Here is a 54,561-nt window from a genome sequence, read left to right as displayed (position 1 = left end):
GACTTCGCCTCGGACCTGCGCAACCCCCGCAAGGGGGGTGTGGAGGGCTCCGTGCTGGGCGACCCCGCGGTGCGCCGCCGGGTGCTGGCGTGGTCGGTGCTGCTGCCCGTGCCGTTCGTGGCCGTGCTCGCGGGCTGGTCCGCCGTGCGGGGCGAGTGGGCCGCCGTGCTGGTGCTCGCGGTGAGCCTGTTCGCGGTGGTGGCGTACTCCTGGGCGGGGCTGCGGTTCAAGGAGCGGCCCTTCCTGGACGCCGCCACCTCCGCCACGCACTTCGTCTCCCCCGCGGTCTACGGCCTCGCGCTGGCCGGGGCGACCCCCACGCCCGCCCTGGCGGCGCTGCTGGGGGCGTTCTTCCTGTGGGGCATGGCCTCGCAGATGTTCGGGGCGGTGCAGGACGTGGTGCCGGACCGGGAGGGGGGCCTGGCCTCGGTGGCCACCGTGCTGGGCGCTCGGCGCACCGTCCTGCTCGCCGCTGGCCTGTACGCGGCGGCGGGCCTGCTGCTGCTGGCCACCGACCCGCCGGGCCCGCTCGCGGCGCTGCTGGCCGTGCCCTACGTGGTGAACACCCTGCGCTTCCGCCGCATCACGGACGCCACCTCGGGCGCGGCCCACCGCGGCTGGCAGCTGTTCCTTCCGCTGAACTACGTGACCGGCTTCCTCGTGACCCTGCTGCTGATCGGGTGGGCGCTGACCCGGGGGGCGGCGGCATGATCTACCTGCTGGCCCTGCTGGGTGTCATCGGCTGCATGCTGCTGGTGGACCGGCGCTTCGAGCTGTTCCTGTGGCATCGCCCGCTCCCGGCGCTGCTGGTGCTGGCCGCCGGGGTGGCCTACTTCTTCGCCTGGGACCTGTGGGGGATCGCCGAAGGCGTGTTCCTGCACCGGCAGTCGCCCTACATGACCGGGGTGATGCTCGCCCCCCAGCTGCCCCTGGAGGAGGGGTTCTTCCTGCTCTTCCTCAGCCAGATCACGATGGTGCTGTTCACCGGGGCGCTGCGCCTGCTGCGCGGCCGGGGACGCGACGCCCGTGCCGCGACGCCGGCCGATCCGACCGACGGGGGGAGCCGGTGACCTTCCTCGACCTCGTCCTCGTCTTCGTGGGCTTCGCCCTGGCCGTGCTCGTGGGCGCCGCCCTCGTCGGCCGCGTGCGGGGCGAGCACCTGCGGGCCGTGACGGCCACCCTGGTGGCCCTGTGGGCCCTCACGGCGGTCTTCGACAACGTGATGATCGCCGCGGGGCTCTTCGACTACGGCCATGAGCTGCTGGTGGGTGCCTACGTGGGCCAGGCGCCCGTGGAGGACTTCGCCTACCCGCTCGGCTCCGCCCTGCTGCTGCCGGCGCTCTGGCTGCTGCTGACGAGCCGTGGTCGTGCCGGTCGGCGCGGCCCTCGGCCGGGACGCCGTCCCCACCCGGACGATCGCTGACATGCTGCCGCTGATCCCCGCAGACCTGTTGCGCGCGCTCGGCCTGATCCTCGTCCCGGTCGCGGCGGTGCACGCCGGATGGCCGTCCGCGGCGGCGATGCTGCTCGTGTTCGGCTCCCAGTGGCTCACCCGCTGGCTCGCCCCGGGCGGCGCCCTGGACTGGGCCGCGCAGGCGGTCCTGCTGCTGGCCGGGTGGCTGAGCGTCATCGGCCTCTACCCACGGGTGCCGTGGCTGGACCTGCTCGTGCACGCCGCCGCCTCCGCCGTGGTCGCCTGTCTGACGGCACTGGTGGTGGGGGCATGGCTCCGGCGTCGGGGGACCGAGGCCGGGCAGGCCGTGGCGCTGCTCGGCCCGGGCCTGGCCGGGCTGGGGATCGCGGCCGCCGCCGTGGCCCTGGGCGTGGTGTGGGAGCTGGCCGAATGGTGGGGGCACACGGCGGTGACCCCCGAGATCGGTGTGGGCTACACGGACACCATCGGCGACCTCGCCGCCGATCTCGTCGGCGCCGGGATCGGCGCCGCCCTCGCCGTGCGCCGGGAGCGCACCCGGTGACCCCGGCCCGCCCCACGGTCTCCGTGGTCGTCCCGGTGCTCGACGACGCCGAGCACCTGCGCGTGTGCCTCGCCCTGCTGGCCGCCCAGAGCCGGCCGGCGCTGGAGATGGTGGTGGTGGACAACGGCTGCGTGGACGACTCGGCGGTGCTCGCCCGCGCCGCCGGCGCGCGGGTGGTGCACGAGCCGCGCCGCGGGGTCCCGGCCGCGGCGGCCGCCGGCCTGGACGCCGCGGTCGGGGAGCTGCTGGTGCGCTGCGACGCCGACACGCGGATGCCCGCGGACTGGCTCGAACGGATCGTGGCCCGGTTCGACGCCGACTCCGGGCTCGACGCCCTCACCGGGCCGGGGACCTTCCACGACCAGCCCGGCCTCCGGGGGCGGGTGCGGGCGGCGCTCTACACCGGCGCGTACCGCTGGGGGGCGGGCGCCGCGGTGGCGGCCACCCCCGTCTGGGGCTCCAACTGCGCCCTGCGCGCCGAGGCGTGGCAGGCTGTACGGACCCGCGTCCACCGCGAGCGCGGGGACGTGCACGATGACCTGGACCTGTCCTTCCAGCTGGCCTTGGCCGGCCGCCGGATCCGGTTCGATCCGGACCTGCGGGTGGAGGTCGCCGGGCGCATCTTCCACTCCCTGCGCCAGCGGGTGCGGCAGGGCCGGATGGCGGTCACCACCCTGCAGGTCAACTGGGCCCGGCTGTCCCCCGGGCGGCGGTGGCTGCGCCGGGCGGCCCGGTCACGCCCCCGGCCCCACTGGGGGCGTGGCCCCGACGGTCAGTCCCGCGACTGAGCGCCGCCGGCGCCGCGGGCTCGCCTGTCCAACGGGTTGCGACGCAGGGGCAGCCGGTCCACCAGCGGCCGCAGCAGGCCGCGGGTGCGGGGACGCTCGCCGCCGTCGTGCCGGCGCCTGGCCTCGGCCAGGATGTTCGCGGCCATCTCCGGGAACACCACGGCGTGGAAGGGCAGGATGGCGGTCCAGTAGGCGCGTCCGAGCAGGCCGTCCGGCATGAAGACCGCCCGCTGGCGGTAGACGGAGCCGCCGCCCTCCCGCGGCTCGGTGCTCAGCTGCAGCCAGGCCCGCCCGCCGGCCTTCATCTCCGCCCGCAGCGTCAGCCGCCGCCCCGGCTCCACGTCCTCCACCCGCCACCAGTCCACGGCGTCGCCGCGTCGCAGGTGGTCCGGGTCCCGCCGGCCGCGGGTCAGGCCGGGCCCGCCGACCAGCTTGTCCATCAGCCCGCGGATCTTCCACAGCAGCGGGGTGGAATACCAACCGTTGGCGCCGCCCACCGACTCGATCACCGGCCACACCTCCTGCGCGGGCAGGTCGGACTCGCGCTCGCGCTCGTCCGTGTAGACCGTGGTGCCGGCCCACTCGGGATCCGAGGGCAGGGGGGCGGCCGGGTCCGCGGAGCTCTGGAGGTCCGCGTCGAAGGTGACGTCCAGGGGGCCCTCCTTCTCCCGCTTCAGCGCCAGCCGCACGGCGTCCATGTAGGAGGTCAGCCCGCCCGGCGGGTCCGGGATGAGGTCGCGGACCGAGCGGTCCTCCACGACCGCCTCCTCGGCGAGGGATGCGGCCAGGGGCAGGGCCACCGCGACCGGGATGGGTGTCACCATGCCGATCCAGAAGCCCGCCAGGGTCTTCAAGGGCAACGGGGTGGGGACCACGATGCGCCGGGACAGGCCGGCGGCCTTGGCGTAGTCCACCAGCACGCTCGCGAACGACTGGGGGTGCCCGTTGCCGATCTGGGCCCGCAGCTGCACGGGCTCCGGGAGGGCGCAGGCCTGCAGGAGGTAGTACAGGACGTCGCGGATGGCCAGCGGCTCCACCCGGTTCCTCAGCCAGGACGGGCCGGGCATCACGGGCAGCCGCTCGGCGAGGTGGCGGATCATCTCGAACGAGGTGGAGCCCGAGCCGATGATCACCCCGGCCTCGAACGTCAGTGCCGGGGTCGCCGCCCGCTCGAGACGCTCGGCCACGAGGGCGCGGGAGCGCATGTGGTCGGACAGCTCCGCGACGGGGACCGTGTCCGGGTGCAGGCCGGAGAGATAGACGAGCTGGGCCACGCCGGCCGTGTCCGCGGCGGTGCCCACGATGTCCGCGATCCGCTGCTCCTGGGCCACGAAGTCGCCGCCCCCGCCCATGGAGTGCACGAGGTAGAGCACGGTGTGCACCTCCTGCATGGCGGCTTCCACGAGGTCCACCTCGGTGAGGTCGAGCTCCACCGCCTCGATGCTGTCCGACCACGGTCGGTCCGCGAGGTCGGAGGGGTTCCGGGCGCCGGCCCGGACGTCGAAGCCGGCGGCGAGCAGCTCGGGGATGAGGCGCCCGCCCACGTACCCGGTGGCACCGGTGACGAGGACGCGACGGCCCCGACCGTCCGGCAGGGACAGGCCGAGGGGGGAGGTGTGGGGCGCCGGCGTGGCACCGGCGGGGACGGGGGAGGGCTGTGTGGACGCCATGGGCGCACTCTAGGGTCCGGGGCGGGTCGGGCTGAAGGTCTCAGGTGTGCGGACCCGGGGCCCGTGAGTGGGCACGCCGCCGGACCTGCGTCGGTCGGAGCGGGCCCGGCACGGTCCGTGAAAGACTGCTCGCTATGGCCACTGCAGATTCCGGAGACGTCCTGCCGCACCTGCGCACCGAGGCCATCCGCGCCGTCGTCGGGCCCACCAGTGCGGACCGCGGCTTCGCCGTGGCCGCGTCGGGTGCCGTGGGGCGCCTGCGCTATGACGCCGCCACCGGCCGTCTGAGCGCCTCCGTCCAGGGCACCGCGCCCAGCCCCTACCGGGTGCAGGTGCAGCTGCAGGAGGCCTACGACGACGCCGCCGCAGCCGGCGCCGGTGCCCTCATGGAGCCGGTGGGCGGGCGCTGCACGTGCCCGGTCGGGACGGACTGCAAGCACGTGGCCGCCGCGCTCTACCAGGTGGTCCGCCTCGACGCCGACCAGGCCCTCGACGACGCCCGCCGCAAGCTCGCCGAGATGGTCACCACGGCGGACGCGCTGCCCGCGCCCGCCGGCCGGGGCCACGACGGCGGCGGCCCGGCCGGCCTCGACGCCCCGGCCGCGGACGGGGCGGCACCCCCACCCCCTGCCGGCCTGGACTGGCGACGGGTCATGGAGCCGCTGGCCGGACTCCACGGCCCGCGCCGGGTGGGCACGCCGCCCGCGCTGGCGATCGGCGTGGAGCTCGTGGCCGAGTCCTCCCGCAACGCGTTCCAGCAGTGGGGCCCGGCGACCGCCGGGGAGGAGCAGGTGCGCGAGGGCCGCCCGCTGTACGTGACCGTGCGCCCGCTCAAGCGCGGGGCCAAGGGGACGTGGATCAAGGGCGGGCTGACGTGGAAGGCGTTCCAGTTCCCGCGCGCCGAGTTCGCCCCCGCCCAGGAGCGGGCGATGCGCCTGATCTGGCGTCAGGTCCAGGCCGAGGACTCCTACCCGGGCGACGCCTGGTTCGGTCTGCACGTCTTCGACTCCCCGCGGATCTGGCAGCTGCTCGCGGAGGCCCGCGAGGTCGGGGTGGAGCTCGTGCCGCTGGGGCTGCTGACGGACGTGGTGCTGGAGGCGCCCGTCGCCGTCGGGCTGGACGTCACCGGCGCCCCCGACGGCGGTCTGGACGTGGCCCCGTCCCTGGACCCGGCCCCGCCCGGCCCCGGGCTGTGCGGTGTGCACGCCGTGGGAGGCATCGGCTTCTACCGCGTGGAGCTCACGGACGAGGAGGCCGTGCTCCACCTGATCCCCGCCGCACGCCCCGTCCCCGAGGCCGTGCAGCAGCTCGTGCTCGCCGGCGGGCCCGTGCGCGTGCCCGCCGCGGACCGCGAGGAGTTCCTCGGCCGGATCTACCCGCGGCTGCGTGGCGCCCTGCCCGTGACCAGCGGCGACGCCTCCGTGGAGCTGCCCGAGTTCGAGCCGCCCGTGCTGCGGCTGCGCGCCGACTTCCGACCCGGCCACGAGCTCGTGCTCCGCTGGTCCTGGCTCTACTTCGACCCGCCCCGCGAACTCGGCCTCGACGCCGGCGGCGACCCCCTGCGGGACACCCGGCACGAGGACGCGGTGCTGCGCGCCGTGGCCGAGCTCTGGCCGCGCGCCGGCCGTGCGGAGGAGCAGGTCCTCGAGGGCGTGGGCGCCGCCCGGTTCTCCGAGCAGGTGCTGCCGCTGCTGCAGCGCGCGGACCACGTGCGCGTGGACGTCACCGGTGACCGCCCCGACTACCGCGAGCTGAAGGCCGCCCCGCGCATCGAGGTCGGCACGAAGGCCACGCAGAACGACTGGTTCGACCTCGGCGTGCAGGTCTCCGTGGACGGGCACGTGCTGCCGTTCGTGGAGCTGTTCACCGCGCTCGTGCAGGGCAGGACCACGCTGATCCTCGCGGACGGCTCCTACCTGGGCCTCGACCACCCCGCCTTCGACCGGTTGCGCGCCCTGCTCTCCGAGGCCGCCACCCTGCAGGAGTGGACCCCGGAGCACACCCCCGTCTCACGGCACCAGGTCGGCTTCTGGGAGGACCTCAAGGAGCTCGCGGACGAGGTGGACGAGGACCCGGAGTGGACCGCCGCCGTCGGGCGTCTGGCCGCCGTCGAGCGCCTCCCCGAGGCCCCGCGCCCCGCCGGCCTGAAGGCCGACCTGCGCCCCTACCAGGAGGAGGGCCTGCGCTGGCTCGCGTTCCTGTGGGAGCAGGACCTCGGCGGGATCCTGGCCGACGACATGGGCCTGGGCAAGACCGTCCAGACCCTCGCGCTCTTCGCCCACGCGCGCCAGGCCCGGCCCGAGCGGCCGCCGTTCCTCGTGGTCGCGCCGAGCTCCGTGGTGTCCGTGTGGGCGGCCGAGGCCGAGAAGTTCACCCCGGACCTCGACGTGCGCGTCCTGGACACCACCACCCGCAAGCGCGGCACCGCCGTGGCGGACGAGGTGGCGGGGGCGGACGTGGTGGTCACCAGCTACACGCTCCTGAGGATCGACGCCGGCCAGTACGGCGGACTCGACTGGGGCGGGGTGGTCTTCGACGAGGCACAGTTCCTGAAGAACCGCGCCGCGAAGGTGCACACGGTGGCCCGCGACCTGCGCGCCCCCTTCCGGCTGGCCATCACCGGCACGCCGATGGAGAACTCCCTCAGCGACCTGTGGGCGCTGCTGGGCGTCGTCGTGCCGGGCCTGTTCCCGAGCCACCGCCGGTTCCGCGAGACCTACGTGACCCCCATCGAGACCGGGGGGGACCCCGAGCGGATGGCGGCCCTGCGCCGCCGCGTGCGCCCGTTCATGCTGCGCCGCTCCAAGGAGCTCGTGGCGAAGGACCTGCCGTCCAAGCAGGAGCAGATCCTCCAGGTGGAGCTCGAGCCGGCCCACCGCAAGCTCTACGACCGCGTGCTCCAGCGCGAGCGCCGCAAGGTGTTGGGCCTGCTCGGGGACATGGACGGCAACCGGTTCACCATCTTCACGTCGCTCACGCTGCTGCGGATGCTCGCGCTGGCGCCGCAGATCGTCGACGACCAGTACGCCTCCGTGCCCAGCTCGAAGCTCGAGCGGTTCCTCGACGACCTCACCGAGGTGATCGGCGAGGGGCACCGCGTGATCGTGTTCAGCCAGTTCACGAGCTTCCTGCGGGTGATCGCCGAGGAGCTGGACCACCTGGAGATCGAGCACGCGTACCTCGACGGCTCCACGCGCGGGCGCGCCGACGTGATCCGCGGCTTCCGCGAGGGCGAGGCGCCGGTGTTCCTGATCTCCCTGAAGGCGGGCGGCTTCGGCCTGACCCTGACCGAGGCGGACTACGTGTTCCTCATGGATCCGTGGTGGAACCCCGCTGCGGAGGCGCAGGCCGTGGACCGGGCGCACCGGATCGGGCAGGAGCGGACCGTGATGGTCTACCGGCTCGTGTCCGAGGGGACGATCGAGGAGAAGGTGCTCGAGCTGCAGCGGCGCAAGGCCGAGCTGTTCGGCGCGCTCATGGACGAGTCCGACGACTCCGGAGCCGGCGCCTTCACCGACTCCCTCACCGCCGAGGACATCCGGGAGATGCTCGGCGCCGAGGAGTGAGGGCCGCGCGAGGCGGGCCGGACGTTTTCGTTCACGAAACGGCGGCGTGTCGCGACGTTTTCGTTGATGAAACGGCGTCCCGCCCGCCCGTTTCGTCAACGAAAGTCGTCCCCGGGGCGCCGTTTCCCGAACGAAAGCGGGGGGTAGCCTCGGGCCATGCGTCGCCCGTCCCGTTCCAGCACCACCACCCCCACCTTCGTGCCGTCCGCCCGGTCGCAGGTGCCGCCGTTCACGGTGATGAGCATCCTTGGCCGGGTCGCCGCACTGCGCGCCGCCGGCCACGACGTCGTCAGCCTGTGCGCGGGGGAGCCGGGCGGGGGCGCCCCGCCCGCCGTCGACGCCGCGGCCGCCGCCGTCCACGCCTCCGGCCGTGCCCTCACCTACACCCCGGCGCTGGGCCTGCCGGAGCTGCGGGCCGCCGTCGCCGGCCACTACCGCCGCTGGTACGGGCTCGACGTGCGCCCCGAGCAGGTCGCGATCACCACGGGCTCCTCGGGGGCGTTCATGCTCGGCTTCCTCGCGGCGTTCCCCCCGGGGGACCGCGTGCTCCTGCCGCGCCCCGGCTATCCGGCGTACCGCAACATCCTCACGGCGCTCGGGGTGGAGGTGGTGGACGTGGACGTCGACGCCGGCACCCGCTACCAGCCCACGGTCGCCCACCTGGAGGCGGCGCTCGCGGAGGGCCCGGTCGCGGGGCTCGTGCTCGCCTCCCCGGCCAATCCCACGGGCACGATGGTCAGCGCCGCCGAGCTCGCCGAACTCGCCCGCTGGTGCGAGGAACGCGGTGTGCGGCTCGTCTCGGACGAGATCTACCACGGCATCGTGCACACGGACGGGGAGGGGCTCGGCGCCTGCGCATGGCGCACCTCCCGCACCGCGCTCGTGGTCAGCTCGTTCTCCAAGTACTGGGGCATGCCCGGCTGGCGGCTGGGCTGGATGCTCATGCCGGACGACCTCGCCGCCGCGGTCGACGGCCTCGCCGGCTCGGTCGCCCTCTGCCCGCCCGCCGCGGCCCAGGAGGCGGCCGTCCACGCGTTCAGCGAGGAGTCCTACGCGTTCTGTGCCGAGCAGGCCGGCGGCTTCACGGCGACGCGCGGCGTAGTGCTGGCCGCCCTGCCCCGGCTCGGCTGGGCCGACGCCGCCCCCGCCGACGGCGCCTTCTACCTCTGGGCCCGTCTCGCCCCGGGCATGCTGGCGGAGTTCGGCAGCGCCGTCGGCTACTGCGCCGCCCTGCTGGAGGAGGCCGGCGTCGCGCTGACCCCCGGCGACGACTTCGACGCCGTCCACGGGCCCGAGTCCGTCCGGCTCTCCTTCGCCGCCGGCCCGGACGCCGTCCACGAGGCGCTCGAGCGGATCGCCGCCTGGCATGCGGCGCGCGGCCTGGCCTGACGGGCTCCGCCGCGCGCCGCACCGCCCGACGCCTCAGCCGCCCGACCGGCGTGTCCGTGACGGCCCGGTCGCCGAGCAGTCGGGCGCGGTAGATCAGCGGGTTGTGGCTGACCAGCACCCGCGCATTGCGCCCATGCCGGTCCAGCCCGCGTGTGCGCAGGGTCGCGGAGGCCCCGCCCACCTCGAACAGGCGGGTCGCCGCGCGCTCGAGGGCGTCACGTGCCGGTTCTCGCGACGGGGGCGCGCCGTCGGCGCCGCCGGGATGACGGGGTGAGGTCCACCGCAGTATTGCGAATCATCCGCAACAGTCTTTATTGTGAATCAGTCGCATCTTCTCGCTCTCGTGAAAGGCTCCCCGTGTCCCACTTCGCCCCGCAGCGCCGTTCCACGCGCACCGCCACCTTCTCCGCCACCCTCGCCGCCGCGGCCATCGCCCTGACGGCGTGCGGCGCGGACGCCGACCCGTCCGGCCCGACGTCGGCACCCGCCTCCGCCGCGGGCGGCTCCGAGTCGCCGGCGGGTGAGGCGACGGCGGCCTCCTCCGTCTCCGCGGAGGACCGCGTCGACCCGACCCAGACCACCGAGGTCTCCGCGGTGACGCCGCGCATCCTGCTCTCGCACGAGGACGGGCTCACGCTGCTCGACGCCGAGTCCGGTGAGGTGGTGAAGGAGCAGGACATCACGGGCTTCAAGCGGCTGAGCAACGCCGGCAACGGCAAGGACGTCCTGGTGACCACCGGGAAGGGCTGGGAGGTGTTCTCCACCGGCATCCAGGCCAAGGCCCACGGCGATCACTTCCACCACTACGAGTCCGCGCCCGGCATGACCGGCGTGACGTTCCCGGGTGAGCATCCCGGCCACGTCGTCACCCACAACGGCAAGACCACCCTCTTCGCGGACGGCACGGGCGCGATCCGCACCTTCGACTCGACCCACCTGGACAAGGCGACCCCGGACCTCATGCCCGTCATGACGGAGGCCGAGACCGAGGACCCGCACCACGGCGTGGCGCTCGAGCTCTCCGACGGCACCCTCTTCACCACGCAGGGCACCGAGGACTCCCGGAACACGCTCCAGGTGATCGACCCGAAGACCGGCGAGGTCACGGCCGAGACCGACGACTGCCCCGGCAGTCACGGCGAGGCCGCGGCCCAGCCGACGGAGGCGGGCGACGTCGTCGTGATGGGCTGCGAGAACGGGCCCGTCGTGTACCGGGACGGCGAGTTCCACAAGGTGGAGGTCGAGACCGAGTACCAGCGCTCCGGGAACCTGTTCGGGTTGCATGACTCACCCATCGTCCTGGGTGATCACAAGGTCGAGGAGGAGCCGAAGGAAGCCGTCGAGCGGCCCACGGGGATCGCCCTCATCGACACCCGCACCGATGAGCTCACCACCGTGGACCTCGGCTCGTCCTACTGGTTCCGCTCGCTCGGCCGCGCTGAGGACGGCTCCGCGGTCGTGCTGACCTACGACGGCGAGGTCACCGTGATCGACGAGGAGACCGGTGAGGTCACCGCCGAGTACCCGGTGATCGAGCCGTGGAAGGAGAAGGACGAGTGGCAGGAGCCCGGTCCGATCCTGAAGGTCGCCGGGAACACCGCCTACGTGACGGACGCGGAGAACCGGAGGCTCGTGGCCGTGGACCTGGAGACCGGTGAGACCGTCCTGGAGAAGGACCTGGAGTTCGCCCCGGTCGAGATGGCCGTGGTCACCGGCCAGCCGGAGTCCGTGAAGCCCGAGGAGGGCGCGCACGGTGACGAGGACCACGACGACCACGACCACTGATCGGGCCGGACATGGCGGCGGGGGTCAGCGCCGCGCGGCCGTGGCCCCCGCCGGAACCGGGTCCGACGCATCGGCGGGGTGTCCGAGGCGCGGGGCGGACGGCTGGAGCGCGAACACGAGCAGCGTGAGCGGGCCGACGAACGGTACCAGCCCGAGGAACAGCCACGCGCGGCTGAAGCCCGCATCGTGGAGGCGCCGGGCGAGCAGGGCGAGCGAGGGGAGCGCGTGCGTGATCCCCACCAGGAGGACGGCCGCGTCGCGGAGGGACAGGTCCGGCGAGCCGAGGACGAACACGTCCAGGGCGGTGGACACGAAGTGAACGACGGCCTGCAGGAGCCATAGGTAGAGCGCCGCGAGCCAGAAGTCGGCGCGGGAGGCGCGCCCGCTGAACTGCACGTAGCCGGCGTAGTAGCGGCGGATGGCCTGGAGCATGTTCATGGTCCGGCCCTCAGTCCTGCCGCGGGGACGCCAGCAGCCCCTGTGCCGCGACGATCACGAGCATCGCAGCCCCCGCTGCGGTCGCCCCCGCGGGCCCGGCCACGGGATCGCCGAGAGCCGCGAGTACGGCACCGGCGAGCCCCAGCACGGCCATCGCCCCGCCGATCCACCAGAACACCGGGGCCTGGAATGCCCGAGCGAACGGGAGGAAGTGGCCACCCACCACGGCGGCCACCAGGGCGATCTGGGCCGTCGGTGCGTCGAGTCCGAAAGCCACCAGGCGGGTCACGGGGAGGAGCGCCAGCATTGTGACGACGGCGATCCCGTAGACGCGCCGCGGGCGGGCGTCGGCACGGTGGGCAGCATCCGCCGGCGCAGCAGCACCACCACCAGGGTGAAGCTGATGAGCGAGACCGCGACGCCCCGCAGCGTGCCCTGGTGCTCTGGCGGCAGCCCCGCGATCCCGCCGAACAGGAAGGCGCCGCCGCCGACCACCCCGATCAGCCCGCCCGACACCACCGGGTGCCGGAGGTGGCCGATCCCGCGGACGGGCGGGTCGTCGTCGAAGTGGGCCGGCCGCATGGGGCGGGCCGTGGTCGTGTCCGTCATGGTTCCCCCTCGCATCACGTGTGACATGCGTCATCCTGCCATGACGGGTGGACGGGTCAGGCCCCCTGTGGACAGGCCTCGATGATCATCAACGGGTGCTCCGCCGCGTCGAATGGGCGGCCGTGCCAGTCGCTCCAGACGCGGTCCACGCCCTCGTCCGAGTACTCGGTGCGCCATCGGTGCACGACGACGCCGTCCGCGTCCGGCGTGCTCGTGGCCTCGGACTCGAGTAGGGCGACCGGCCGCCGTCGTCCGTTCCGTGGGCTCCTGCTGCCAGTCCTGGTCGATCAGGTGCATCGCCACGTTCCCGCTCATGATCACCAGGTCCGCCGACGCCGGCTCGATCAGCTCCGCGGTGCCCCGCCGCCACTCGACGCGGTCCCCGCCGGCGCGCGCCCGGGCGACGCGCAGCATGGCCTCGGCCGGGTCCGGATGCATGGACGGCACCGTATCGTGCAGATGACCGCAGCCCCCACCACGAAGACGCAGAAGCGCCTGGCCGGCTGGGTCCAGGGCGTGTCTTCTCACTGGGCACGCACCCATGGCGGCAGTTCAGTGCGTCATGCCTCGTGGCCGTGGCTGCTGTAGACCACGATCGGCGCCCCACTGGGATCACGCGTGCTCTTCCACACGGTCATGCCGATTCGTTCGGCCACGCGACGGGAAGCCGTGTTGTCGGGGTTGATGATCGCGGTGACCAGCGTTGCGTCCAGGGTCTCGAACCCGTATCGCAGGCAGGCAGAGGCCCCCTCGGTTGCCAGTCCCTGTCCCTGGTGTTCGGGCAGGACGTGGTAGCCGACCTCGAGGACCTCTTGGCCGTCGACGTTCTGCCAGGTCAGGCCGCAGTCACCGATGAAGTCGCCGGTGGTCCAGTGTTCGATGACCCACAGGCCGAACCCATGCGTGGCGTAGTTGTCCTTCGACCAGTTGATCCACCGCCGCACCTCATTGCGCGACTTGGCTCGCGGGTAGTAGCGCATGACCTCCGCGTCTCCGAGGAGCCTGAACATGTCGTCGAGGTCAGCGTCGGTCATGCACCGGAACGTGAGTCGATCGGTGGGTTGCGGGATCACCCGACGACCTTACCGACGGCACTGAACCGGCTTCTTGTCTTCGACATGTGCGTGAAACCGCCCCGCGGTCTGCCGCGCTCACCCCACGAAGACGCAGAAGGGGTGGCCGGCCGGGTCCGCGAACACGTACAGGGGCTCGTCCTCGTCGTCGGAGCGGTCCAGGATGAGGCGTCCGCCCAGGTGCAGCGCGTGGTCGTGGGCCGCGTCGAGGGACTCGCGGTCCGGCACGGTGAAATCCAGGTGCAGCTGCATCGGCACCTCGGGTGACGGCCACGTGCTGGGCTTCAGTTCGTCGGTGCGCTGGAATGTCAGGACGCGGCGGCCGTCGTCGTCCAGCAGCACGAGCCAGTCCGCGCTGTCCGGCTCGCGGCCGTCCGCGAGCTCGTCGCCCGCGCGGTAGTGGAGGCCGAGGAGCTCGCGGTAGAACTCCGCGACGGAACGGATGTCGACGGCGTCGATCACCGGCTGCTGGAGCGCAGGATGGGTGACCATGGCCACACATTAAGCAACCTCGGTGTCCGCGTCAGCGTCTCGGCCTCAGTCGACGTCGTCGCGCCCCGCATCCACCCACCGCGCGGCCGGCACGACGGCGGCCAGCGAGACCACCGCCAGGACCTGCCACCCCGCGAGCGCCCAGCCGACCCCGAGCGTCGCCCCGAGCGCACCTCCCGCGAGGGTCGCCAGCGGCACGGAGCCCCGGGTGAGGGTGCGCCGCATCGCGGTGACCCGCCCGAGCGTGCCCTCGGGGCAGGCGCGGGCGGTCACGGCGGCCTGGGTGATGTTCCCGAGCAGGACCATGAACCCCCAGAGGGCGGCGCCGGCCAGCAGCCACGGCCCGGCATGAGCACGGTCGGCGTAGGCCAGCAGGTGCAGCCCCACGGCCACGGCGCAGCCGACCGAGCCGAGGAGGATGCACCGGCGCTCGCCCAGGCGGTCGATGGCCCGGCCCGCCAGGGACGAGGCCGCCAGTGCCCCGACCGCGCCCGCGGTGATCTGGATGCCCAGGAACTCCGGCCCGAGCCGCAGGTCGGTCAGGATCCAGACCGCCTCGACCGGGGCGAAGAGGGCCATGCCCACGTTGGCGGCCACCGACCCCATCGTCAGCAGCCACAGGACCGGGGTGCGCCGCAGGACCGTCCACCCCTCCGCGGCGTCCTTCCCGAACCGGGCCCAGCGGGACAGGACGTCCGCGACGCCGGGGTCCCCGTCGTCGTCCGGGACGTCCGCCGCGGCGGAGGGCCGCAACCGCACCCGGAGCGCGACGATCGCCGCCGCGAAGAGGAACGCCGTCGCGATGCCGAGCACGGGCCCTGCGCCCAGCGACCCGACGAGGACGCCCGCCGCGGCGGGCACGATCAACACGAGGGCGGCGTCGGCGGACTCGAGCCGCGCCGTCAGGCGGGCGACGGCGGTGGCCGGCACGACGCGCGGCACGAGCGCGGTCTGGGTGGTCTCGGCCAGCACCGTGAGCACGCCCAGCAGGGCCATGACGGCGGCGAGGTGACCGAACGTGAGCGCGTCGAGCGCCCACGCCACGACGAGCGAGCCGAGCACCGCCGCCTTGGCGAGGCCGGTGGCCGCGAGCAGCCGCGGGCTGAGGTGTCGGTCCACCACGATGCCGATGGGCACGCCGAGCAGGAGGAATCCCAACCCGGAGAGCGTCATCAGCACGCCCATGCCGTCGGCGCCCACGCCGAGCAGGAGCACCGCCAGGACATCCAAGGCGACGTCCGTGGCGGACCGGCCACCCGCGTCGAGGGCGTTGGAGGCGACCAGCCACCGCGCCCGTCCTTCCGGCGGCGGGGGCGTCCCAGTGTCAGGGCCGCGGGGGGTAGGCGTCTGGCGACGCGGGTCCATGCTCACCGCCACACGTGGAGCAGGTAGCCGTAGCTCAGCGACGTCGTTGCGGGGTGCTCGGCGAGCCACGCGTCGGCGACCCCTCGCTCGAACTCCAGCCGCAGGACGGCCTCGAGGTCGGCGCGGGAGTCGAAGGTCCACGAGCTCATGACCTCACGGGTCTCGGCCCCGATGCCGGCCCACCACTCGCGCGCGTACGTGTCCTGGCCCTGCGCCGCCGCGTTCGTGCTCGCCCGCAGCAGCTCGGCGAACTGGCCGCGCTCGGTGTCGTTGTCGATCACCACGAGCGCGCCGCCGGGCCGCAGCACCCGGGTGACCTCGTCCAGGCCGGGTCGGACGTCCCAGCGCGGGTGCGGGAAGAAGTACGCGAACCGGGCATGCACGACGTCGACGCTCGCCTCCGGCAGCGGGATCTGCTCGGCCGAGCCGTACAGCACGCGCGCCCCGCCGGGGCGGGCGCGGGCGGCCCCCAGCAGGCGCACGTCCGGCTCGACGGCGATCGTCTCGGCCGCGTCGGCGTAGCGGGGCAGCCAGAAGCCGGTGCCCGCACCGAGGTCGAGCAGCGTCCGCCCGGCCCAAGGCGCCGCCTCCTGCAGCGCCGCCCAGAGGGCGCCCTCACGGTCCATGGCCGCGTTCTCTATCTCGTACAGCGCCGGGTCCACGCCCTGGTTGCCCGAGGGACGGAAGTCGGGCAGGCCCGTGGCCGGTCCGCCCGGTGTGCTCTGCGTCATGCCCGGGAGTCTGACACACCCCCCCCTCCACGCCGGTCCGTCACACGGGTCTGCCACGGCCCGCCGCGCCCCGGAGAGGCTCCGGCCGGTCCTGGATGGCGCGGTGGCGGCTCATGTGACGCGCGAGCCGGCCGCCCGCTGGACTCGCGGCGGCCCACCGCGTGGGATGGGCTCACCACCCATCCAGAGCGGCCGAGAGATCTGGCTCGACGACGCCGCAGCAACCCGCCCGCCGGACCCGGACCCCCGGGAACGGCAGGCCCGGTGCTACCGCCAGGACCGATGGAGGAGAGCAGATGCCCCGTCACGCCACACAGCAAGTCCACGCCGGCTACGAGCCCGCCGCACCCCACCGGCCGGTCGTCCCGCCCATCCACCAGACCACGGCGTTCCGTTTCCCGGACCACGCCACGGCGGCATCGATGTTCCGGCTCGAGACCCCCGGCTTCACCTACAGCCGCACGGGCAACCCGACCGTCGCGGTGTTCGAGAACCGCCTCGCCGCACTGGAGGGCGGCATCGGCGCGATCGCCACGGCCACCGGCCAGGCCGCCGTCGCGCTGTCCCTGCTGGCGCTGCTGCAGGGCGACAAGCACCTGGTCGCCTCCAGCCAGCTCTACGGGGGCACCGTCGACCTGCTGACGGACACGTTCGCGGACTTCGGCATCGAGGTCACCTTCGCGGACCCGGCGGACCCGCCCGCGTGGGCCGCCGCGGTCCGGCCCGACACGCGCGCGTTCTTCCTCGAGGCCATCACCAACCCGCTCGCCACCCTCCCGGACCTGCCCGCGCTCGCGGACCTCGCCCACGCGGCCGGTGTGCCGGTGGTGGTGGACAGCACCCTCGCGACGCCGGCCCTCTACCGGCCGCTGGAGCACGGCGCCGACGTCGTCGTGCACTCGGCCACCAAGTTCCTCGGCGGACACGGCGCGGTGCTCGGCGGCGCGATCGTGGACGGCGGCACGTTCGACTACGGCGCGGCGCCGGACCGGTGGCCGCAGCTGGCCCGGCCCAAGGCCCGCTACGGCGGGCAGACGCTGGTCGAGCGGCACGGCCGTGGCGCCTACCTGACGCTGGCCCGCAGCAAGTTCCTGCACGACCTCGGCCCCACCCTCGCCCCCGCGAGCGCGGCGCAGTTCATCCAGGGGCTCGAGACGCTCGACCTGCGCGTGGCCCGCCACACCGCCACCGCGCTGGCCGTGGCCCAACACCTGGCCGGGCACCCCGCGGTCGCGCGGGTGCACCACCCCGGTGTGGCCGGGCATCCCAGCGCGGCGCTGGCCGCCCGCGACTTCCCGGACGGCGTCGGCTCGGTGTTCTCCTTCGACCTGGCCTGCGGCCCCGAGGCCGTGGCCCCGTTCCTCGACGCGCTCGAGCTGTTCCAGCTGGTGGTCAACGTCGGTGACGCCCGGTCCCTCGTCTCCCACCCGGCGACCATGACGCACTGCCGCCTGACGCGGCAGCAGCGCGAGGCCGCCGGGATCGCCGAGACCACCGTCCGGCTCTCCATCGGGCTGGAGTGTCCCGACGACCTGATCGCGGACCTGGACCGTGCCCTGGCCGCGGTGTCCGCCGCCGGGCCGGCCGTCCCCGCCGCCACGCCCGCCGTCCCCGAGACCGCCGCCGTCACCCAGGAGGTGCGCTGAGATGACCGCCGTCCACCACACCACCCGCTCCGTGTCCCGCCCCGCCGTCCGCGGCTTCACCACCACCGCCGTGCACGCCGGCCAGGAGCCCGACCCGCTGACCGGCGCCGTGGTGCCGCCGATCTACCAGACCAGCACCTTCGTGCAGGACGGCATCAACGTGCTGCGCGCCGGGCATGAGTACAGCCGGGGCTCCAACCCGACCCGGAACGGCTTCGAGACCCAGCTCGCCGCCCTCGAGCACGGCGACCGGGCGTTCGCGTTCGCCTCCGGGCTCGCCGCCGAGGACGCCCTCCTGCGGGCCGTGCTGCGCCCCGGCGACCACATCGTGCTGGGCGGCGACGGCTACGGCGGCACCCACCGCCTCATCACCACCGTCCTCGAGCCGTGGGGCGTGTCCAACACCCCCGTGGACATCACCGACCCGACGGCGGTCGCCGCGGCCGTCCGTCCCGGCCGCACCGCGCTGCTGTGGGTGGAGACGCCGTCCAACCCGCTGCTCGGCATCGCGGACCTGGCCGCCTGGGCGCAGATCGCCCACGACGCCGGCGCGCTGCTGGTCGTGGACAACACGTTCGCCTCGCCCTACCTCCAGCGGCCCCTCGACCTCGGCGCGGACGTCGTGGTGCACTCCACCACCAAGTACATCGGCGGGCACTCGGACGTGCTCGGCGGCGCCGTGGTGGTGGCCGACCGCGAGTTCCGCGGCCGGGCGCTGGCCGAGGCGGTGGCCTACCAGCAGTTCGCCGCCGGTGCGGTCGCCGGCCCGCAGGACTCCTACCTCGCCGCCCGCGGCCTCAAGACGCTCGGCCTGCGCATGGACCGGCACGGCGCCAACGCCGCCGCGCTCGCGGGCTGGCTGCAGGGCCGCCCCGAGGTCGCCCAGGTCTTCTACCCCGGGCTGCCCGACCACCCGGGCCATGCACTCGCCGCGCGGCAGATGGACGGCTTCGGCGGGATCGTCTCCATCCGGTTGGCTGGGGGAGAGGCCGCGGCCCGCGCGTTCGCCGAGGCCACCGAGCTGTTCGCGCTCTCGGTCAGCCTCGGCGGGGTCGAATCGCTGCTCTGCTACTCCTCCGAGATGACCCACGCCTCCGTGCGGGGCACGCCCCTGGCCGTCCCCACGGACCTGGTCCGGCTCTCCGTCGGCATCGAGGACGTGGCCGACCTGCAGGCGGACCTCGAGGCCGGCCTCGAGTGCGCCGCACGCGTCGCCGCCGGCCGCGGGGCGCCGTCGTCGTCCGCGGTGCCCCGTCCCGCCCCCGCCCACCACCGCACCACCCACGCCCGCACCCCGGAGAGGACCCGATGAGCCACGCCACCCTTGTCCCGAGCACCGCGCCCACCCGCGTGGACGACCTGACGTTCAGCATCCACACCACGCCGTTCGACGAGGACTACACGCCCGCCGCCAGCACGCGCGCCACCACGAACTTCGCGAACCTCGCCCGCGGTGCGGACCGGCGGGAGAACCTGCGCGCCGCCCTGGCCATGATCGACGGGCGCCTCAACGACCTCGCCCCCTGGGACAACCCGGAGCGGGACCGCTACACGGCACGGATCGAGATCGTCTCGATCGACGTGCACTTCACCGCCGACGACGGCGCGGATGTCGACTTCCCGCTCATGGAGATGCTCGACGTGCGGGTGGTCGAGCGTGCGACGGGCGCTGTGCTCGGCCGCAGTGTGGGGAACAACTTCTCCTCCTACGTCCGCGACCACGACTTCTCCGTGGTGCTGCCCGCGCACGCGGCGACGTCGCCGGGGACCGAGGAGCCCGACGGCTTCGGCGACCTGCACGGGCGGCTGTTCCAGCACCTGCTCGACTCGCAGGCGTACCGGGAGCGGTTCCCGCAGCCGCCCGTGATCTGCATCAGCGTGTCGACGAGCCGCACCTACCGGCGGCTGACGAACGAGCACCCGGTGCTCGGGGTCGAGTACCGCCAGGACGAGCCCTCCCGCACGGACCGCTACTTCGGCCGGATGGGCCTGGGGATCCGGTGCTTCCTGCCGCGCGGGGCCGTGGCGCCGCTGGCGTTCTACTCGCGGGGCGACCTGCTCAACGACCACGCGAACCTCTCCCTGGCCGGGCTGATCGCCACCATGGAGACCTTCCAGCGGATCTACCGGCCGGAGATCTACAACGCGAACGCCGGGGCCGGCGAGGTCTACCGGCCGCGCCTGGACCACGGCGACTTCTCGCAGACCCGGATCGCCTACGACCGCGAGGAGCGGGCCCGCCTCGGCCGGGAGCAGGGGGAGTACACGCAGGAGCACTTCGTGGGCCCGCACCGCGACCTGCTGGAACGCTGGGCCGCCGCCCACGCCGCACGAGACACCGAGGAGACCCGATGACCACCCTGATCCCCACCGCCCTCGTCGGCAGCCTGCCGAAGCCCGGCTGGCTCGCCGAGGAGGAGACGCTCTGGTCGCCCTGGAAGCTCGAGGGGGAGCAGCTGCGCGAGGGCAAGCTCGACGCGCTCGCCCTCGCCGTGGCCGATCAGGAGCGTGCGGGCATCGACATCGTCTGCGACGGCGAGCAGACCCGCCAGCACTTCGTCACCACGTTCATCGAGCACCTCGGCGGTGTGGACTTCGACCGGCGCGAGACGGTGCGGATCCGCGACCGGTACGACGCGAGCGTGCCGACCGTCGTCGGGGAGGTGGGCCGGCCGGCGCCGGTGTTCGTGGACGACGCGAAGGCCCTGCGCGCGCGGACGGACCGGCCCATCAAGTGGACCCTGCCCGGGCCGATGACCATGATCGACACCCTCGCCGACCGCCACTACGGCAGCCGCGAGAAGCTCGCGTGGGAGTTCGCGCGCATCCTCAACGAGGAGGCGCGGGAGCTGGCGGCGGTGGGCGTCGACGTCGTGCAGTTCGACGAGCCCGCGTTCAACGTGTTCTTCGACGACGTCCGCGACTGGGGCGTGGCGACGCTCGAGCGTGCGGCCGAGGGCCTGACGTGTGAGACGGCCGTGCACATCTGTTACGGCTACGGGATCAAGGCGAACAACGACTGGAAGGCCACGCTCGGGGAGGAGTGGCGCCAGTACGAGACGTCGTTCCCGCTGCTGCGCGAGTCCACGATCGACACGATCGCCCTGGAGCGGCACCACTCCCGGGTGCCGGCGGAGCTCATCGGCCTGCTGCGCGGCAAGAAGGTGATGGTCGGCGCGATCGACGTGGCGAGCGACGAGATCGAGACGCCCGAGGAGGTCGCGGCGACCCTCCGGGAGACCCTCGAGTTCGTGGACGCGGACAAGCTGATCGCGAGCACCAACTGCGGCATGGCGCCGCTGGCTCGCTCCGTGGCGCGGGACAAGACCGCCGCGCTCGTGGCCGGCGCGCGGATCCTCCGGGAGGAGCTGGGCGGGGAGTGAGGGGGGCCTGATGGCCTTGCCTGGCCGGCGGGGCCCCGTCAGGATCGTCTGCATGGATCCTGATGCGAGCCCCCGTGTCCGGCTCACCGCTGACGATCCCCGGCCGGGCAGTCGTCCCGCGACGTCGACCGAGGGGCCCCACCGACAGCTTGATCAGCGATCATCGCCGGAGCTGTGGGGCCGTCTGGTCGCTGCGGTGTTCGCCCTCGACGGCGTCGAGGAGGGCCACAGCACCGTCTCGCCAGCAACGTCGCGCGCCGTCCACCTGACAGGCCGGCCGGAGGAGCGCACCCCGGAGGTCAACCTCTCACCAGGCCGGCGCTGGGAGCCGGTGCACCTGCATGGGGTGGACGACACGTCAGTGCACCTCGTCCTGGCGCCCGAGCGCGGCGTTCGTCTGACCGAGCTCGGATGGCTCGAACCGCATGGCTACGCGGACTTCGGCACGGAGTGGATGCTCTACGGTCCGCGGGACGAGGCGGAGCTGGCCGTCGTCGTCGGGATCATCGAGGAGTCGCTCGCCTACGCGCGCGGCTGACACAGTGTCCCGGGGCGGGGAAGCGGAGGCGGGAGGGGACTGCGAATTTTTCTTTTTCGCGGGTAGTCTTGTTCCATGACTGCGACGGTGAATGACAAGCACACGGTGCTGCCGCCGACGGACCTCGAGGAGATGCTCGACCTCGGCAGGTTCCTCGACGGCCTGACGCAGCCGGCCGCCCTGGTCGGCCCTGACGGCCAGAAGGTCCCCCTGCCGCCAGAGGCTTTCAACGTCCTGCGGGACGTCGTCGAGGCGATGCGGGTGGGCAAGGCCATCACGGTGGCACCCGTCGACCAGCTGCTCACGACACAAGAGGCGGCGAACTTCCTCGGCATCAGTCGTCCCACGCTGGTGAGGCTGCTCGAGGAGGGCGCGTTGCCGTACGAGAGGACGACCGGTGGTCGGCACCGACGCATCCGGCTCCAAGACGTCGTGTCCTATCAGCAGCGGAAGCGCGGGGAGCGGCGTGCCTCGCTGAGCGACCTCGTAGGGGAGGCCTCGTCTGCGGGGCTCTACGACCAGAAGGCGGAGTCCTACCGCGAGGCGTTGCGTCAGGCTCGCGCCGACCTCCGGGGTGAGCGCGGGTAGTGGCTCGCTTCAGCGCGGTGCTCGACGCGTGCGTCCTCGTGCCCATCGCCCAAGCGGACACCTTGCTGCATCTGGCCGAGGCGGGCCTCTATCGGCCGGTATGGAGTGGGCGGATCCTCGACGAGACGGTGCGCGCACTGGAAGCGATGCATCCAGACATGCGTGCGTCGGGGGCGGCGCGTCACCGTGCCGGGGTCATGGACGCCGCCTTCGACGACGCGCGGGTCGAGGGGTGGGAGCAGCTCGTGCCCGGGATTGACCTTCCGGACCCCGATGATCGGCATGTGGTCGCCGCCGCGATCCAGGGGCGTGCTGACCTGATCGTCACGGCGAATCTGAAGGATTTCCCGCGTGAGGTCGTTGAGTCCTTCGACATCGAGGTGCAGAGTCCGGACGAGTTTTTCATGAACCAGCTCGACCTGGACCCGGCTCGAGTGATGACGGCTCTCGCAGCCCAAGCGGGCGCGACACGGAATCCTCCGTTGACCGTCAGTGACGTCCTTGAGCGGCTGGTGCCGTGCGGTGCACCCCTGTTCGCGGAGGCCGCACGAGCCCAGCTCTGGCGGGTCGACGTTGAGCGACCTTGATTCAGCCCGACGCCAGAACCGGCGTCTGTCGGCTCACCCCCACACGCCGGAACCGGCGATGAGCCGGACCGCGAGCACCGCCATGACCACCGCGATCACCACGTCCACCACGCGCCACGCCTTCGGGTCGGCGAGCACCCGGGCCAGCAGGCGCGCGCCGTAGCCGAGCGCGGTGAACCACAGGACCGAGGCGGCGACGGCGCCGGCGGCGAAGACCCACCGCGCGTCGGGACCGTGCTGGTTGGCGAGGCTGCCCAGCAGCACCACGGTGTCCAGGTAGACGTGCGGGTTGAGCCAGGTCAGTGCGAGCGTGGTGGCGACGACCGAGCCCGCGGTCCGCGGCGCCTGCTCGGCCACGAGCCCCTGCGGGCGCAGCGCGGCACGCAGGGAGGAGACCGCGAACCAGAGCAGGTACAGGGCGCCGCCCCAGCGCAGCACCTCGAGCAGCCACGGCACGGCCTGCACGAGCGCGCCCACCCCGGCGGTCCCGGCCAGGATCAGCACGGCGTCCGAGGCCATGCACACCAGCACGACGGCGCCCACATGCTCCCGGCGCACGCCCTGGCGGAGCACGAAGGCGTTCTGGGCGCCGATGGCGACGATGAGGGCGAGTCCGGTGAGCAGGCCGGTGCCGGCGAGGGTCCACATGGGTGAGGACGCTAGGGCCCGGCCTGGCCTGAGCCAAACGAAGAGAACTGCAGGTGCCTAAGCTCTGCTTCATGAACCTGGATCAGCTGCAGGCGCTGCGTGCGATCGCGGACGAGGGCTCGTTCGAGGCGGCCGCGTACGAGCTCGGCGTCAGCGCCTCCGCGGTCAGCCAGCGCATCCGCGCCCTGGAGCGGGAGGTGGGCCAGGTGCTGATCCGGCGCGGCACACCCTGCGAGCCGACCGAGGCCGGCGTCGGCCTGGTGCGCGTGGCCCGGCACATGCGGGTGCTCGAACAGGAGGCGTGGGCCGGGCTGGGCCGCACGGCGGCCGGGCGCAGCGTCACCTCCCTGGCCGTGCCCGCCGACGTGCTGGGCACGTGGTTCGGGCCCGTCCTGGCCGAGGCCGCCGACTGGGACGACACGGTCCTGGACCTGCACGTCGAGGACCAGGACCACAGCGCCCGGCTGCTGCGCCGGGGCGAGGTGCTGGCCGCCGTCACCACGGAGCCGCAGCCGGTGCAGGGGTGTGCGGCGGAGCCGCTGGGGAGCATGCGCTACGTCCCGCTCGCTTCGCCCGCCCTGCTCGCCCGGCACGCGGCGGGCGACGTCGTCGACCTCGGCGCGATGCCCATGATGCGCTACAACGCGAAGGACGACCTGCAGCGCCTCGCGCTGAGCGGCGCCGGGCTGGACGTCGCCCCGCCCACGCACCTGGCGCCGTCGTTCGACGGGTTCCACCGGTCCGTCCGGGCCGGCCTGGGGTGGGGGATGCTCGTGGACGCCCAGGCCGTCGAGGACGTGCGCGCCGGCCGGCTGGTCCGCGTGCCCGGGCTCGACGACGTCCTCGTGCCCCTGTACTGGCAGGCGGCCACACTGCCCGTGACGCGCCTGGTGCGGCTCACGCGGGCGGTGCGGGAGGCGGCCCAGCGGACGCTCGAGCGGGGGTGAGGCGGCGCCGCGGGTCGCGGGCCGTCAGCGACGTCGCAGCGGTGCCGGCGCTTCCATGGACGCCTCGGCCAGCACGGGCCGGAAGCCCAGCGCCTCGTTGACGTCGAGCATGTGCCGGTTCTCCTCGGCGTTCCACGTGATGATCGCGCGGGCCCCGGGCAGCGCGTCGCGCACGGCGATGAGGTTCGCCGCCTTCACGCGCATGCCGAGGCGGTGGCCGCGGTGCTCGGGCAGCACGATGGTGTCCCACTGGTCGATGAGCCCGTCCGGGCGCGAGCGGGGCGCCACCAGCTCGCTCAGGGCAACGATCCGACCGGTGGCGCGGTGCCGCGCCACCGCGCGGAAGAGGCGCCCGGTCGTGAGGATCTGCTCGTCCATGCGACGCACGCGGGCCGCGTCCCACACCTGCTCCACCACGGTGCGTTCCCCGGAGGGCACGTCCGTGGCCATGCGGGCCTTGAGGACGGCAAGGTCGTCCTGCAGGGACGCGTCGGCCGCGCCCTCCCAGGCGTGGAGCTCGTAGTCCGACGAGACGCGTTCGGCCTCGGCCAGGGCGACGGCGGGGTCGATCCCCGGATCGGCGAAGTCATACCGGCTCACCCGCTCGATCTGGACGAGCGCGAAGCCGTAGGACTGGGCGAGACGCACACCCGGATGTTCGGCGGACACCGCGCCGGCGCCGTTGGGCGGGGTGAGCGTCCGTTGCCCGGCCACCGGCCGCGGCGTCAGCGGCCAGGTCTCGAAACGGGTGAGGCCGGCGGTGTCCAGGACGAGCCGCTCGGCCAGTGCCCGGCCGTGGCCGCGTCCGCGGTGCCGCGGGTGGACGTAGACGTTGAGGGCGGCCGCGTCAGGGTCGTCGACCTGGTTGATCAGGACGCGGGCGTAGCCGACCGCCTCGCCGTCGACGTACGCCAGGTAGCGGCGCAGCGTGTGGTCGGTCTCGGCGGCGGCCTGGATGAGCGCGTCCGTGGGGGTCTCGTCCCACTCGGTCGTGCCGATCAGTTCGTGGTTGTACTCGTCTCCGAGCTGGCAGTAGGCCCGCCAGTGGGGGTCGTCCGACGAGACGGGCAGGGGGAATTCGATGATGTCAGGCATGCGGTGACTGCTTTCTGAAGAAAGGGGTGGGCGCAGAGGCACCCGTCGAGCCGTGCTCGAGACGGGCGCGCGGGGAGGCCGGTGGTGGCTCGTCGGACCCACGGCGTCACTGCTGCTGCATCATGGGGTGAACTGTGTCACGATGCGGATCGGTGGGCAAGGGCCTTTGCTGTCGAGATGCAGGCAAGGTTCCACACGACGCGCGGTGGACTCTTCGCGTATCGGGCGGGATCCGGTCGGCGTGACACTGGGTGTCCAGGTGGGCGCCCCCGCGCACCCCAGGGCTCGCTCGAAACGTACGGACGGCTGCCGCTCTAGCGGGTTGGTTGTGGCGAGCCGTGCGGCGGGCGGGCAGGGCCGGAGGGGGCGCACACGGCGCATGGCGGGGCCCCTCGTCGTAAACGACCGATTGTGCCGCCTGGGCGAGCTTGCCGGACGGGCGGGGCGATCCGTCGGCGCCCCGATTCTCTGATGGTTTAGCTCTGGGCGGGTTCGATCGCCCCGTTGACGAGCCGCACGACCTCGTGGGGGTCCTCGACCGTGACCATCACGCGCTCGTACTCCTCCTCCGGGCTCAGGGTGAAGACGACGACCTTCTCGTAGCCTGAGATGTTCCAGAACTGCTTGTTCCCGCCAGCGTGGAAGGTGCCGGAGAGCTTGTTCGGCAGACCCAGTCCGGGGCCACGCCACCCCTTGGGCTCGTTGCGCAGGTCTGGATCGTAGGTCGCGCCCAGGACGTGCTCCAGGGGGAACTGCAGCTTGCCAGTGAAGGACCACAGCTTGTCTAGGCCGGTGGGCTCAATGGTTAGGGTGCCATCCTTGATGGTGACCGTGTTGTTGCTCATGAGGTGCTCCTTTTCTGCGGGGTCGAGATGCCGGCTCGGGTGAACAGGCGCTCGGCGAGGACGGCGGGGGTGATGTGGAAGCGGGCGAGGACGGCGGCGACCTTCTGCTGTATGCGCTCATCGGACGGAGCAAGATCGGTCAGCGCCACCAGGCAGAGGTCCAGTCGGGTGGCGGGGTCGACTTCTGGCTCGCATACGTGGTCGAGGGCGCGCAGGAACAGGCCTTGCTTGCTGCCGAAGACGCCGTAGAGGCTGCTGCGGTTCACGCCCGTGGCCCGCACGAGGTCCTCGACGGAGGTGGCGTGGAACCCGCGGTTGCAGAAGACGTCTACCGCCGCGGCAATGGCGGTCGCTTCGTTGAACTCTCTGGGCCTGGGCATGGTTACAGAATGATCGTTCCAGAACGATCAGTCAAGACCGGAATGGCCTAGGGCATGTCTGACAATCGTTTTGACCATGCGATCACAGCATTCAGGACCACAGCGGCCCTGTAGATGATCGCGTACTTGTCATACCGGGTCGCCAGGCCCCGCCATTGCTTCAGGTGCGCGTACTGGCGCTCGATCACGTTGCGGCCCTTGTAGGCGTCCGCGTCGAGGCCGACGGGGCGCCCGCCGCGGGCACCGCGCCGTCTGCGGTGGCCTCGCTGATCTGCCGGTTCGGGGATGACCGCTTTGATGCCGCGGGCACGTAGGTGGGTGCGGATCGCCCGGGAGGAGTACGCCTTGTCGCCCAGCACGGCCTCGGGGCGGGTCCGGGGCCGCCCTACTGGCCGGGTCACGCGCAGCTGCTGCAGGAGAGGAAGCAGCATCGGGGAGTCCCCTGCCTGGCCGGGGGTGATCAGGCTGACCAGCGGCAGCCCGGTCCCGTCGACGAGCTGATGGATCTTCGTGCTCAGCCCGCCACGGGAGCGCCCGATGCCGTGATCGGCCGGTTCCTCATGCGGATTCTTGTAGTTCGATCCATCCCCCTGTGTGGCGGGTGATGTTCGTCGCGTGCTGGTGGGCGCGGGCGATCGTGGAGTCCACCGAGACCGACCAATCGATCAGGCCTTCGGCGTCAGCGGCGGCGGTCAGCGTGGCCAGCACCGTGTCCCATGTGCCTTTTTCGGCCAAGCGCCGATGCCAGGTCCACACGGTCTGCCAGGGCCCGTAGACCTCGGGCAGATCCCTCCAAGCGATTCCGCACCTGTATCGGTAGATGATCGCCTCCACCATGGTGCGGGCGTCGGCGAACGGCCTGCCGGCGCGGCCGGTCCGGGTCGGGAGCATCGGGGCGATCAACTCCCATTGGGCGTCGGAGAGCATCTGGAACCGGGACATGTCCCCAGGGTCTCAGCTGACTCGTGCATCTATTCTCAGACACGCCCTAGGGGGAGTTGGGTGCCAGCTGCGGGTCGGTTTCCAGCGGAGCGGGCCCCGCGTGGGAGCTGTCTGGCGAGGGTTGTGGCGAGGATTCAGTCCGCCCCACACGACCGTTTGCGCCCTTAGTCCGAACACGGAGAGTGGCTGGGCAGATGCGTCACGGGAGTTTTCGCCGAGGGGCCTCCCGGCGTGCGTCTGATGCGACACTGGCCGCATGAATATCGCTTGGACCAGACGGCCTAGGACGCGAGTCGTCTGCATGGGCGTGGTGCTGGCGGTACTGCTGACCGGGTGTGGAGCCTCCCACGGGGATGGATCGACACCCACGTCGTCGTCCGCTCCACCAGGGACGCCGACCCCTGGTGGAGGATCGTCAAGTGGAGATCAAGACACCCTGGCGTACGCAGATCGGGCCCTCGACGTCCTTGATACCGGGCTGTACGCCTCCGGCGAGCGGTGGGAGCAGGCCCGAGCCCAGGTGCAGGAGACCGCCAAGACGGCGCGCTCACCTCGAGACCTCGACAGTGTCCTGCGCTATGCCACGGGGGTGGCTGGAGGAAAGCATTCGAGCTTCACTCCCGGCCCGGACCCAGCCGAGAGGGGTGAAAGGTCGACCTCCAGCGCTTCTGAGACACCGCGCATGAATGTCACGTTGCCGACCGTCACCACGACGGATGGCATCAGTACCCTCAGCCTGCCAGCACTGCCCGTGGCCAGTGACGACCCCCAGGCGTCCGAGTACGCGATGGTCCTGGCGGACGGAATCGACGCCGCAGCGACCGCGACCTGCGGGTGGGTGGTGGACGTGCAGGGAAACCTGGGTGGGAACATGTGGCCGATGCTCTCGGGGGTCTCCGCGTTGTTGCCGGAGGGGCCGGTGATGTTCTTCCGGGATAGGGCTGGCGAGGACACGGCAGTGACCGTGCAGGAGGACGGGGCAGGCACAGAGGGCATGACGTTCGTCAGCGTGGGGCCCCGGACACAACGCGATGGCGCTCCGATTGCGGTGCTTCAAGACCGGTCCACCTCGTCCTCGGGGGAGGCGGTGCTGGCCGCCTTCCGAGGGTTGCCCAATGCAAGGTCGTTCGGGCAGTCATCGTCAGGGTATGGGTCCGGGAATGCGACGCACGTGCTGTCCGATGGCAGCCGTCTCACCTTGACGGCCGCGGAGTTTGTGGACCGTGGAGGCGAGGTTCTGGGCGATCGCCCGGTGGACCCGGACCTGCCGATCCGTAGGGACGGGGGCGGCGGCACGGACGCGGCTCAGGCGGCGGCGAGGATCTGGCTGCAGGAACGCGGCTGCCCCTGAGCGCCCTGGCCCGCTCGCATCCCGCGGCGCGTGGTCCAGCCGTCGCGAAAGGGATTGTGCGTGCGCTGGCAGGTCGCTCCAATGGCAAGCGTTGTGGCGCGAATCGGCTCCGCCGAAAACGACCGTGTGTGGGCGGGGTGGCCTGTGGATGTGATGGCTTGGTGGCGGGTTTCTGTGATCGCTCAGTGGCGGTGCAGGCGCGGTCAGGTGTCGGTCGTGGTGCGGCGCAGCTCGCGGTAGATGGTGGTGCGGGAGACGTTGAACAGCTCGGCCAGCTCGGCTTGGGTGTGCTCGCCGGCGGCGTGCAACGTCAGCAGGTGCTTCCGCTGAGAGGGCGAGAGCTTGGGCTTCTTGCCTTTGAGTTTGCCCTTGGATCTGGCGATGGCCATGCCTTCGCGGGTGCGCAGGCGGATGAGGTCCGCCTCAAACTCGGCCACCATGCCGAGCACGTTGAACAGCAACCGGCCGACGGCGTCGTTGGGGTCGTAGACCCTGCCTCCGAGACTGAGCGCCACTCCCTTGGTGGTGAGCTCGTCGGCGATGTCCCTCGCGTCCGGGAGCGAGCGGGCCAGCCGGTCGAGCTTGGTCACCACCAGGGTGTCGCCGTCCCGGGTCGCGGCCAGCGCTTCGCGCAACCCGGGCCGGGCGCGGGTCGTTCCCGTCAGGCCGTGGTCGAAGTAGATGTCCTTGTTCTCGACTCCGAGGCGCTCGAGTGCTTCCCGTTGGGCGGAGAGGTCTTGCTCGAGAGTCGAGACGCGCGCGTAGCCGACATGCATGTCCCCATTGTTGCAGTTACCCTCCCCTCACCGCCCACGTCACCGTACGGGTCTTGCGTACATGACGATCCCTCACAAGAAGTCGTCTGTGAACCGCATCGATAAGTGGCGGTGTTCTGACGGAGCTAAATGGCGGCATCGAGGTCTTGCGTCCCGATCGGAGTCGTCGGGCCGGCCGAGCTCGAGGTGATCGACGTGTTGATCGCTCTCGGGCGACTGTCCCACTTCCTTGGTAGTGGGACGGCCCGCGTGGGGATCCTTGCCCGATGTGCACGATCGGCGATTCCTGTACCAGAACTTGGACCAAAAGTGCTGAACCATTTAGGTCGTACGGAACCGACTTCCGGTACGCTGGGCGCATGGAATTGGGCTACGCGCGGGTCTCGACGGCCAAACAGGACCTCGACCGGCAGATCGATGCCCTCCGGCAGGTCGGGATCGCCGCCGAGCGGATCTATGTGGACAAGAAGTCCGGGGCCACCACGGAGCGTCCCGGGCTGACCGCGGCGCTGGCCTACGCCCGGGAGGGTGATGTGATCGTGGTGCACACCCTGGACCGGCTCGGGCGCACGGTGCGCGACACCTTGAACCTGATCCATGACCTCGCCGAGCGGGGGGTGGGGGTGCGCAACCTGGCGGACCCGATCAAGGTGGACTCCACCAATCCGAGTGATCCGATGGCGCAGTTGGCGGTGGTGCTGCTGGCGTTGTTCGGGCAGATGGAGCGCACCTACACCCTCGAGCGGGCTGCTCATGCCCGGTCGGTGGCCGCGGCGAAGGGCCGGCGGATCGGGCGGCCTACGGTGGTGGATCCGGACAAGCTGGCCTACGCGGCGCATCTGCGCGAGAGCGGGCACACGATGGCGGAGATCGTGGCCAAGACCGGGATCACGCGCACCAGTCTCTACCGTCACCTCCCGCCGCGGTCCCCGGAGCCGGTGACGGCCGGACCGGTCACCGCCGCCGAGCCCGAGCCCGGTCCGGCGGACTGACCCAGGTGGGGTGATGGTGGTGGTGCAGCTGGGTCCGCAGGAGAGAGCGGCATTGTTGCGCCAGCACCTCGACGAGGGGGTGCCGCTGACCCGGCTCGCCGCCCATGCCCAGGTCTCGGTCCGCACCCTGCAGCGCTGGGCCGCCGAATACCGGGCGGACTCCTCCGCGGCCGGCTTGCAGCGCAAGGCCCGCAGCGACCGCGGCCAACGCCGGCTGCCTGCGGAGCTGATCGCGGTGATCGAGGCCCTGGCGCTGCGCCGCCCGGCGCCGACGACCAGGTTCATCCACCGCCGGGTGTGCGATCTGGCCCCGGAGCGCGGCTGGGCACCCCCGAGCTACTCGAGCGTGCGCAGCGTGATCGCCGCGATCGACCCCGGGCTGCGCACCCTGGCCCTGGAGGGAGACACCGCCTACCGGGACCGATACGAGCTGGTGCACCGCCGGTCGGCGGTGAGGCCCAATGAGCAGTGGCAGGCCGACCACACCCTGCTCGACGTGGCGATCCTCGACAACCGGGGGCGCCCGGTGCGGCCGTGGCTGAGCGTGATCCTCGACGACTACTCCCGCGCGGTCGCCGGCTACACCGTCTTCACCGGCGCCCCGAATGCCGAGCAGACCGCCCTGGCCCTGCACCAGGCCGTGCGAGCCAAGCCCGACCCGCGGTGGCCGGTCCAGGGGTTGCCCGAGGTGCTCTACAGCGACCACGGGGCCGACTTCACCAGCACCCGGCTGGACCGGGTCTGCCTGGACACCCACATCCGGCTCATCCACTCCCGCGTCGGGGTCCCGCAGGGGAGGGGCAAGATCGAACGCTTCTACGGCACGATCACCACCGAGGTGCTCCCGCACCTGCCCGGGCACATCCCGCACGGAACCGGCGGCACCCCCACCTCACCACCTGCCCTGAGCCTGGAGCAGCTCGACGCAGTGGTCCAGCGCTACCTGATCGAGGACTACCACGCCCGGGTGCACTCCGAGACCGGACAGGCCCCCGCCGCCCGCTGGATCGGGGCCGGGTGGATCCCGCGCACCCCGGCCCGGGGCGAGGATCTCGACCTGCTGCTGCTCACCGCTGCGACCACCCGCATCGTCCAGCGCGACGGCATCCGCTTTCAAGGCACCCGCTACATCTGCCCGGTGCTGGCCGCCTACGTCAGTGAGACCGTGACCATCCGCTACGACCCCCGCGACGCCGGCGAGGTGCGCGTCTACCACCAGGACACCTACCTGTGCCGGGCGATCGCCCCCGAACTGGCCGCTGAGACCATCACCCTCCAACAGCTGCAGCAGGCCCGGGGCGCCCGACGCGCCGCGCTCAAGCAGCAGCTGCGCGCCCGGCGCAGCCTCGCCGACGCCCTGCCCGCCGACGACCGCTGGGCACCACCACCCGCCCCGGCGCCGGGCCCGACGGCAGACCCGCCGGCGGAGCCGGCGCCCCGACACCGGTTGCGGACCTATGCCACCGACTGAGCCCGACTCCTCCCGGAGCCTGCTGGGCAAGGACGACGACGGCCGGCGCTTCCTCTCCGGCACGTTCGGGGAAATCGCAGCCTTGGGCCCACCCCCGGACCCCGCATCACCCCTGCTCCTTCCCACCCGGGAGCACCGCCGTTTCACCGAGTTCGCCGACACCGTCCGCGCCCACCGCTACATCGGCCTGTGCTGGGGCCCACCCGGGGTCGGCAAGACCCTCTCGGCCCGCCACTACGCCGGGGCCCCGCAATGGGAGCAGTGGCAAAGAGACCTGGGCGAGGACCGCGAGCCCGGCCCCATCCCTGAGCAGGTCCTGCAGGCCCGCACCGCGCTGTGGACCCCGACCGTCACCGCCAGCCCCCGACAGGTCGACCAAGCCCTCCCGCGGGCCTGCCAACAGATCTCCTACGCCATCGACTACCACCACCACGGCCGCGTCGACCCGTTCGTGCACCCCGACTCGCGTTCCTCCGGGCTCACCGAGCTGCTCATCATCGACGAGGCCGACCGGCTCAAGACCACCGGCCTGGAACAGGTCCGCGACTACTACGACCGCCACACCCTCGGGGTGATCCTCATCGGAATGCCCGGCATCGACAAACGCCTGGCCCGTTACCCCCAGCTCTACAGCCGTGTGGGCTTCGCCCACGAATACCGCCCCCTCACCCCCGAAGAGCTCACCGCCGTCCTGAACCGCCGCTGGCACACCGACGGACTCGCCGGCGAGGACGACGAGTTCACCCAGGCGGTCGCGATCGCCACCATCGCCCGGATCACCGGCGGCAACTTCCGTCTCGTCGACCGCCTCCTCACCCAGATCCAACGCATCCTCACGATCAACCAGTTGGCCACCGTCACCCCCGAAGTGGTCGAAGCCGCCCGCGAGTCACTCCTGATCGGTCACTGAGCACACGGGCCGGCCACCAGCTCCTGAGATCCACCGGCCAGGCAATCGCCTCTGGTAGCGACTCCTCGAAAGGGCCCCCGGGTCTGGGGCACATACGGTCGTGCACATGACATTGCCGCGGTGACGTCTTGACCTTCCTCTTCAGGGGAAGGTGCAGGCTGGGCACAGCACAGCACCGCACACAGACGGCCCGTCGGGGCCTTCATCACGGACTTACGGAGGCCGGTCATGCCTGAGACGGGAACGCACGAAGTGGACCTGGCGATCATCGGTTCCGGCGGTGGTGCGTTCGCCGCCGCGATCCGGGCCACCAATCTCGGCAAATCAGTGGTGATGATCGAGCGTGCCACGGTCGGGGGCACCTGCGTGAACACCGGGTGCGTGCCGTCGAAGGCGCTGCTGGCCGCCGCCGAGGCCCGCCACGTGGCGCTGGACGCCACAGGACGGTTCCCCGGTCTGAGCACGTCGGCCGCCGGGGTGGACATGCCCGGGCTAATCGTCGGCAAGGACGCGCTGGTGGAGGGAATGCGCTCGGACAAGTACCTGGATCTGATCGCCGACTACGGCTGGGAACTGGCCACCGGCGAAGCGGTGTTCACCGGCACCGCCGAGGATCCGGCGCTGGAGGTCACCGGAGCCGACGGTTCCTGCCGCCGGGTGCGGGCGGCCCACTATCTGGTGGCCACCGGCTCCACCCCGATCGTCCCGGAGATCGAGGGTCTGGATCAGGTGGAGTATCTGACGTCGACCACGGCCATGGAGTTGGACGAGGTGCCGGAATCGCTGCTGATCATCGGTGGCGGGTACGTGGGCCTGGAGCAGGCTCAACTCTTCGCCCGCCTGGGCTCGATGGTCACCATGGTCGTGCGGTCCCGGCTGGCCTCCCATGAGGAACCCGAGGTCTCCCGGACCCTGAGGGGCGTGTTCGCCGAGGAGGGCATCCGGGTGATCCCCCGGGCCACCGTCTCCTCCGTGACGCCCGACCGGGACACCGGGGAGGTGGTGGCCACCGTCACGGGCGCGGGCGGGCAGGACACCCTGCGGGCGGGCCGGCTCATGGTCGCGGTCGGGCGCCGTCCGGTCACCGAGAACCTGGGCCTCGGCTCGGTCGGGGTGGACACCGGGGCGCGCGGGGAGATCCTCGTCGACGCCCGGATGGCGACCTCGAATCCGAAGGTGTGGGCGGCCGGGGATGTGACCGGGCACCCCCAGTACGTCTACGTGGCCTCGGCCCACGGGGTCACCGCGGTGGAGAACGCCTTCCACCACACCGGCCAGCAGATCGACTACACCCACCTGCCGCGGGTCACTTTCACCTCCCCGGCCATCGCGGCGGTGGGCATGACCGACCAGCAGGCCCGGGAAGCCGGCCTCCGGTGTGAATGCCGGGTGCTGCCCCTGGAGTACGTGCCCAGGGCGCTGGTCAACCGTGACACCCGCGGGTTCGTGAAGATCGTCGCCGAGGCCGAGACTGGGCGGATCGTGGGTATCACCGCGGTGGCCAAGGACGCCGGGGAGCTTGCCGCGGCCGGGGTCTACATCTTGTCCGCGGGCATGACGGTGGATCAGGTCTCCACCCTGTGGTGCCCGTACCTGACGATGGCCGAAGGCCTCAAGATCGCCGCCCAGTCCTTCCGCACCGACGTCTCCAAACTCTCCTGCTGCGCCGCGTGAGGATCGGTCGGCCTCGAGCATCGAGCACAGCCGGGAGCTGACGACTCAGCAGGCACTGTAACGGAAGGGGAAGTCATGGCCCAGAGGTTGATCGTCATCGGTGGGGACGCCGCGGGGATGAGCGCGGCCTCCGCCGGCCGCCGCCAGCTGCCCCAGGACCAGTTGGAGATCGTGGCCTTCGAGCGGGGCCACTACACCTCGTATTCGGCCTGCGGGATCCCGTACTTCATCGGCAAGGACGTCGCCGACACCACGGAGCTGATCGCCCGTACCCCGCAACAGTTCCGCGACCACCACGCCATCGACGCCCGCACCGGTCACGAGGTCCTGGAGATCGACCTGCACCGCCGCGCCGTGCTCGTGCGCGACCTGACCGCCGGCCGGGAGGCCTGGGAGGGTTTCGATCAGCTCATGGTCGCCACCGGGGCCACCCCGGCCCGCCCGCCACTGCCCGGGATCGATGCGGCCGGTATCCACGGGGTGCAGACCCTCGACGACGGCCTGGCCCTGCGGGCGGTGCTGGAGCGGGACCGGCCGGGCCGGGCGGTGGTCGTCGGGGCCGGCTACATCGGCCTGGAACTGGCCGAGGCCCTGTCCGCCTGGGGCGTGGACATCACCGTGATCGGACGCCCCCCGGCCCCACTGCCGGGCCTGGACCCGGACATGGGCGCGCTCATCGCCACCGCGATGGAAGGGTACGGGATGGAGGTGCGGATGGAGGAGACCGTCACCGGCTTCGAGACCCACACCGGGAAGGTCACCGCCGTGGTCACCGATCAGGCCACCATCCCCACCGAGCTGGTGATCCTCGGCCTGGGGGTGACCCCGAACACCACCCTGGCCGCCGACGCCGGGATCCCCCTGGGCGAGACGGGGGCGATCGCCGTGGACCGCCGGCTGCGCACCGGCATCGAGGGGGTGTGGGCCGGCGGGGACTGCGTGGAGAAGTTCCACCGCGTCTCCCGCCGCCACGTGGCCCTGCCGCTGGGTACCCACGCGAACAAGGAGGGCCGCACCGCCGGGATCAACCTCGGCGGCGGCTACGCCACCTTCCCCGGGGTGCTCGGCACCGCCGTGACCAAGATCTGCGACATCGAAGTCGGACGCACCGGCCTCGGCGAGGTCGAAGCGCAGGCGGCCGGCTTCGACCCCGTCACCGCCGTGGTCGACTCCACCACCCGGGCCGGCTACTACCCCGGGGCCAAACCCATCCGCACCAAACTCATCGCCGAACGCGGCACCGGACGGCTGCTCGGCGCCCAGATCGTCGGGGAAGAAGGCGCGGCCAAGCGCATCGACGTGCTCTCCGTGGCGCTGTGGCACGAGACCCCGGTGGAAGAGCTGCTCAACATCGACCTCTCCTACGCCCCGCCGTTCTCCCCGGTGTGGGACCCGGTGCTCATCGCCGCGCGCAAGACCTGGCAGGCCGTCGAGACCGACCGCGCCCGCACCGAACCCGGATGACCACCGGCCCCTCCAGGGGCAGGCAGTGCCCTGCCCCCGGAGCCTTCCTCTACCGTGGAAGGCCACAGACCAGTCCAGGATCGAGGTGCGCACCGTGCGGATCGGTGAAGCGGCCGCAGCCGCCGGCATGACCACCAAAGCCCTACGGTTCTACGAACAGCACGGGCTGCTGCCCCCGGTGCACCGCGGCCCCAACGGGTACCGCGACTACCCACCCGAGGCCCTCGCCCGCCTGCAGTTCATCCGCCGAAGCAAGGCCGCCGGACTCAGCCTGGCCGAGATCCGGAACATCCTGCAGATCCGCGACGCCGGGCAGGCCCCCTGCGCCCACGTAGCCGCACAGCTCGCCCAGCAACTCACCGACCTCGACCAGCACATCGCTGAGCTCACCGCCCTGCGGGCCTCCGCGGCCGAGCACTACCAGGCCGCCTCCCAAGGCGACCCCACCCAGTGCGATCCCGCCCAAATCTGCAGCTACCTCTGAGCCCACAGCCGCACCACGGCCGCCAAATACCTCTGTCAGAACACCGCCATTCACCGTCGACAGTCACAAGTCGTCGAGGACTGAGCTCGCTCGACGTACGGTGAAGGATCCCCTTACGGGCATGCGATCTGGGCTGACGCCTGTGATCGAGTGTTCAGTTTGCGCTGTATAGTTCAGTCCATGCTGACTATTGCTTCGCGTCTCGACGTGTTGAACCGCCTGGGTCGTGCACTGGCCGACCCCACTCGATCCCGGATCATCTTGACCCTGCTCGACCATCCCGCTTACCCGGCGGAACTGGCCCGAGATCTGGACCTGACACGCCCGAACGTGTCCAACCACCTGGCATGCCTGCGCGATTGCGGGATCGTCGTCTCCGAGCCCGAGGGTCGTCGGACACGATATGAGATCGCCGATTCGCACCTGGCGCAGGCGCTGACGGCACTGGTCGATGCCACCCTGGCAGTGGACGAAGACGCCCCGTGCATCGATCCCGCCTGCTCGCTTCCCGGATGCGACGCAGCTGGGGAGGGCGCATGAGCCTCACCTCGGTCTTGCAGGCGATGGGCCTGTTCGCAGCGACCAACATCGACGACATCATCGTGCTCTCCCTCTTCTTCGCGCGAGGGGCAGGCCAGCGCGGCACTACCGCCCGCATTCTGGCCGGCCAGTACCTCGGATTCGCCGGCATCCTCGGTGCCGCGGTCCTGGTGACCATCGGCGCCGGAGCATTCCTGCCCCCGGCAGCCATCCCGTACTTCGGCCTCATCCCTCTGGGCCTCGGCCTCTGGGCCGCATGGCAGGCCTGGCGCGGAGACGATGACGACGATGACGACGAGGCCAAGGTTGCCGGCAAGAAGGTCGGCGTGTGGACAGTCGCAGGCGTCACCCTTGCCAACGGCGGCGACAACATCGGCGTCTACACCCCTGTCTTCCTCAGCGTGGAACCTCTCGCAGTAGTCGCCTACTGCATCGTCTTCCTCGCGCTCGTCGCGGTCCTGGTGGCCCTGGCAAAGTTCGTCGCCACCCGCCCCCCGATCGCCGAAGTGCTCGAACGCTGGGAGAACATCCTCTTCCCCATCGTTCTCATCGGCCTCGGCATCGTGATCCTCGTCAGCGGCGGAGCCTTCGGACTCTGACGTAGCGGCAGCGATCCAAACGGCCCCGACCGGGCGCACCCCTCTCGGTTCAGACCGCGACACCTACCTGCGGCCAGTCCTGCGTGATCGCGGCAACAAGACCGCCACGGAGCGCTGCAAAAACCCCGCCACCAAGCGAACGAAGCCACAGCCCCGTCGCATCCCGGACGCCCGCCACAAACGACCGTTTGTGCCGGGGCGCTGGGTGTGGGTGCTGCTTCAGTCTTCATGGGCAGGGGTCGCCGGTGGATCGGTCGTGGTCTAGGTTTCTTTTGGCGTACTCGTAGAGCCCTCGTAGCTGGGCTCTCGTGCCCAACCCATCCGCCCTTGAGCTTCGGAGATCACCCGATGATCGAATCCACCCCAGCTGGCCGGGTCTCGGGGCGGTCCGCAGCGCAAGTGGTCCTGGGGCTCGTGCTGCTGGTGCTCATCGTTCCCGTGGCCATAGCCGTCTTCATGGCCGCCTACGCCGTCGCGGAGTTCGCCCAGGGCAGCCACGCTCCCGTGGGGGCGCCTTCCTTGCTCGTCAGCGTGGGGCAGCTCCTCGTCGTCGCATGCGCGGCCGTCTGCGGCGTCCGGTTCGCTCGATCCAGATCCCCTCGCTCTCGGTGAGGCTGGACGGCCGCGGTGGTTGCTCTGTTGGTGCTGGCCGCCTGGCCTGTCCTGGTGGGAGGGATCGGCCTGGTGGAGCGAGAGGCGTGTGAAGTCCGCCCGGCGCCGTTCTGGTGTGAGTGAGCCTGCAACCGCAAGGGGCCGGCGCCAGGGCGCAGCTGTCCCCAGGGGGGCTATCCGGGTACGAGGACTCGTTCCTACCCTGGGGCGATGACTGCACCGGATGCCCTGCCGCCCTCAGAGTTGCCGTCCACGCCTGAGGTGCGCCGGGTGATGTCCGCGCTGGTCCAGAGGTACTTCAGTCGTGAGACTCACGCGCGTCTCCTCGACGCCGACGTGACCGGGGAGGTGCTCACGGTGGTGGCCTGGCAGGCCGGACCTTCCCCGGAAGACCCGCGACGGGTGATCGCCCACCGCACGGACCTGGGGATGCGTCTGGCCGAGTGCGAGGGGGATCTGGAGGCGGTGCTCCTGGATGCATTGCAGTTCCAGGTATTCGAGCCGAGCGCGCCGGGCTGGGCGGCGTCCAGGCGGGTATACCCCAGCGGGGTGGCACAGAACGTCGTGCCGTCCCGCTGTTTGCTCATCGGCCGACGGAGAGCTCGATCAGTTGCGGGCTGCTGCAGCAGGCGTCGCCGGCTGGGGCTGGGGCGTCGCAGCTGCCGCCGAGGTCGGTGGTGCATACGCCGGTCTCGGGTAGTTCGAGGTGGACTGCGTCGGCTGCTTTGCGGTCGCCGGCCAGGGCTGCTGCGATGGAGCGGACCTGTTCGTAGCCGGTGGCCATGAGGAAGGTGGGGGCGCGGCCGTAGCTCTTCATGCCGACGATGTAGAAGTTCGTCTCCGGGTGGGCGAGGACTCGCTCACCGTGAGGCTCGACGGATCCGCAGGAGTGGAACTCGGGATCGATCAGCGGACCCAGCTGGGACGGTGCTTCGACGGCCGGGTCCAGGGCCAGGCGGAGTTCGGAGAGCATTCCGAGATCAGGGCGGAACCCGGTGGCGGGCACCAGCACATCGACGCTCACTTCTCGCTCCCCGTCCGGGGTCACAGCGTGGACGGTCAACGTGTCGTCGGCTCTGAAGCGAGTGATGGTGAAGGAGGTGAGGACCTCGATGCGTCCGGAGTCGACCAGCTGGCGCAGTCGCGAGCCGAGCGCTCCTCGGGCTGCGAGTTCGTCCTGGTCGCCGCCCCCGTAGACGCGGGTGAGGTCTGCGGTGCGAGCGGCCCAAATGATGGTGGTGTCGGCCTCCAGGTCCGCGAGGTCCAGCAGGGTATTGGCGGCTGAGTGGCCGGCACCGGTCACCATGACTCGCTTGCCGGCGAAGCGGTCACGGTCGCGGCCCTGCACGTCAGGCAGCGGCGCGGTGATGTGGCCCGCGGCGTGGGCCTGCTGCTCGCCGGGAGCAAGGAGCCCGGCCTGTCCGAGGGGGTTGGGCGTGGACCAGGTGCCGGAGGCGTCGATGACCGCGGAGGCGAGCACGTCTTCGCTGTGCCCGTCGGTGGTCTGGATCCGGACGAGGAAGGGGGTCTCCTCGCGGCGTGCGGTGCGGGTCTTGTCGATGCCGGCGCGGGAGACGGCGGTGACCCGCGCCCCGTAGCGGATCGACTCGGCGAGCTGGGGAAGCTGCGCGAGCGGTTCGAGGTAATGCTCGCGCAGTTCGTGACCGGTCGGGAGAACGTCGGCGTCGGGTGCGGTCCAGCCGGCAGCTTCGAGGAGACGCTGTGCGGCGGCGTCGAGGTTGTACTGCCACGGCGAGAAGAGCCGCGTGTGCCCCCACTCGGCGATCGCGGCTCCTGCCGCGGTCCCGGCCTCGAGGATCAGGAACGGCAGGCCGCGCTCAGAGAGGTGGGCAGCGGCGGCAAGGCCGATGGGGCCAGCGGCGATGACGACAATGGGATGTGAGTTCGTTGCGGTGGTCAAGATGATGAGTCTCCTTGCTGCGGGGCGGTCAGTTCGCGGTGCCGGTGAGGTCGGTCAGGAGCTTGCGGACGTGGGTGTCGATGTCGTCGCGGACCAAGCGCATCCGCTCCATCCCTTCGATGCCGCGCTGAGAGGGCTCATCGGTGTGCCAGGTCGTGACCGGCGCGGTCATGCCCTCGACGGGTTTGATGACGGCTTCGTCGCCGATGACGATCACGTGGTCGACGCTTCGCAGCAGCTCGGGGGTGACCGGCTGCGGGACGGCGGAGGACATGTCCGCGCCGACCTCGGCGATCGCCTCCGCGGACTGGGCGTTGATGGCGGTGCCCGGGCGGGTGCCGGCGGAATGCACGTCGACCTCATCCCCGGCGTGATGGCGCATGAGGGCGGCGGCCATCTGGGACTTGCCGCCGTTCTTCACGCAGACGAACAGGACTGAAGGGCGCTTCGTGGTCATGGCGAGGGGATCCTTCTGTGGGGTCATCGGGTGGGGGCGGTGGTGTCGCCGGGGAACAGGCGCCGCCCCATAGCGAGGGCGACGTAGACGAGGGCGACGAGGACGGGGACTTCGATCAGCGGGCCGACGACGCCGGCGAGGGCCTGGCCGGAGGTGACTCCGAAGGTGCCGATGGCGACGGCGATGGCGAGCTCGAAGTTGTTGCCCGAGGCCGTGAACGCGACGGTCGTGGACTTCGCGTAGTCGAGGCCGATCGCGCGGCCGAGCAGGAAGGACCCCAGGAACATGACGACGAAGTAGACCAGCAGCGGCAGGGCGATGCGGGCCACGTCCCCCGGTGCGGAGATGATCGCGTCGCCCTGGAGGGCGAACAGCAGCACGATGGTGAACAGCAGCCCGTACAGCGCCCAGGGGCCGATCTTCGGGAGGAACCGCTCCTCGTACCAGGTCCGACCCTTGGCTCGCTCACCGAGGATGCGGGTCAGGAACCCTGCGACCAGCGGGATCCCGAGGAAGATCAGCACGCTGAGGACGATCGCGCCGATCGAGAACTCGGCCGACGTGGTCGGCAGCCCCAGCCAGGATGGCAGCGCCTGGAGGTAGAACCAGCCCAGGGCACCGAAGGCGATCACCTGGAAGACGGAGTTGATCGCGACCAGCACCGCGGCTGCTTCTCGGTCACCGCAGGCGAGGTCGTTCCAGATGAGGACCATCGCGATGCAGCGTGCGAGTCCGACGATGATCAGGCCGGTGCGGTACTCTGGAAGGTCGGCCAGGAAGATCCAGGCCAGGGCGAACATGAGTGCCGGGCCGACGATCCAGTTCAGCACCAGCGAGGTCACCAGCAGGCGTCGGTCCGCGCCGATGCGCCGGGTCTCGTCGTAGCGGACCTTCGCCAGGACCGGGTACATCATCACCAACAGTCCGATCGCAATGGGCAGGGACACGGATCCGATCTTCACCGCCTCCAGCGCGGTGTTCAGGCCGGGGATGAACCGTCCCAGCAGGAGACCCACTGCCATGGCGGCCAGGATCCACACCGGGAGCCAGCGATCGAGGAAGGACATCTCCTTCATCACGCGGGGCTGCTCCACATCCTTGGTGGTCGTACTCATCGGGCTTCGACACCTTCCATCGACGGATATCGATGCGAACGCTATGCTTCACATCGATGACTGTCAATGTAAGGTGGGGGCATGTCCACGACGACCGCGATCACAGCTGCCGGGCTCGAGACGATGAACGGCCCTGAGGAGTGCTGCACGCTCTCAGCGGGGCCCGTCGACAGCGTCGAGGCCGAGAGGATCGCGTCCTTGCTCAAGGCGCTTTCCGACCCGACCCGTCTCCGGCTTCTGTCCCATGTCGCTGCTCAGGGCTGCAATTCGGTCTGCGCCTGTGATCTCACCGAGCCGCTGGGCATCAGCCAGCCGACCGTGAGTCACCACATGAAGAAGCTCGTCGACGCTGGCCTGCTCACGCGCGAGCAGAAGGGCCGCTGGGCGCACTACTCCGTTGTGCCGTCGGCCTTCGCCGAGCTCCGTTCCTTCCTCGACATCGCCTGAACCCCCGCCGCCGACTTTGGAGATCCTCCTGACCGCACGGCCCAGTGTCCTGTTCGTCTGCGTCCACGACGCCGGTCGCTCGCAGTCCGGTTAGCCGGCGACGCGTTGGTCCGCTGCCACCGCCGGGTCCAGCAGGACCTGCATGGCCACCGCGGCCGCACGGGCGACCCGCTCTACTCCGCCCGTCGAACCCTGCACGCCGGAACCGGGTTGCTCACCGACAAGCAGAGGGCCCGGCTCGAGGCCACTTGGGGGACCTGCCAGCGGATGATCAGCGCCTACCGCGAACCCGACAAGGCCCGAGGAAAGGAGTTGATGGATGGCGTGCACAGGTTCAGGAGGAGGTGACAGGCAGGTCCTTCGGAGACTTGCGCTGTCCGCACTGCCCGGAACGACCGGGCTGCGCCCTTGGGCAGGGTCACAGCATTTCCAGTGGTCGCGGTCCGCTCGGGGGCGGAAACGCACGGTCCAGAGCATCCAGGTCTTCGCGGGTCAGCTCCACGTCCAGTGCTGTGGCGTTGTCTCGCACGTGCTGCGGGCTGCTCGCCTTGGGGATCGTGCAGAGCGAGTCGCGGCGCAGCACCCAGGCGAGGGCCGCCGCCGCGGGGCTGACGCTGTGACGGGCCGCGACGTCGTTCAGCGTCGTGTCCTGAAGGATGCGGCCCTGCTCGATCGGCGAGTACGCCATGACCGGCAGCTGGTGGTCGGCGCACCACGGCAGCAGGTCGTACTCCGGTCCTCGCCGCGACAGGTTGTACAGCACCTGATCCGTGGCCAGCCCGCCGCTGCCCGGCACGTCCTGCAGGTCGGCGAGGGCCCGGTGGTCGAAGTTGCTGACGCCCCAGTATCGGATTTTCCCGTCCTCGACGAGATGGTGGAAGGCCGCGACGGTGTCCTGCAGCGGGTACCTGCCCTGCCAGTGCAGCAGGTAGAGGTCGATCCGATCGGTGCCCAGGCGTTTCAGGCTGCGTTCGCAGGCCGCGATCGTGCCGGAACGGGAGGCGTGGGACGGCATGACCTTGCTGACCACGAACGCCTCGTCGCGGCGACCCGCCAATGCTTCACCGACCACCTCCTCCGCGCCGCCGTCGGCGTACATCTCGGCGGTGTCGACCAGCGTCATGCCCAGCTCGAGGCCGGCGTGCAGCGCGGCGACCTCGTCGCCGCGGCGGCCGGGGTCCTCACCCCAGCCCCAGGTGCCCTGGCCCAGCACAGGGATGGACTCCCCGCTCGGCAGCGTCATCCGTCGCATCCGGGATCACTTCCTTCTGGTTGTCCTGAGGTGGGACGTGGGCTGAGATCCTCGAAGGGCCGACGCGTCCTCGACCGGTGCCGGCTTATAGGAGGGTGGCGGGTACCGAGGTGCCGGGTGTCGAGCTGGTCGTCAGCCCCGCCTGTGCCATGTGGCGTACCGGGCTGCTCACGAGCGGTTTCCGGCGCTGGTGGGCTGGACAGTACTCCCACGGCGGAACACAGGGAAGAGGTCATCGGGTGAGCGGCTGGTGGCCAGGTTCCCGTCTCGGGCGGCCTCTTGGTCCACCACGTTCACGCCGGCGTTGCGCAGGTCGGTGCGGATGCTGGGGAATGAGGTCAGGGCCCGGCCGGTCACGAGACGTCATGGCCCTGCCCGGACTGCCCGGCCACCCCGCCTTACGCCCCCGCTCGCCAGTACTGGCCGCGGTCCGCGAGATGCTCGGCGGGCCGCAGACCTCGTTCCTGCTGATCGCCGGTCAGCACAACGCCCAAGCCGACCGCTGCCTCGGTGTCGCCCCGGGAACGCACCCCGGCCGCCCACACCCTCGCCCCTGCAGTAGACTCCTGAACACTGTTCAACCCGTCGGGCACTCGCCATGCGCCCCGCGCCTCGGCTGAGCGCCCCCTCGCACTCGCTTCCGCACCAGGAGTCCCTCCATGAGCACTTCCGTGCCCTCGTCCCATGACGGCCACGTCCGCCCCGCGGCCACCACGACGGCGGACCGCCCCGCCGACACCGGCCGCCGCCCCCGTCGCGGTTCCGCCGGCGGCAGCCTCGCGCGCATCGCCGTCATGACCGCGTTGATGGCCGTCCTCGGGCTGGTGCCGCCGATCGCCGTCGCCGGTGTGCCCGCCCCGATCGTGCTGCAGAACATCGCCGTGATCCTGGCCGGTGTGATCCTCGGCCCGTGGCGCGGGGCCGCCTCGATGGCGCTTTTCGCCGGCCTCGTGGCGCTCGGCCTGCCGCTGCTCAGCGGCGGCCGCGGCGGCCTGGGCGTGTTCGCCGGCCCGACGGCCGGCTTCATCCTCGGCTGGATCCCGTCCGCGCTGATCGTCGGCCTGATCTTCTGGGCCCTCACCTCCCGGGCCCGCCCCGGCCTCGGCGCCGGACGGGTCGCGCTCGGCGCGGCCGTCGCCGGGCTGATCGGCGGCGTCGTGATGGTCTACTTCTTCGGCGTGCTCGGCTTCGTCGGGATCGCCGGGATGGAGTTCGGTGCCGCCGTCCTCTCCATGGCCCCGTTCGTGCCCGGTGACCTGATCAAGCTCGTCGTGGCCGTCATCCTCATCGTCGGCCTGTGGAAGGCCTACCCCCGCGCCTTCCGATGAGCCCGGATCGCTCCGTCACCCTCACGGGCGTCCGCGTCGAGGCCGACGGCCCCGAGGGCGTCGTCGTGCTCCTCGACGGCGTGGACCTCACCCTCACGGCCCCGCGTGTGGCGGTGATCGGGGAGAACGGCTCCGGCAAGTCCACGCTGGCCCGCGCGATCGCCGGGCTGGCCGACGTCGTCGCCGGGGAGGTGACCGTGCACGGGGTGGACGCCGTCCGGGACGTGAAGGCGCTGCGCCGCACCGTCGGCTTCGTGTTCGCGAACCCGGCCGCGCAGATGGTCATGCCCACCGTCCGGGAGGACGTGGAGCTGACCGTGAAGTCGCTCCGGGACGACGTCGGCCGCCGCCTGACCAAGGACGACGTCGCCGCGCGCGTGGCCGCGGCGCTCCAGGAGCACCGGCTCACCGCGCTCGCGGACCGGGCGTGCCTGTCCCTGTCCTCGGGGCAGGCGCAGCGGCTGGCGATGTGCTCGGTGATGACCGCCGGGCCGTCCCTGGTGATCGCCGACGAGCCGACCTCCCTGCTGGACGGCCGGCACCGGCGGATCGTGGCCGACCGGCTGCTGGCCGCCGACCCCTCGGCCCCGGACGGGTTCCAGCTGCTGCTGGTGACCCACGACCTCGAGCTGGCCCGTGCGTGCGACGAAGCGGTGTGGATCCACGGCGGCCGTGTGGAGCGGACCGGCCCGGCCGAGGACGTGGTCGAGGCGTACGAGCGCTTCCTGGACCACGCCGTGGCGGCGGAGCTGCGCTGATGCTCTCCCTGTACATCCACGGCGACTCGCCCCTGCACCACGCCCGCGCCGGCCTCAAGACGGGCCTGTTCGCGGTGTGGGTGCTGGCCCTGACCCTGCTGCCGCTGTCCCTGTGGACCGCGGGCGCCGCCGTGGTGGGTGCCGTGACCGCGTATCTCGTGGGCTTCGGGCTGCGGCGCGGTGCGGCGATGATCGCCTCCGACCTGCGCGCTCTGTGGCTGTTCTACGTGGTCCTGTTCGCGGCGCAGTGGATCTTCACCGACGCGTTCGCCGCCGGACTCATGGTGGCGCGCGTGCTCGGGCTCGTGCTCACCGCGCAGGTGTTGACGCGCACCACCCGGATCGCGGACATGACCGGGGCGGCCGAGGCGGTGCTGCGGCCGGTCGAGCGGATCCCGTGGGCGGGGCCGCGCCTGGCGCGGGCGGGGTTCCGCGCCGACCGCGTGGGCCTGGCGATGGGCCTGGTGCTCTCCTCGATCGGCCACCTGCGGGCGCTGGCCGAGCAGATCCGGCATGCGCAGGCCGCCCGCGGGGTGCGGATGGCGCCGTGGGCCTGGGCGCTGCCGCTGCTGGTGCTCAGCTTCAAGCACGCGGACGACGTCGGGGACGCCCTGGCCGCCCGCGGCATCGACTAGAGCCCCCGGCCCTCCCGCGTTGGGGGCGGGCCGGTTCAGAGGGGGTTGTCCAGGGGCAGACGGTCGCGGTCGTAGGTGATCTCGGTGAAGCCGTGGGGCGCGGGCTTGCCGTCCTCGCCCAGGGACACGAACACGATCTTGTCGATGGTCAGGATCATCTCGCCGGTCACGATGTTCCGCACCTTCGCCCGCATGGTCAGGGACGTGCGCCCGAACTCGGTGGCGCGCAGGCCCATCTCGATCATGTCGCCCTGCTTCGCCGAGGCCAGGAAGTTGATCTCCGAGATCAGCTTCGTCACGCACCGCGGGTTGCCCAGCTGCAGGGTCGCGTAGATGGCCGCCTCCTCGTCGACCCAGCGCAGCAGCGACCCGCCGAAGAGGGTGTTGTTCGCGTTGAGGTCCTCCGGCTTGACCCACTTGCGGGTGCGGAAGTTGACGTCGTCGTGGGCGGCGCGGTCGGCCGAACGGGTGAAGAGCGTGGAGTCCATGGCCCCACGGTAGAGCGACGCCGACGCCGGCACGAGGGAGGGCGCCCGATGCGGAGACATGCTCGACCGGGCCGTAGGGTCGCCGGAAGGGATCCGCAACGGAGCACACAGGAGGGACCCGGCCGATGACCATCCGCCCCCACCCCGACCCCGCCACACCCGACGCCACCTGGCGCGATGTGCCGGTGCTCGGCTTCACGGTCGCCGCCGGCAACGCCGTCCTGTTCTGCCTGGTCTGGCTGCTCCGGGACGGGCTCACCACCGACTACACGTGGGGGCTGCTGCTGGCCCCGGTGCTCATGGGTCTGGCCGGGGTGGCGGTGATGGCCCTCTGGGAGCGGCTCCTCGTCCGCGTCCCTCGGCTGGCCGCCACGCTGGTGGCCGTCGCCGCCCTCCTGGCCCTCGGGCTGGTGCTCGCCTGGTGGCTCGTCGAGGTGAACGCGCAGACGCACCTGTTCACCGGGAGCACGTTCTGGCTGCTCGCCGTCGCCCCGGTCTGCGCGGGCCTCGCCTGGCTCGCGCACCGGCTGCTCCCGGCGGCCCGCCGGCCCGTGGGGGAGCCCCCCGCCGCCCTCGACGACGACGCCTGGGCCCGCCGCCTCGCCGGCGTCCTGCGGCTGCGCAAGGACCTGCCCGACGCGCGGGTGGGCGAGATCGTCCGTGACGCGCGGGCACGCGGGGCCGCGGCCGGGCGCCCGCTGGCCGAGGAGCTCGGCTCCCCGGAGTCGTACGCCGCGGGCTTCCAGAAGGACCGGGTCGCCGCGCCCCGCCGGCGGGCCTGGGCGGTCACCGCGTTCGTGGGGATCATCCTGGCCACCCGTCTCCCGGGCGTGGTGGCCGGGGAGCGGCTCAGCGCGTGGGACGTCGCGTACCCGCTGGTCGCCGTCGTCGTGCTGGTGTGGACGTGGCTCGACTACCGGGCCGCCGTGCGTCGCGCCCGCCGCTGAGGGGTCTCAGGCCCCCGCGGCGGCCAGCACCCTCGCCACGTGGCGGCGGTGCACCTGGTGGATGATTTCGATCAGTCCGCACCCGAGCGCCGCGATCACCAGCGCGGCCACGAGCACGTCCGTGGGCGGGACCTCCATCTGGTGGTACCAGCGGGAGGCCGGCACCAGCACGACGGCGGCCAGCACCGCGTACATCGCCAGGATGAGGACCACCACGCGCGCGCTCAGCGGCCGGGACATCACGCTGAGCACCCACAGGCCCAGCAGGGTCAGGGTGATCATGAAGGCGGCCTGCTGGCGGGGCAGGTCGACGTCGCCGGCGGTGAGGCGCACGTACGTCTGCAACGTCACCATGGACAGCAGGATCACCGCGCCGGAGGGGATCGCGAACCGCAGCGCCCGCCCCAGGAAGCCGGGCACGTAGCGGCGCGGGTTCGGCAGCAGGGCGAGGAAGAACGTGGGTGCGCCGATCATGATGAAGTCCACGGTGGAGGCCTGCCGTGGCAGCAGCGGGAACTGCCACGCGAACAGGGAGAACACCACGCCGAACAGCAGCGCGTACGTCGTCTTCGTCAGGTAGATGTGGGCGAGCCGCTCCATGTTGGCGATCACCTGGCGGCCCTCGCCGAGCACGCGTGGCAGGCGGTCGAAGCGCCCGTCCAGGAGCACCATCCGGGACACCGCCTTGGTGGCCGGGGCCGCGTTGCCCATGGCGATGCCCAGGTCCGCGGTCTTCAGGGCCAGGGCGTCGTTCACGCCGTCGCCGGTCATGGCCACCACGTGCCCGCGGGACTGCAGCGCCTGCACCATCGCCTTCTTCTGGTCCGGGCTGACGCGGCCGAACACGTCGTGCTCGGCCATCACGTCGGCGAGCGCGCCGGGGTCCTCCGGCAGGGTGCGCCCGTCGTAGGCCTGGCCCGCCACCTCGAGACCCACCTCGCGCGCCACCGCGGCCACGGTGCGCGGGCTGTCCCCGGAGATCACCACGGTCCGCACGCCCTGCGCGTGGAAGTAGTCGAGGGTCTCGGCGGCGTCCGGGCGCACGTTCTCGCGGAACGTCACGACGGCGACCGGGACGCCTCCGGCGGGCAGCGCATCCCCGATCAGGGGCTCGTCCGTGCGGGCCAGCAGCAGCACGCGGCGGCCGGCGTCCGTGTCGGCGTGGACCTGGGCGCGGACGGCCTGGGCGGCATCGGGGCCGAGGAGCCGCTCGTCCACGAGGGCCTCGGGCGCACCGAGCAGCCACGTGCCGGCCGCGGCCCCGGCCTCGGGGCCGAACGCGACCGCCGACCACCGGCGCGCGGAGGAGAACGCCACCTGGGCCGCGGGGTCCACGGCCGGGACGGCCGTGAAGGGCTCGCGCAGGGCCGCCGCGGTGGGGTTCACGTCCGGGTCCGCGCCGAACCAGGCGAGCACGGCCCGAGCCCCGTCGGCGACCTCGGCCGGGGCGCCGTCGTCGTGGGCGTCCGGGGACGCGTCGGCCGAGGCGGGCGCGGCGAGCCGGTCGAACCGGACGCCGCCCTCGGTGAGGGTGCCGGTCTTGTCCAGGCAGACGGTGTCCACGCGGGCCAAGACCTCCACGGCGGGCTGCTCCTGGATGAGGACCTCCTGCTGGGCCAGCTTGAGCGCGGCCACGGCGAACGCGATGGTCGTCATGAGCGCCAGGCCCTGCGGGATCATGCTGGTCACCGCCGCCACGGACGCGATCAGCGCGGGCTCCAGGGCGGCCTCGCGCGGCTGGGAGAGGGCGAGGGCCCAGCCGCCGACCGCCGTCATCTGGCCGTGCACGATCACCGCGATGATCGGCACCAGGGCGATCGTCAGCCAGCGGGCCACCTTCTCCAGGGCGCCGCGCAGCTCCGAGTGGATGGCGGAGTAGCGGCGGGCCTCGGCGCTGAGCCGGGCCGCGTGCGAGGCCGAGCCCACCGCCGTCGCGCGTACCAGGCCCGCGCCGGCCACGACGGCCGAGCCCGAGAGCACGGCGTCCCCGGGGGTCTTCGGCACGGGGTCGTTCTCCCCGGTGAGCAGCGCCTCGTCCATGTCCAGGCCGTCCGAGACGAGGACCTCGCCGTCCACGGGCACCTGGTCGCCGCGGCGCAGCACCACGACGTCGTCCCGCACGATCTGCGCCATCGGCAGGGGCACGCGCGCCCCGTCCCGGATGACGACGACGTCGTCCTGGTGCAGCAGCGCGATCCGGTCCAGCTTCCGCTTGGCCGAGTACTCCTGGACCACGCCGATCACCACGTTGGCCACGGCCGCCAGTGAGAACAGCAGGTCCAGCCAGCGGCCCATCAGGATCACGACGACGGCGCACAGCGCGATCGCCAGGTTGAACAGCGTGAACACGTGCACGCGCAGGATCTGGCCCAGCGAGCGGGACGTGTCCCGCGACTGGACGTTGACCAGGCCCGCGGCCTCCCGCTCGGCGACCTCGGCGGCGGTGAGCCCGGTGAGCCCCTCCACCCCGGTGAACCCCAGGCCCATCCCGCTCTCGGGGGCGGACGGGTGCGCGGACGCAGGGGAGGGGGAGGCCATGGCACAGAATCTACCCAGCCGGCGCGGGGCCGGGCATCCGACGAGGGGATGAACCCGGGTGCGACCGCAGGCGGGACTGCGGGTGGGGCGGGCTCACTCGCCGGTCTGGCCGTCGATGCCCTCGCGCAGCAGGTCGGCGTGGCCGGCGTGGCGGCCGTACTCCTCGATCATGTGGGTGAGGATCCACCGCAGCGAGACCGGGTCCCGCCCCTCCCGGATCCGGTGGGCGCGGGCCAGGGCCGCGGCGCCGTCGTCGCCGTCCGCCGCGAGCAGGTCCACCACGATCTGCCGGGACCGCTCCACCTGGCCCTGCCAGAGGGCGCGCAGGTCCGCCGCGGAGTCCTGCGCCGCACTGTGCCAGTCCCAGTCGGGGTCCGCGTCGAAGTCCGCGCCCACCCAGGGCGCCGAGGTGGGCTCGCCGAGGGCGACGGCCTCGAACCACCAGAACTCGACGAACGCGAGGTGCTTGAGCAGGCCGCCGAGCGTCATCGCGGATGGGTGCCCCGGCAGCCGGCGGTGCAGCGCGGCCGTGTCCAGGTCCGCCGTCTTCCACTCGATCGTGGCGCGCAGGAAGTCGAGGAAGCCCAGCAGGGTGGCGGCCTCGCCCGCGGCGAAGGGCGGCTCGGGGCGGCCCTGGTCGTCGTAGAACACGGTGGTCATGGCGGCCAGGCTACGCCCCACCTCGCGTTTTCGTTCGGGAAACGGCGCGTGCGGGGGCGGGGGCGGGTGGGGGCGGGGCGCCCGCGGACCTGGAACGCGTGCGGTCGCTCTGAGCCTGCAAAGTGCGCTCATACCGACCGCAGGCGTTCCCGGAACGGGCGGGCCGGCGTCGTGGCCACCCAGGAGGACCCGGAGGAGCTCGTCGGGGTCAGCGAGGACTGGGCGGCGCAGGCGTACGCGGACGCCGCCGCGGTGGGCGGCGATCCTGCTCACCGCGGCGGATCCACCACGAGCCGCACCCGCGGGCTCGCCTGTTCGGCGGCGCCCTCCTGGGTCTCGGCGATCCGGCGCCAGATGCGGTCCGCCGACGGGTCGACCATCAAGTGCCCCATCTGCCGGATGACGGTGCCGAACACGGACGTCGGCATGCTGCGCCGCGGGGCGAAGCCGGACCGGCGCAGGCGCTCGGTCTGTTCCGTGGTCAGGTCCACGAGGCGCTCCAGCAGGGACTCGGTCTCCCCGCCGGCCTCCAGCAGCGAGCGGCGCACGTAGGCCCCCACCACCGGGTGGTCGGCCAGCAGGTCCGCGAACGCCGCGTCGCGGGCCGCGGACACCTCCTGTGGGGTGCCCACGAGCGGGACCTCGTCGAGGGTCGCGGCGATCAGGCGCAGCACGTCGTCGTCGACGGCGCGGGTCAGCCCCGCCTTGCTGCCGAAGTGGTGCCGCACCAGCCCGGGGGCGACGCCGGCCCGTTGCGCTATCTCGCGGACGCTGGCCATCTCGACCCCCCGCTCGGCATACAGCTCGAGGGCCGCCAGGCGCAGGCGCGCGGGGGAGGAGAGATCGTCCTGGTCGAAGGGCAGGGGGGTGTTCATCGGGTCCTCGGGGCTGGGTCGGCGGATGGGATGGCCCGTGGTCGGGAGATGAGGATGCGGGGGCTCGCTGAACCCTACGGCAGGGATCGAAACGCCCCCCGCACCCTTCTTGCACGCTAGTGCAACATCGTGCTTGAGTGTGCAACATCAGCTCAGTGAGGCATGTCACAGACGACTGCCGCCCGCCTCCGCGACCACCACACCTCCCAGGGGGACCCATGCAGACCACCGACACCGTCCTCGGCACCCCGTCCACCATGGGCGACGACGAGCAGCTCACCACCACCCGCCTCCTGCGGGACGCCGCCCGGACCTTCGGGGATCAGCAGATCATCCACACCCGCGGCGGCGGCTCCCCGTGGCAGACCACCACCTACGCGGCCGTGTGGGAGCGGGTGCGCCGCATGGCCGCGGCCCTGCACGCCGAGGGCGTCGGGCCGGGGGACCGGGTCGGCCTGCTGCTGTGGAACGACGTCCGTCACCTCGAGTCCTACTTCTCCGTCCCGCTGCTGGGCGCGACCATGGTGCAGCTCAACCTGCGCCTGGCGCCCATGGACCTGGCCTACGTGATCACCCACGCGCAGGTGGGGACGATCATCGTGGACGAGACCCTTCTGGAGCTGGCCACCGCGCTCGAACCGCACCTGCCCGACGGCATCCGCTGGATCATGGCCGGCGACGGTGAGCTCCCCGCCGACTGGGCCGGTCGCGACGACGTCCTCTCCTACGAGGCCCTCCTCGACGGGCACGAGCCGCTCGAGACAGCGGGGCTGCCGAACGTGAGTGAGCGCTCCGCCTCCGGCGCCTGCTACACCACGGGCACCACCGGCCGTCCCAAGGGCGTCTTCTACTCGCACCGGGCCACCTGGCTGCACGCGCACGCCGTGGTGTCCACCCTGGGCATGACCATGGCGGACACCGCCCTGCTGCTGACCCCCATGTTCCACGCGCAGTGCTGGGGCCTGCCGTTCGCGGCCGTCGCCGTGGGCGCGCGCCTGGTGCTGCCGGGCCGGTTCAACCTCACGGACACTCCGTGGCTGACCTCCACCCTCGTGGACCACGGCGTCACCGTGGCCCCGGCATCCCCCGCGATCCTCATGCCGATGCTCCACCACCTCCGCACCCTCGAGACGCCCCCACGGATGGACGGCGTGCGCCTGCTGTGCGGCGCGACCGAGCCCCCCGTGGCCATGATGCGCGGCTTCGACGAGCTCACCGGCGCGGAGGTCATCCACGCCTACGGCGCCACGGAGACCTCGCCCATCGTCTCCCTCAACCGCATGAAGCCGAGCCTCATGGACACCCTCTCCGAGGATGAGCGGTGGAACCTCAAGCGGTTCCAGGGCCTCGTCGTCGTCGGGGTGGACGTGAAGATCACCGACCCCCTGGGCGAGCTGCTGCCGCCCGGCGAGGAGAACGTGGGCGAGATCCGCCTGCGCGGGCCCTGGGTGACCACCTCCTACGCGGACAACGCCGAGGCCACCGAGGCCGGCTTCGACGACGAGGGCTACTGGCGCTCCGGGGACCTGGGCTACCTCTCCCCGGAGGGCTACCTCAAGGTCACCGACCGCCTGAAGGACGTGGTCAAGTCCGGTGGCGAGTGGATCTCCTCGATCGACCTGGAGAACCACATCATGACCGTCCCCGGGGTCCGCGACGCCGCCGTGATCGGCGTCCCCCACCCCCAGTGGGAGGAGCGTCCTCTGGCCCTCGTGGTGCGGGACGAGGACTCCGACGTCGACCAGGACGCCGTCCTCGCCGCACTCGCCGAGCGCTTCGCCACCTGGCAGCTGCCGGACGAGGTCCGCTTCGTGACGGAGATCGACCGGACCGGCGTCGGGAAGGTCAACAAGCGCAAGCTGCGCGCCGACTACGCCGACGCCCTCACCTCCGGCCGCTGACCGGCCCGCCACCTCCCCAGACCCACCCCGACCCCAGGAGACCCCGTGACCCAGGACGCCTTCCTCTACGACGCCCTCCGCACGCCGCGCGGTGCCGGCAAGCCCTCCGGCTCCCTCCACGAGGTCAAGCCGATCGACCTCGTCGTCGGCCTGACCCACGCGCTGCGCGACCGCCATGAGGGGCTCGACCCCGCCGACATCGAGGACATGATCCTCGGCTGCGTCAGCCCGGTGGGCGACCAGGGCGCGGTCCTGCCCCGGGTGGCCGCCCTCAAGGCGGGCCTGCCGCAGACCGTGGCCGGCGTGCAGCTGAACCGGTTCTGCGCCTCCGGGCTCGAGGCCGTGAACCAGGCCGCCGCCCGCATCCGCTCCGGCTGGGAGTCTCTGCTCGTGGCCGGCGGCGTGGAGTCCATGTCCCGCGTGCCCATGGGCTCCGACGGCGGCGCGTGGGCCATGGACCCGGCCACCTCCCTGGCCACCGACTTCGTCCCGCAGGGCGTCTCCGCGGACCTGATCGCCACCCGTGAGGGATTCAGCCGCGCAGAGCTGGACCGCTTCGCCGCGCAGAGCCACCGCCGTGCTGCGGCGGCGTGGCAGGAGGGCCGGTTCGCCCGCTCCGTGGTCCCGGTGACGGACATGAACGGGATGACCGTGCTGGACCGGGACGAGACCATCCGCCCCGACTCGTCCGTGGAGACCCTGGCCACGCTCAAGCCCTCCTTCGAGGCGCTGGGCCGGGAGGCGGGCTTCGACGCCGTGGCGCTGGAGAAGTACAGCTCGCTGGCGGGGATCGAGCACCTGCACCACCCCGGCAACTCCTCGGGCATCGTCGACGGCGCCGCGCTGACGCTGATCGGCTCCGAGGAGGCCGGCCGGCGGGCCGGG

The 54,561-nt window shown here is 72.0% G+C and carries 54 protein-coding genes and 3 pseudogenes (2 of these 57 cut by a window edge); 33 read left to right on the top strand and 24 right to left on the bottom strand.

Translation table 11 applies throughout. The features are described from left to right. The 5 genes in view from MF605_RS01665 to crtX are tightly spaced (at most 1 nt apart) and all read left to right on the top strand, a layout consistent with a single transcriptional unit that may run on beyond the window. Nucleotides 1-711: the 3' portion of a prenyltransferase gene (locus MF605_RS01665; protein ID WP_036314900.1), read on the top strand. The gene continues 174 nt to the left of window position 1, outside the view; 711 of the gene's 885 nt are visible here — the last part of the coding sequence; the start codon falls outside the window, past its left edge; its stop codon occupies nt 709-711. Further along, complete coding sequence (crtYg, locus tag MF605_RS01660) at nt 681-1,070, top strand: C50 carotenoid gamma-cyclase subunit alpha CrtYg (RefSeq protein WP_070708835.1); 390 nt, start codon at nt 681-683, stop codon at nt 1,068-1,070. The genes MF605_RS01665 and crtYg overlap by 31 nt, the downstream gene beginning before the upstream one ends. Then, the gene (crtYh, locus tag MF605_RS01655) at nt 1,067-1,423 is read left to right on the top strand and encodes a C50 carotenoid gamma-cyclase subunit beta CrtYh (protein ID WP_073117244.1); all 357 of its coding nucleotides are present in this window, start codon (nt 1,067-1,069) and stop codon (nt 1,421-1,423) included. The genes crtYg and crtYh overlap by 4 nt, the downstream gene beginning before the upstream one ends. Before the next feature lies 1 nt (nt 1,424). Then, nucleotides 1,425-1,976, top strand: coding sequence for a DUF2238 domain-containing protein (locus MF605_RS01650; RefSeq protein WP_186315400.1), 552 nt, complete (start codon nt 1,425-1,427; stop codon nt 1,974-1,976). Continuing rightward, nucleotides 1,973-2,764, top strand: coding sequence for a C50 carotenoid glucosyltransferase CrtX (gene crtX / locus MF605_RS01645; protein ID WP_073117246.1), 792 nt, complete (start codon nt 1,973-1,975; stop codon nt 2,762-2,764). The genes MF605_RS01650 and crtX overlap by 4 nt, the downstream gene beginning before the upstream one ends. On the opposite strand, the gene MF605_RS01640 is transcribed toward crtX, so the two are convergent. Further along, nucleotides 2,749-4,434, bottom strand: coding sequence for an SDR family oxidoreductase (locus MF605_RS01640; RefSeq protein ID WP_134416920.1), 1,686 nt, complete (start codon nt 4,432-4,434; stop codon nt 2,749-2,751). The genes crtX and MF605_RS01640 overlap by 16 nt on opposite strands. Before the next feature lie 134 nt (nt 4,435-4,568). Between MF605_RS01640 and MF605_RS01635 the strand changes: the two genes are divergently transcribed. Continuing rightward, nucleotides 4,569-8,000, top strand: coding sequence for a DEAD/DEAH box helicase (locus MF605_RS01635; protein ID WP_134416921.1), 3,432 nt, complete (start codon nt 4,569-4,571; stop codon nt 7,998-8,000). 156 nt (nt 8,001-8,156) lie between these two features. After that, a complete protein-coding gene (locus MF605_RS01630; RefSeq protein WP_134416922.1) occupies nt 8,157-9,389 on the top strand; it encodes an aminotransferase class I/II-fold pyridoxal phosphate-dependent enzyme in 1,233 nt (410 codons plus the stop codon). 43 nt (nt 9,390-9,432) lie between these two features. Here the strand turns inward: MF605_RS01630 and MF605_RS01625 are convergent. After that, nucleotides 9,433-9,603 (bottom strand): annotated as a pseudogene (locus MF605_RS01625) (acyl-CoA dehydrogenase family protein); the annotation flags it as partial. Between the two features lie 143 nt (nt 9,604-9,746). Between MF605_RS01625 and MF605_RS01620 the strand changes: the two are divergent. Further along, nucleotides 9,747-11,174 carry a PQQ-binding-like beta-propeller repeat protein gene (locus tag MF605_RS01620; RefSeq protein ID WP_134416923.1) on the top strand — a complete coding sequence of 476 codons (1,428 nt, stop codon included), beginning with the start codon at nt 9,747-9,749 and terminating at the stop codon, nt 11,172-11,174. Between the two features lie 24 nt (nt 11,175-11,198). Here the strand turns inward: MF605_RS01620 and MF605_RS01615 are convergent, their stop codons facing one another. The 7 genes from MF605_RS01615 to MF605_RS01585 form a co-directional block, all read right to left on the bottom strand. Beyond that, nucleotides 11,199-11,612 (bottom strand): DUF805 domain-containing protein, encoded by a 414-nt coding sequence (locus MF605_RS01615; protein WP_036381342.1) that lies wholly within the window; start codon nt 11,610-11,612, stop codon nt 11,199-11,201. 10 nt (nt 11,613-11,622) lie between these two features. Then, entirely contained in the window at nt 11,623-11,901 is a 279-nt protein-coding gene (locus tag MF605_RS01610) for a DUF7010 family protein (protein ID WP_230594461.1), read from the bottom strand. Further along, nucleotides 11,898-12,221, bottom strand: a complete 324-nt coding sequence (locus MF605_RS01605) for a hypothetical protein (protein ID WP_036381347.1) — start codon at nt 12,219-12,221, stop codon at nt 11,898-11,900. Before MF605_RS01605 ends, MF605_RS01610 begins: the two co-directional genes overlap by 4 nt. A 560-nt stretch (nt 12,222-12,781) precedes the next feature. Then, entirely contained in the window at nt 12,782-13,294 is a 513-nt protein-coding gene (locus MF605_RS01600; RefSeq protein WP_036381349.1) for a GNAT family N-acetyltransferase, read from the bottom strand. A gap of 78 nt (nt 13,295-13,372) precedes the next feature. Continuing rightward, complete coding sequence (locus MF605_RS01595; RefSeq protein WP_036381449.1) at nt 13,373-13,786, bottom strand: VOC family protein; 414 nt, start codon at nt 13,784-13,786, stop codon at nt 13,373-13,375. A gap of 45 nt (nt 13,787-13,831) precedes the next feature. Beyond that, complete coding sequence (locus MF605_RS01590) at nt 13,832-15,151, bottom strand: MFS transporter (RefSeq protein WP_277933325.1); 1,320 nt, start codon at nt 15,149-15,151, stop codon at nt 13,832-13,834. A 2-nt stretch (nt 15,152-15,153) separates the two neighbouring features. Beyond that, nucleotides 15,154-15,882, bottom strand: coding sequence for a class I SAM-dependent methyltransferase (locus MF605_RS01585; RefSeq protein WP_041103385.1), 729 nt, complete (start codon nt 15,880-15,882; stop codon nt 15,154-15,156). Between the two features lie 296 nt (nt 15,883-16,178). Here MF605_RS01585 and MF605_RS01580 point away from each other — a divergent pair, with 296 nt between their 5' ends. The 7 genes from MF605_RS01580 to MF605_RS01550 all read left to right on the top strand — a co-directional run bounded on the left by MF605_RS01580 (nt 16,179) and on the right by MF605_RS01550 (nt 22,624). Further along, nucleotides 16,179-17,528, top strand: coding sequence for an O-acetylhomoserine aminocarboxypropyltransferase/cysteine synthase family protein (locus tag MF605_RS01580; RefSeq protein ID WP_020626562.1), 1,350 nt, complete (start codon nt 16,179-16,181; stop codon nt 17,526-17,528). Between the two features lies 1 nt (nt 17,529). Further along, nucleotides 17,530-18,840, top strand: a complete 1,311-nt coding sequence (locus tag MF605_RS01575; RefSeq protein WP_041103384.1) for a cystathionine gamma-synthase — start codon at nt 17,530-17,532, stop codon at nt 18,838-18,840. Then, the gene (locus MF605_RS01570) at nt 18,837-19,883 is read left to right on the top strand and encodes a DUF1852 domain-containing protein (RefSeq protein ID WP_052520042.1); all 1,047 of its coding nucleotides are present in this window, start codon (nt 18,837-18,839) and stop codon (nt 19,881-19,883) included. Before MF605_RS01575 ends, MF605_RS01570 begins: the two co-directional genes overlap by 4 nt. Then, entirely contained in the window at nt 19,880-20,911 is a 1,032-nt protein-coding gene (locus MF605_RS01565; RefSeq protein ID WP_036314939.1) for a methionine synthase, read from the top strand. Before MF605_RS01570 ends, MF605_RS01565 begins: the two co-directional genes overlap by 4 nt. Nucleotides 20,912-21,107: 196 nt before the next feature. Next, on the top strand, nt 21,108-21,449 hold the full coding sequence (locus tag MF605_RS01560; RefSeq protein WP_060973795.1) for a luciferase domain-containing protein: 342 nt from the start codon (nt 21,108-21,110) through the stop codon (nt 21,447-21,449). 75 nt (nt 21,450-21,524) lie between these two features. Further along, a complete protein-coding gene (locus MF605_RS01555) occupies nt 21,525-22,037 on the top strand; it encodes a helix-turn-helix domain-containing protein (RefSeq protein ID WP_134416925.1) in 513 nt (170 codons plus the stop codon). Continuing rightward, nucleotides 22,037-22,624, top strand: coding sequence for a PIN domain-containing protein (locus MF605_RS01550; protein ID WP_123244356.1), 588 nt, complete (start codon nt 22,037-22,039; stop codon nt 22,622-22,624). The genes MF605_RS01555 and MF605_RS01550 overlap by 1 nt, the downstream gene beginning before the upstream one ends. 33 nt (nt 22,625-22,657) lie before the next feature. Here the strand turns inward: MF605_RS01550 and lysE are convergent, their stop codons facing one another. Next, entirely contained in the window at nt 22,658-23,272 is a 615-nt protein-coding gene (lysE, locus tag MF605_RS01545) for an L-lysine exporter (protein WP_060973796.1), read from the bottom strand. 71 nt (nt 23,273-23,343) lie between these two features. On the opposite strand from lysE, the gene MF605_RS01540 reads away from it, so the two are divergent. Beyond that, on the top strand, nt 23,344-24,219 hold the full coding sequence (locus MF605_RS01540) for an ArgP/LysG family DNA-binding transcriptional regulator (RefSeq protein ID WP_073117255.1): 876 nt from the start codon (nt 23,344-23,346) through the stop codon (nt 24,217-24,219). Nucleotides 24,220-24,243: 24 nt separating this feature from the next. Here the strand turns inward: MF605_RS01540 and MF605_RS01535 are convergent, their stop codons facing one another. From MF605_RS01535 to MF605_RS01520, 4 genes are all read right to left on the bottom strand, one after another. Beyond that, nucleotides 24,244-25,314, bottom strand: a complete 1,071-nt coding sequence (locus MF605_RS01535) for a GNAT family N-acetyltransferase (protein ID WP_010080043.1) — start codon at nt 25,312-25,314, stop codon at nt 24,244-24,246. 476 nt (nt 25,315-25,790) lie between these two features. Further along, nucleotides 25,791-26,159 carry a hypothetical protein gene (locus MF605_RS01530; protein ID WP_044659264.1) on the bottom strand — a complete coding sequence of 123 codons (369 nt, stop codon included), beginning with the start codon at nt 26,157-26,159 and terminating at the stop codon, nt 25,791-25,793. Continuing rightward, the gene (locus tag MF605_RS01525) at nt 26,156-26,539 is read right to left on the bottom strand and encodes a TetR/AcrR family transcriptional regulator (protein ID WP_044659263.1); all 384 of its coding nucleotides are present in this window, start codon (nt 26,537-26,539) and stop codon (nt 26,156-26,158) included. The genes MF605_RS01530 and MF605_RS01525 overlap by 4 nt, the downstream gene beginning before the upstream one ends. Nucleotides 26,540-26,586: 47 nt before the next feature. After that, nucleotides 26,587-27,481 (bottom strand): IS5 family transposase gene (locus MF605_RS01520; protein ID WP_242821224.1). Its coding sequence is split into 2 segments (ribosomal slippage): nt 26,587-27,123 and nt 27,125-27,481, totalling 894 coding nucleotides; the frame shifts between segments, so codons are not numbered across the junction. Between the two features lie 682 nt (nt 27,482-28,163). On the opposite strand from MF605_RS01520, the gene MF605_RS01515 reads away from it, so the two are divergent. After that, on the top strand, nt 28,164-28,832 hold the full coding sequence (locus MF605_RS01515) for a S41 family peptidase (protein ID WP_061866748.1): 669 nt from the start codon (nt 28,164-28,166) through the stop codon (nt 28,830-28,832). A 203-nt stretch (nt 28,833-29,035) separates the two neighbouring features. Here the strand turns inward: MF605_RS01515 and MF605_RS01510 are convergent, their stop codons facing one another. After that, nucleotides 29,036-29,608, bottom strand: a complete 573-nt coding sequence (locus MF605_RS01510; RefSeq protein WP_061866749.1) for a recombinase family protein — start codon at nt 29,606-29,608, stop codon at nt 29,036-29,038. 359 nt (nt 29,609-29,967) lie between these two features. On the opposite strand from MF605_RS01510, the gene MF605_RS01505 reads away from it, so the two are divergent. From MF605_RS01505 to MF605_RS01470, 8 genes are all read left to right on the top strand, one after another. After that, nucleotides 29,968-30,600 (top strand): recombinase family protein, encoded by a 633-nt coding sequence (locus MF605_RS01505; protein WP_016998066.1) that lies wholly within the window; start codon nt 29,968-29,970, stop codon nt 30,598-30,600. 13 nt (nt 30,601-30,613) lie between these two features. Next, nucleotides 30,614-32,071, top strand: a complete 1,458-nt coding sequence (locus MF605_RS01500) for a TnsB C-terminal domain-containing protein (RefSeq protein ID WP_044658717.1) — start codon at nt 30,614-30,616, stop codon at nt 32,069-32,071. Next, on the top strand, nt 32,058-32,981 hold the full coding sequence (locus tag MF605_RS01495) for an AAA family ATPase (protein ID WP_081994409.1): 924 nt from the start codon (nt 32,058-32,060) through the stop codon (nt 32,979-32,981). The genes MF605_RS01500 and MF605_RS01495 overlap by 14 nt, the downstream gene beginning before the upstream one ends. A 228-nt stretch (nt 32,982-33,209) precedes the next feature. Then, complete coding sequence (merA, locus tag MF605_RS01490; RefSeq protein ID WP_134415984.1) at nt 33,210-34,655, top strand: mercury(II) reductase; 1,446 nt, start codon at nt 33,210-33,212, stop codon at nt 34,653-34,655. A 75-nt stretch (nt 34,656-34,730) separates the two neighbouring features. Next, nucleotides 34,731-36,119 carry an FAD-dependent oxidoreductase gene (locus MF605_RS01485; protein WP_134415986.1) on the top strand — a complete coding sequence of 463 codons (1,389 nt, stop codon included), beginning with the start codon at nt 34,731-34,733 and terminating at the stop codon, nt 36,117-36,119. A 94-nt stretch (nt 36,120-36,213) separates the two neighbouring features. Continuing rightward, on the top strand, nt 36,214-36,603 hold the full coding sequence (locus MF605_RS01480) for a heavy metal-responsive transcriptional regulator (protein ID WP_029603659.1): 390 nt from the start codon (nt 36,214-36,216) through the stop codon (nt 36,601-36,603). A 180-nt stretch (nt 36,604-36,783) separates the two neighbouring features. After that, nucleotides 36,784-37,143, top strand: coding sequence for a Cd(II)/Pb(II)-sensing metalloregulatory transcriptional regulator CmtR (cmtR, locus tag MF605_RS01475; protein ID WP_082067560.1), 360 nt, complete (start codon nt 36,784-36,786; stop codon nt 37,141-37,143). Continuing rightward, nucleotides 37,140-37,742 (top strand): cadmium resistance transporter, encoded by a 603-nt coding sequence (locus MF605_RS01470; RefSeq protein WP_036341590.1) that lies wholly within the window; start codon nt 37,140-37,142, stop codon nt 37,740-37,742. Before cmtR ends, MF605_RS01470 begins: the two co-directional genes overlap by 4 nt. Nucleotides 37,743-38,937: 1,195 nt before the next feature. Here MF605_RS01470 and MF605_RS01465 read toward each other — a convergent pair. From MF605_RS01465 to arsB, 3 genes are read right to left on the bottom strand one after another with little or no spacing between them, the layout of a single operon-like run. Continuing rightward, nucleotides 38,938-40,275, bottom strand: coding sequence for an NAD(P)-binding domain-containing protein (locus MF605_RS01465; protein ID WP_036381388.1), 1,338 nt, complete (start codon nt 40,273-40,275; stop codon nt 38,938-38,940). 28 nt (nt 40,276-40,303) lie between these two features. Next, complete coding sequence (locus MF605_RS01460; protein ID WP_002855764.1) at nt 40,304-40,732, bottom strand: arsenate-mycothiol transferase ArsC; 429 nt, start codon at nt 40,730-40,732, stop codon at nt 40,304-40,306. Between the two features lie 23 nt (nt 40,733-40,755). Then, complete coding sequence (gene arsB, locus MF605_RS01455; protein ID WP_036381392.1) at nt 40,756-41,847, bottom strand: ACR3 family arsenite efflux transporter; 1,092 nt, start codon at nt 41,845-41,847, stop codon at nt 40,756-40,758. An 81-nt stretch (nt 41,848-41,928) separates the two neighbouring features. On the opposite strand from arsB, the gene MF605_RS01450 reads away from it, so the two are divergent. Continuing rightward, nucleotides 41,929-42,294 (top strand): ArsR/SmtB family transcription factor, encoded by a 366-nt coding sequence (locus MF605_RS01450; protein WP_010080056.1) that lies wholly within the window; start codon nt 41,929-41,931, stop codon nt 42,292-42,294. 84 nt (nt 42,295-42,378) lie between these two features. Next, a pseudogene (locus tag MF605_RS01445) lies at nt 42,379-42,615 on the top strand (ISL3 family transposase); the annotation flags it as partial. A 97-nt stretch (nt 42,616-42,712) separates the two neighbouring features. Here MF605_RS01445 and MF605_RS01440 read toward each other — a convergent pair. Both MF605_RS01440 and MF605_RS01435 read right to left on the bottom strand, forming a co-directional pair. Beyond that, a complete protein-coding gene (locus tag MF605_RS01440; protein ID WP_225348738.1) occupies nt 42,713-43,537 on the bottom strand; it encodes an aldo/keto reductase in 825 nt (274 codons plus the stop codon). A 177-nt stretch (nt 43,538-43,714) separates the two neighbouring features. Further along, nucleotides 43,715-43,906: pseudogene (locus tag MF605_RS01435) on the bottom strand (DJ-1/PfpI family protein); the annotation flags it as partial. Nucleotides 43,907-44,205: 299 nt separating this feature from the next. Here MF605_RS01435 and MF605_RS01430 point away from each other — a divergent pair. The 3 genes from MF605_RS01430 to MF605_RS01420 are packed head-to-tail and all read left to right on the top strand — an operon-like array spanning nt 44,206 to nt 46,267. Further along, nucleotides 44,206-44,874, top strand: coding sequence for a biotin transporter BioY (locus tag MF605_RS01430; RefSeq protein WP_036381852.1), 669 nt, complete (start codon nt 44,206-44,208; stop codon nt 44,872-44,874). Further along, nucleotides 44,871-45,632: an energy-coupling factor ABC transporter ATP-binding protein gene (locus tag MF605_RS01425; RefSeq protein WP_073117261.1), complete on the top strand. Its 762-nt coding sequence runs from the start codon at nt 44,871-44,873 to the stop codon at nt 45,630-45,632. The genes MF605_RS01430 and MF605_RS01425 overlap by 4 nt, the downstream gene beginning before the upstream one ends. Further along, on the top strand, nt 45,632-46,267 hold the full coding sequence (locus MF605_RS01420; RefSeq protein ID WP_036313856.1) for an energy-coupling factor transporter transmembrane component T family protein: 636 nt from the start codon (nt 45,632-45,634) through the stop codon (nt 46,265-46,267). Before MF605_RS01425 ends, MF605_RS01420 begins: the two co-directional genes overlap by 1 nt. 35 nt (nt 46,268-46,302) lie before the next feature. Here MF605_RS01420 and MF605_RS01415 read toward each other — a convergent pair whose 3' ends face one another. Beyond that, a complete protein-coding gene (locus MF605_RS01415) occupies nt 46,303-46,755 on the bottom strand; it encodes an acyl-CoA thioesterase (protein ID WP_073117263.1) in 453 nt (150 codons plus the stop codon). 125 nt (nt 46,756-46,880) lie between these two features. On the opposite strand from MF605_RS01415, the gene MF605_RS01410 reads away from it, so the two are divergent. Then, nucleotides 46,881-47,702, top strand: coding sequence for a hypothetical protein (locus tag MF605_RS01410; protein ID WP_134415990.1), 822 nt, complete (start codon nt 46,881-46,883; stop codon nt 47,700-47,702). A gap of 6 nt (nt 47,703-47,708) precedes the next feature. Here the strand turns inward: MF605_RS01410 and MF605_RS01405 are convergent, their stop codons facing one another. The 3 genes from MF605_RS01405 to MF605_RS01395 form a co-directional block, all read right to left on the bottom strand. After that, the gene (locus MF605_RS01405) at nt 47,709-50,240 is read right to left on the bottom strand and encodes an HAD-IC family P-type ATPase (protein WP_134415992.1); all 2,532 of its coding nucleotides are present in this window, start codon (nt 50,238-50,240) and stop codon (nt 47,709-47,711) included. A 93-nt stretch (nt 50,241-50,333) separates the two neighbouring features. Further along, a complete protein-coding gene (locus tag MF605_RS01400) occupies nt 50,334-50,900 on the bottom strand; it encodes a DinB family protein (RefSeq protein WP_010080071.1) in 567 nt (188 codons plus the stop codon). Between the two features lie 269 nt (nt 50,901-51,169). Continuing rightward, complete coding sequence (locus tag MF605_RS01395) at nt 51,170-51,775, bottom strand: TetR/AcrR family transcriptional regulator (RefSeq protein WP_044658732.1); 606 nt, start codon at nt 51,773-51,775, stop codon at nt 51,170-51,172. A 218-nt stretch (nt 51,776-51,993) separates the two neighbouring features. Here MF605_RS01395 and MF605_RS01390 point away from each other — a divergent pair, with 218 nt between their 5' ends. Further along, nucleotides 51,994-53,676 (top strand): long-chain-fatty-acid--CoA ligase, encoded by a 1,683-nt coding sequence (locus MF605_RS01390; RefSeq protein ID WP_044658733.1) that lies wholly within the window; start codon nt 51,994-51,996, stop codon nt 53,674-53,676. Between the two features lie 45 nt (nt 53,677-53,721). After that, nucleotides 53,722-54,561 carry the 5' portion of an acetyl-CoA C-acetyltransferase gene (locus MF605_RS01385; protein WP_036336657.1) on the top strand. The gene runs 375 nt beyond the window's last position, so only the first 840 of its 1,215 coding nucleotides appear in the window; its start codon is at nt 53,722-53,724; the stop codon falls past the right edge of the window.

Origin of the sequence: Micrococcus luteus (assembly GCF_022664405.1) — a bacterium.
GTDB classification, from domain to species: domain Bacteria; phylum Actinomycetota; class Actinomycetes; order Actinomycetales; family Micrococcaceae; genus Micrococcus; species Micrococcus luteus.
The sequence above is the reverse complement of the archived record's forward strand: the minus strand, read 5'-3'. Positions and strand labels throughout refer to the sequence as shown.

What these genes read in the sequence shown, in the direction of transcription:
- MF605_RS01415 (WP_073117263.1), bottom strand. Translation starts at nt 46,755, where the DNA reads ATGGACTCCACGCTCTTCACCCGTTCGGCCGACCGCGCCGCCCACGAC.
- cmtR (WP_082067560.1), top strand. Translation starts at nt 36,784, where the DNA reads ATGCTGACTATTGCTTCGCGTCTCGACGTGTTGAACCGCCTGGGTCGT.
- lysE (WP_060973796.1), bottom strand. Translation starts at nt 23,272, where the DNA reads ATGTGGACCCTCGCCGGCACCGGCCTGCTCACCGGACTCGCCCTCATC.
- MF605_RS01530 (WP_044659264.1), bottom strand. Translation starts at nt 26,159, where the DNA reads ATGAGCAACAACACGGTCACCATCAAGGATGGCACCCTAACCATTGAG.
- MF605_RS01460 (WP_002855764.1), bottom strand. Translation starts at nt 40,732, where the DNA reads ATGACCACGAAGCGCCCTTCAGTCCTGTTCGTCTGCGTGAAGAACGGC.
- MF605_RS01525 (WP_044659263.1), bottom strand. Translation starts at nt 26,539, where the DNA reads ATGCCCAGGCCCAGAGAGTTCAACGAAGCGACCGCCATTGCCGCGGCG.
- MF605_RS01585 (WP_041103385.1), bottom strand. Translation starts at nt 15,882, where the DNA reads ATGACGCAGAGCACACCGGGCGGACCGGCCACGGGCCTGCCCGACTTC.
- merA (WP_134415984.1), top strand. Translation starts at nt 33,210, where the DNA reads ATGCCTGAGACGGGAACGCACGAAGTGGACCTGGCGATCATCGGTTCC.
- MF605_RS01495 (WP_081994409.1), top strand. Translation starts at nt 32,058, where the DNA reads ATGCCACCGACTGAGCCCGACTCCTCCCGGAGCCTGCTGGGCAAGGAC.
- MF605_RS01470 (WP_036341590.1), top strand. Translation starts at nt 37,140, where the DNA reads ATGAGCCTCACCTCGGTCTTGCAGGCGATGGGCCTGTTCGCAGCGACC.
- MF605_RS01405 (WP_134415992.1), bottom strand. Translation starts at nt 50,240, where the DNA reads ATGGCCTCCCCCTCCCCTGCGTCCGCGCACCCGTCCGCCCCCGAGAGC.
- MF605_RS01440 (WP_225348738.1), bottom strand. Translation starts at nt 43,537, where the DNA reads ATGACGCTGCCGAGCGGGGAGTCCATCCCTGTGCTGGGCCAGGGCACC.
- MF605_RS01640 (WP_134416920.1), bottom strand. Translation starts at nt 4,434, where the DNA reads ATGGCGTCCACACAGCCCTCCCCCGTCCCCGCCGGTGCCACGCCGGCG.
- MF605_RS01615 (WP_036381342.1), bottom strand. Translation starts at nt 11,612, where the DNA reads ATGAACATGCTCCAGGCCATCCGCCGCTACTACGCCGGCTACGTGCAG.
- MF605_RS01515 (WP_061866748.1), top strand. Translation starts at nt 28,164, where the DNA reads ATGAATGTCACGTTGCCGACCGTCACCACGACGGATGGCATCAGTACC.
- MF605_RS01635 (WP_134416921.1), top strand. Translation starts at nt 4,569, where the DNA reads ATGGCCACTGCAGATTCCGGAGACGTCCTGCCGCACCTGCGCACCGAG.
- MF605_RS01535 (WP_010080043.1), bottom strand. Translation starts at nt 25,314, where the DNA reads ATGCCTGACATCATCGAATTCCCCCTGCCCGTCTCGTCGGACGACCCC.
- MF605_RS01580 (WP_020626562.1), top strand. Translation starts at nt 16,179, where the DNA reads ATGCCCCGTCACGCCACACAGCAAGTCCACGCCGGCTACGAGCCCGCC.
- MF605_RS01570 (WP_052520042.1), top strand. Translation starts at nt 18,837, where the DNA reads ATGAGCCACGCCACCCTTGTCCCGAGCACCGCGCCCACCCGCGTGGAC.
- MF605_RS01575 (WP_041103384.1), top strand. Translation starts at nt 17,530, where the DNA reads ATGACCGCCGTCCACCACACCACCCGCTCCGTGTCCCGCCCCGCCGTC.
- MF605_RS01410 (WP_134415990.1), top strand. Translation starts at nt 46,881, where the DNA reads ATGACCATCCGCCCCCACCCCGACCCCGCCACACCCGACGCCACCTGG.
- MF605_RS01425 (WP_073117261.1), top strand. Translation starts at nt 44,871, where the DNA reads ATGAGCCCGGATCGCTCCGTCACCCTCACGGGCGTCCGCGTCGAGGCC.
- MF605_RS01630 (WP_134416922.1), top strand. Translation starts at nt 8,157, where the DNA reads ATGCGTCGCCCGTCCCGTTCCAGCACCACCACCCCCACCTTCGTGCCG.
- MF605_RS01650 (WP_186315400.1), top strand. Translation starts at nt 1,425, where the DNA reads ATGCTGCCGCTGATCCCCGCAGACCTGTTGCGCGCGCTCGGCCTGATC.
- MF605_RS01485 (WP_134415986.1), top strand. Translation starts at nt 34,731, where the DNA reads ATGGCCCAGAGGTTGATCGTCATCGGTGGGGACGCCGCGGGGATGAGC.
- MF605_RS01400 (WP_010080071.1), bottom strand. Translation starts at nt 50,900, where the DNA reads ATGACCACCGTGTTCTACGACGACCAGGGCCGCCCCGAGCCGCCCTTC.
- MF605_RS01605 (WP_036381347.1), bottom strand. Translation starts at nt 12,221, where the DNA reads ATGACGGACACGACCACGGCCCGCCCCATGCGGCCGGCCCACTTCGAC.
- MF605_RS01595 (WP_036381449.1), bottom strand. Translation starts at nt 13,786, where the DNA reads ATGGTCACCCATCCTGCGCTCCAGCAGCCGGTGATCGACGCCGTCGAC.
- MF605_RS01555 (WP_134416925.1), top strand. Translation starts at nt 21,525, where the DNA reads ATGACTGCGACGGTGAATGACAAGCACACGGTGCTGCCGCCGACGGAC.
- MF605_RS01395 (WP_044658732.1), bottom strand. Translation starts at nt 51,775, where the DNA reads ATGAACACCCCCCTGCCCTTCGACCAGGACGATCTCTCCTCCCCCGCG.
- MF605_RS01500 (WP_044658717.1), top strand. Translation starts at nt 30,614, where the DNA reads ATGGTGGTGGTGCAGCTGGGTCCGCAGGAGAGAGCGGCATTGTTGCGC.
- MF605_RS01450 (WP_010080056.1), top strand. Translation starts at nt 41,929, where the DNA reads ATGTCCACGACGACCGCGATCACAGCTGCCGGGCTCGAGACGATGAAC.
- MF605_RS01505 (WP_016998066.1), top strand. Translation starts at nt 29,968, where the DNA reads ATGGAATTGGGCTACGCGCGGGTCTCGACGGCCAAACAGGACCTCGAC.
- MF605_RS01430 (WP_036381852.1), top strand. Translation starts at nt 44,206, where the DNA reads ATGAGCACTTCCGTGCCCTCGTCCCATGACGGCCACGTCCGCCCCGCG.
- MF605_RS01540 (WP_073117255.1), top strand. Translation starts at nt 23,344, where the DNA reads ATGAACCTGGATCAGCTGCAGGCGCTGCGTGCGATCGCGGACGAGGGC.
- arsB (WP_036381392.1), bottom strand. Translation starts at nt 41,847, where the DNA reads ATGAGTACGACCACCAAGGATGTGGAGCAGCCCCGCGTGATGAAGGAG.
- MF605_RS01565 (WP_036314939.1), top strand. Translation starts at nt 19,880, where the DNA reads ATGACCACCCTGATCCCCACCGCCCTCGTCGGCAGCCTGCCGAAGCCC.
- MF605_RS01390 (WP_044658733.1), top strand. Translation starts at nt 51,994, where the DNA reads ATGCAGACCACCGACACCGTCCTCGGCACCCCGTCCACCATGGGCGAC.
- MF605_RS01590 (WP_277933325.1), bottom strand. Translation starts at nt 15,151, where the DNA reads ATGGACCCGCGTCGCCAGACGCCTACCCCCCGCGGCCCTGACACTGGG.
- MF605_RS01420 (WP_036313856.1), top strand. Translation starts at nt 45,632, where the DNA reads ATGCTCTCCCTGTACATCCACGGCGACTCGCCCCTGCACCACGCCCGC.
- MF605_RS01510 (WP_061866749.1), bottom strand. Translation starts at nt 29,608, where the DNA reads ATGCATGTCGGCTACGCGCGCGTCTCGACTCTCGAGCAAGACCTCTCC.